This is a genomic window from Sinorhizobium sojae CCBAU 05684 (genome assembly GCF_002288525.1).
Taxonomy (GTDB): Bacteria; Pseudomonadota; Alphaproteobacteria; order Rhizobiales; family Rhizobiaceae; genus Sinorhizobium; species Sinorhizobium sojae.
In genome coordinates this window covers 3,064,343-3,121,042 of record NZ_CP023067.1, presented here as the reverse complement: position 1 = coordinate 3,121,042, position 56,700 = coordinate 3,064,343, and the positions used below count along the sequence as shown (strand labels likewise).

54 protein-coding genes (2 of these 54 only partly in view) are annotated in these 56,700 nt (G+C 63.5%); 39 read left to right on the top strand and 15 right to left on the bottom strand.

Annotation, left to right across the window (positions count from 1 at the left end):
* The 5 genes from SJ05684_RS15200 to SJ05684_RS15180 all read left to right on the top strand — a co-directional run.
* On the top strand, positions 1-294 hold the 3' portion of the coding sequence (locus SJ05684_RS15200) for a P-II family nitrogen regulator (protein WP_034852964.1). Its footprint begins 45 nt before the window's first position; 294 of the gene's 339 nt are visible here — the last part of the coding sequence; its start codon lies beyond the left edge, outside the window; its stop codon occupies positions 292-294.
* Between the two features lie 27 nt (positions 295-321).
* Positions 322-1,689: an ammonium transporter gene (locus tag SJ05684_RS15195; protein WP_034852966.1), complete on the top strand. Its 1,368-nt coding sequence runs from the start codon at positions 322-324 to the stop codon at positions 1,687-1,689.
* A gap of 324 nt (positions 1,690-2,013) precedes the next feature.
* Positions 2,014-4,659: an FtsK/SpoIIIE family DNA translocase gene (locus SJ05684_RS15190; RefSeq protein WP_034852968.1), complete on the top strand. Its 2,646-nt coding sequence runs from the start codon at positions 2,014-2,016 to the stop codon at positions 4,657-4,659.
* A 117-nt stretch (positions 4,660-4,776) separates the two neighbouring features.
* Positions 4,777-5,439: an outer membrane lipoprotein carrier protein LolA gene (locus SJ05684_RS15185; RefSeq protein WP_034853106.1), complete on the top strand. Its 663-nt coding sequence runs from the start codon at positions 4,777-4,779 to the stop codon at positions 5,437-5,439.
* Between the two features lie 181 nt (positions 5,440-5,620).
* The gene (locus SJ05684_RS15180) at positions 5,621-6,427 is read left to right on the top strand and encodes an exodeoxyribonuclease III (RefSeq protein ID WP_034852970.1); all 807 of its coding nucleotides are present in this window, start codon (positions 5,621-5,623) and stop codon (positions 6,425-6,427) included.
* An 87-nt stretch (positions 6,428-6,514) separates the two neighbouring features.
* Here SJ05684_RS15180 and SJ05684_RS15175 read toward each other — a convergent pair whose 3' ends face one another.
* Complete coding sequence (locus tag SJ05684_RS15175; protein ID WP_034852972.1) at positions 6,515-6,970, bottom strand: cyclic nucleotide-binding domain-containing protein; 456 nt, start codon at positions 6,968-6,970, stop codon at positions 6,515-6,517.
* Between the two features lie 55 nt (positions 6,971-7,025).
* Positions 7,026-7,709, bottom strand: coding sequence for a response regulator transcription factor (locus tag SJ05684_RS15170; RefSeq protein WP_034852974.1), 684 nt, complete (start codon positions 7,707-7,709; stop codon positions 7,026-7,028).
* Between the two features lie 145 nt (positions 7,710-7,854).
* Between SJ05684_RS15170 and SJ05684_RS15165 the strand changes: the two genes are divergently transcribed.
* Entirely contained in the window at positions 7,855-8,406 is a 552-nt protein-coding gene (locus SJ05684_RS15165; protein WP_050979942.1) for a L,D-transpeptidase family protein, read from the top strand.
* Positions 8,407-8,446: 40 nt separating this feature from the next.
* Here the strand turns inward: SJ05684_RS15165 and SJ05684_RS15160 are convergent, their stop codons facing one another.
* Positions 8,447-8,983, bottom strand: a complete 537-nt coding sequence (locus tag SJ05684_RS15160; protein WP_034852977.1) for a SixA phosphatase family protein — start codon at positions 8,981-8,983, stop codon at positions 8,447-8,449.
* A 287-nt stretch (positions 8,984-9,270) separates the two neighbouring features.
* Positions 9,271-10,680 (bottom strand): 3-isopropylmalate dehydratase large subunit, encoded by a 1,410-nt coding sequence (gene leuC / locus SJ05684_RS15155; RefSeq protein WP_034852978.1) that lies wholly within the window; start codon positions 10,678-10,680, stop codon positions 9,271-9,273.
* Between the two features lie 431 nt (positions 10,681-11,111).
* Between leuC and SJ05684_RS15145 the strand changes: the two genes are divergently transcribed.
* Together SJ05684_RS15145 and ppa are read left to right on the top strand one after the other, a co-directional pair.
* Positions 11,112-11,618: a GNAT family N-acetyltransferase gene (locus SJ05684_RS15145; protein WP_034852979.1), complete on the top strand. Its 507-nt coding sequence runs from the start codon at positions 11,112-11,114 to the stop codon at positions 11,616-11,618.
* Between the two features lie 267 nt (positions 11,619-11,885).
* Positions 11,886-12,419: an inorganic diphosphatase gene (gene ppa / locus SJ05684_RS15140; protein WP_034852980.1), complete on the top strand. Its 534-nt coding sequence runs from the start codon at positions 11,886-11,888 to the stop codon at positions 12,417-12,419.
* Positions 12,420-12,859: 440 nt separating this feature from the next.
* Here ppa and SJ05684_RS15130 read toward each other — a convergent pair whose 3' ends face one another.
* On the bottom strand, positions 12,860-13,153 hold the full coding sequence (locus tag SJ05684_RS15130) for a YggT family protein (protein ID WP_085939016.1): 294 nt from the start codon (positions 13,151-13,153) through the stop codon (positions 12,860-12,862).
* 131 nt (positions 13,154-13,284) lie between these two features.
* Between SJ05684_RS15130 and SJ05684_RS15125 the strand changes: the two genes are divergently transcribed.
* Positions 13,285-14,532 carry an MFS transporter gene (locus tag SJ05684_RS15125; RefSeq protein ID WP_034852982.1) on the top strand — a complete coding sequence of 416 codons (1,248 nt, stop codon included), beginning with the start codon at positions 13,285-13,287 and terminating at the stop codon, positions 14,530-14,532.
* A gap of 177 nt (positions 14,533-14,709) precedes the next feature.
* Here SJ05684_RS15125 and SJ05684_RS15120 read toward each other — a convergent pair whose 3' ends face one another.
* From SJ05684_RS15120 to hemC, 6 genes are all read right to left on the bottom strand, one after another.
* Complete coding sequence (locus tag SJ05684_RS15120; RefSeq protein WP_034852984.1) at positions 14,710-15,450, bottom strand: glutamine amidotransferase; 741 nt, start codon at positions 15,448-15,450, stop codon at positions 14,710-14,712.
* 2 nt (positions 15,451-15,452) lie between these two features.
* Positions 15,453-15,935 carry a tellurite resistance TerB family protein gene (locus SJ05684_RS15115; protein WP_034852985.1) on the bottom strand — a complete coding sequence of 161 codons (483 nt, stop codon included), beginning with the start codon at positions 15,933-15,935 and terminating at the stop codon, positions 15,453-15,455.
* Positions 15,936-15,996: 61 nt separating this feature from the next.
* Positions 15,997-17,598, bottom strand: coding sequence for a heme biosynthesis protein HemY (locus tag SJ05684_RS15110; protein ID WP_034852987.1), 1,602 nt, complete (start codon positions 17,596-17,598; stop codon positions 15,997-15,999).
* A 175-nt stretch (positions 17,599-17,773) separates the two neighbouring features.
* On the bottom strand, positions 17,774-19,075 hold the full coding sequence (locus SJ05684_RS15105; RefSeq protein WP_034852989.1) for a COG4223 family protein: 1,302 nt from the start codon (positions 19,073-19,075) through the stop codon (positions 17,774-17,776).
* Positions 19,076-19,382: 307 nt separating this feature from the next.
* Positions 19,383-20,114, bottom strand: a complete 732-nt coding sequence (locus SJ05684_RS15100; protein WP_034852990.1) for a uroporphyrinogen-III synthase — start codon at positions 20,112-20,114, stop codon at positions 19,383-19,385.
* 3 nt (positions 20,115-20,117) lie between these two features.
* A complete protein-coding gene (gene hemC, locus SJ05684_RS15095; RefSeq protein WP_034852992.1) occupies positions 20,118-21,047 on the bottom strand; it encodes a hydroxymethylbilane synthase in 930 nt (309 codons plus the stop codon).
* 176 nt (positions 21,048-21,223) lie between these two features.
* On the opposite strand from hemC, the gene tsaD reads away from it, so the two are divergent.
* From tsaD to SJ05684_RS15070, 5 genes are all read left to right on the top strand, one after another.
* Positions 21,224-22,318 carry a tRNA (adenosine(37)-N6)-threonylcarbamoyltransferase complex transferase subunit TsaD gene (tsaD, locus tag SJ05684_RS15090; protein WP_034852994.1) on the top strand — a complete coding sequence of 365 codons (1,095 nt, stop codon included), beginning with the start codon at positions 21,224-21,226 and terminating at the stop codon, positions 22,316-22,318.
* 10 nt (positions 22,319-22,328) lie between these two features.
* A complete protein-coding gene (locus tag SJ05684_RS15085) occupies positions 22,329-23,315 on the top strand; it encodes an NAD(P)H-dependent glycerol-3-phosphate dehydrogenase (protein ID WP_034852996.1) in 987 nt (328 codons plus the stop codon).
* A 74-nt stretch (positions 23,316-23,389) separates the two neighbouring features.
* Positions 23,390-23,683 (top strand): YciI-like protein, encoded by a 294-nt coding sequence (locus tag SJ05684_RS15080; RefSeq protein ID WP_034853108.1) that lies wholly within the window; start codon positions 23,390-23,392, stop codon positions 23,681-23,683.
* 6 nt (positions 23,684-23,689) lie between these two features.
* Complete coding sequence (locus SJ05684_RS15075) at positions 23,690-24,121, top strand: EVE domain-containing protein (RefSeq protein WP_034852998.1); 432 nt, start codon at positions 23,690-23,692, stop codon at positions 24,119-24,121.
* Positions 24,122-24,191: 70 nt separating this feature from the next.
* A complete protein-coding gene (locus tag SJ05684_RS15070; protein WP_034853000.1) occupies positions 24,192-24,845 on the top strand; it encodes a class I SAM-dependent methyltransferase in 654 nt (217 codons plus the stop codon).
* Positions 24,846-24,851: 6 nt separating this feature from the next.
* Here the strand turns inward: SJ05684_RS15070 and SJ05684_RS15065 are convergent, their stop codons facing one another.
* Complete coding sequence (locus SJ05684_RS15065) at positions 24,852-25,493, bottom strand: hypothetical protein (protein WP_034853002.1); 642 nt, start codon at positions 25,491-25,493, stop codon at positions 24,852-24,854.
* Positions 25,494-25,792: 299 nt separating this feature from the next.
* Between SJ05684_RS15065 and sdhC the strand changes: the two genes are divergently transcribed.
* The 17 genes from sdhC to SJ05684_RS14975 all read left to right on the top strand — a co-directional run bounded on the left by sdhC (position 25,793) and on the right by SJ05684_RS14975 (position 44,234).
* Entirely contained in the window at positions 25,793-26,185 is a 393-nt protein-coding gene (sdhC, locus tag SJ05684_RS15060; RefSeq protein WP_034853004.1) for a succinate dehydrogenase, cytochrome b556 subunit, read from the top strand.
* Between the two features lie 13 nt (positions 26,186-26,198).
* Positions 26,199-26,579 (top strand): succinate dehydrogenase, hydrophobic membrane anchor protein, encoded by a 381-nt coding sequence (gene sdhD / locus SJ05684_RS15055; RefSeq protein WP_034853007.1) that lies wholly within the window; start codon positions 26,199-26,201, stop codon positions 26,577-26,579.
* Between the two features lie 7 nt (positions 26,580-26,586).
* Positions 26,587-28,428 (top strand): succinate dehydrogenase flavoprotein subunit, encoded by a 1,842-nt coding sequence (gene sdhA / locus SJ05684_RS15050; RefSeq protein WP_034853008.1) that lies wholly within the window; start codon positions 26,587-26,589, stop codon positions 28,426-28,428.
* A gap of 18 nt (positions 28,429-28,446) precedes the next feature.
* The gene (locus SJ05684_RS15045) at positions 28,447-29,226 is read left to right on the top strand and encodes a succinate dehydrogenase iron-sulfur subunit (RefSeq protein ID WP_034853010.1); all 780 of its coding nucleotides are present in this window, start codon (positions 28,447-28,449) and stop codon (positions 29,224-29,226) included.
* Positions 29,227-29,474: 248 nt separating this feature from the next.
* Positions 29,475-30,071: a peptide-methionine (S)-S-oxide reductase MsrA gene (gene msrA / locus SJ05684_RS15040; protein ID WP_034853013.1), complete on the top strand. Its 597-nt coding sequence runs from the start codon at positions 29,475-29,477 to the stop codon at positions 30,069-30,071.
* A 168-nt stretch (positions 30,072-30,239) separates the two neighbouring features.
* Positions 30,240-30,776 (top strand): protease inhibitor Inh/omp19 family protein, encoded by a 537-nt coding sequence (locus SJ05684_RS15035; RefSeq protein WP_034853015.1) that lies wholly within the window; start codon positions 30,240-30,242, stop codon positions 30,774-30,776.
* 232 nt (positions 30,777-31,008) lie between these two features.
* Positions 31,009-32,163, top strand: coding sequence for a cell division protein ZapE (gene zapE, locus SJ05684_RS15030; protein WP_034853016.1), 1,155 nt, complete (start codon positions 31,009-31,011; stop codon positions 32,161-32,163).
* Between the two features lie 178 nt (positions 32,164-32,341).
* Complete coding sequence (gene mdh, locus SJ05684_RS15025) at positions 32,342-33,304, top strand: malate dehydrogenase (protein WP_034853110.1); 963 nt, start codon at positions 32,342-32,344, stop codon at positions 33,302-33,304.
* A gap of 33 nt (positions 33,305-33,337) precedes the next feature.
* Positions 33,338-34,534: an ADP-forming succinate--CoA ligase subunit beta gene (sucC, locus tag SJ05684_RS15020; protein ID WP_034853018.1), complete on the top strand. Its 1,197-nt coding sequence runs from the start codon at positions 33,338-33,340 to the stop codon at positions 34,532-34,534.
* Between the two features lie 6 nt (positions 34,535-34,540).
* On the top strand, positions 34,541-35,443 hold the full coding sequence (sucD, locus tag SJ05684_RS15015) for a succinate--CoA ligase subunit alpha (RefSeq protein WP_034853020.1): 903 nt from the start codon (positions 34,541-34,543) through the stop codon (positions 35,441-35,443).
* A gap of 243 nt (positions 35,444-35,686) precedes the next feature.
* Positions 35,687-38,683 carry a 2-oxoglutarate dehydrogenase E1 component gene (locus tag SJ05684_RS15010; RefSeq protein WP_034853021.1) on the top strand — a complete coding sequence of 999 codons (2,997 nt, stop codon included), beginning with the start codon at positions 35,687-35,689 and terminating at the stop codon, positions 38,681-38,683.
* A gap of 61 nt (positions 38,684-38,744) precedes the next feature.
* Positions 38,745-39,983 carry a 2-oxoglutarate dehydrogenase complex dihydrolipoyllysine-residue succinyltransferase gene (gene odhB / locus SJ05684_RS15005; RefSeq protein WP_034853023.1) on the top strand — a complete coding sequence of 413 codons (1,239 nt, stop codon included), beginning with the start codon at positions 38,745-38,747 and terminating at the stop codon, positions 39,981-39,983.
* Between the two features lie 182 nt (positions 39,984-40,165).
* Positions 40,166-40,804: a LysE family transporter gene (locus SJ05684_RS15000; protein ID WP_034853024.1), complete on the top strand. Its 639-nt coding sequence runs from the start codon at positions 40,166-40,168 to the stop codon at positions 40,802-40,804.
* A gap of 2 nt (positions 40,805-40,806) precedes the next feature.
* The gene (locus SJ05684_RS14995; RefSeq protein WP_034853027.1) at positions 40,807-41,310 is read left to right on the top strand and encodes a hypothetical protein; all 504 of its coding nucleotides are present in this window, start codon (positions 40,807-40,809) and stop codon (positions 41,308-41,310) included.
* A complete protein-coding gene (locus SJ05684_RS14990) occupies positions 41,307-42,059 on the top strand; it encodes an SDR family oxidoreductase (RefSeq protein WP_034853112.1) in 753 nt (250 codons plus the stop codon). Before SJ05684_RS14995 ends, SJ05684_RS14990 begins: the two co-directional genes overlap by 4 nt.
* 25 nt (positions 42,060-42,084) lie before the next feature.
* Positions 42,085-43,491: a dihydrolipoyl dehydrogenase gene (gene lpdA, locus SJ05684_RS14985; RefSeq protein ID WP_034853028.1), complete on the top strand. Its 1,407-nt coding sequence runs from the start codon at positions 42,085-42,087 to the stop codon at positions 43,489-43,491.
* A gap of 269 nt (positions 43,492-43,760) precedes the next feature.
* Positions 43,761-44,234: a DUF2867 domain-containing protein gene (locus tag SJ05684_RS14975; RefSeq protein WP_034853033.1), complete on the top strand. Its 474-nt coding sequence runs from the start codon at positions 43,761-43,763 to the stop codon at positions 44,232-44,234.
* A gap of 3 nt (positions 44,235-44,237) precedes the next feature.
* Here SJ05684_RS14975 and SJ05684_RS14970 read toward each other — a convergent pair whose 3' ends face one another.
* Entirely contained in the window at positions 44,238-45,317 is a 1,080-nt protein-coding gene (locus SJ05684_RS14970; protein ID WP_034853034.1) for a TraB/GumN family protein, read from the bottom strand.
* A 204-nt stretch (positions 45,318-45,521) separates the two neighbouring features.
* The gene (locus SJ05684_RS14965) at positions 45,522-46,454 is read right to left on the bottom strand and encodes a tyrosine recombinase XerC (RefSeq protein ID WP_050979943.1); all 933 of its coding nucleotides are present in this window, start codon (positions 46,452-46,454) and stop codon (positions 45,522-45,524) included.
* 152 nt (positions 46,455-46,606) lie between these two features.
* Here SJ05684_RS14965 and SJ05684_RS14960 point away from each other — a divergent pair, with 152 nt between their 5' ends.
* Both SJ05684_RS14960 and SJ05684_RS14955 read left to right on the top strand, forming a co-directional pair.
* Positions 46,607-47,524 carry a GNAT family N-acetyltransferase gene (locus SJ05684_RS14960; protein ID WP_034853037.1) on the top strand — a complete coding sequence of 306 codons (918 nt, stop codon included), beginning with the start codon at positions 46,607-46,609 and terminating at the stop codon, positions 47,522-47,524.
* A gap of 116 nt (positions 47,525-47,640) precedes the next feature.
* On the top strand, positions 47,641-48,774 hold the full coding sequence (locus SJ05684_RS14955) for an AAA family ATPase (RefSeq protein ID WP_034853114.1): 1,134 nt from the start codon (positions 47,641-47,643) through the stop codon (positions 48,772-48,774).
* Between the two features lie 54 nt (positions 48,775-48,828).
* On the opposite strand, the gene fsa is transcribed toward SJ05684_RS14955, so the two are convergent.
* Entirely contained in the window at positions 48,829-49,482 is a 654-nt protein-coding gene (gene fsa / locus SJ05684_RS14950) for a fructose-6-phosphate aldolase (protein WP_034853038.1), read from the bottom strand.
* 176 nt (positions 49,483-49,658) lie between these two features.
* Between fsa and SJ05684_RS14945 the strand changes: the two genes are divergently transcribed.
* The 6 genes from SJ05684_RS14945 to atpD all read left to right on the top strand — a co-directional run.
* Positions 49,659-51,863 (top strand): primosomal protein N', encoded by a 2,205-nt coding sequence (locus SJ05684_RS14945; protein WP_034853039.1) that lies wholly within the window; start codon positions 49,659-49,661, stop codon positions 51,861-51,863.
* A 154-nt stretch (positions 51,864-52,017) separates the two neighbouring features.
* Positions 52,018-52,404, top strand: a complete 387-nt coding sequence (locus SJ05684_RS14940) for an AGROH133_08824 family phage infection protein (protein WP_034853116.1) — start codon at positions 52,018-52,020, stop codon at positions 52,402-52,404.
* 239 nt (positions 52,405-52,643) lie between these two features.
* Complete coding sequence (locus SJ05684_RS14935; protein WP_034853040.1) at positions 52,644-53,210, top strand: F0F1 ATP synthase subunit delta; 567 nt, start codon at positions 52,644-52,646, stop codon at positions 53,208-53,210.
* Positions 53,210-54,739 carry a F0F1 ATP synthase subunit alpha gene (gene atpA / locus SJ05684_RS14930; RefSeq protein ID WP_034853042.1) on the top strand — a complete coding sequence of 510 codons (1,530 nt, stop codon included), beginning with the start codon at positions 53,210-53,212 and terminating at the stop codon, positions 54,737-54,739. Before SJ05684_RS14935 ends, atpA begins: the two co-directional genes overlap by 1 nt.
* 28 nt (positions 54,740-54,767) lie before the next feature.
* The gene (locus SJ05684_RS14925; protein ID WP_034853044.1) at positions 54,768-55,652 is read left to right on the top strand and encodes a F0F1 ATP synthase subunit gamma; all 885 of its coding nucleotides are present in this window, start codon (positions 54,768-54,770) and stop codon (positions 55,650-55,652) included.
* A 24-nt stretch (positions 55,653-55,676) separates the two neighbouring features.
* Positions 55,677-56,700, top strand: partial view of a F0F1 ATP synthase subunit beta gene (atpD, locus tag SJ05684_RS14920; RefSeq protein WP_034853045.1) — the 5' portion only. 491 nt of this gene lie beyond the right edge of the window; 1,024 of the gene's 1,515 nt are visible here — the first part of the coding sequence; it begins with the start codon at positions 55,677-55,679; the stop codon falls past the right edge of the window.

The following is a 56,700-nucleotide window of genomic DNA, read 5'->3' as shown; positions in this document are numbered from 1 at the left end:
GTTCGCGAAGCCCTCACTGCCGTTGGCATCCAGGGTTTGACCGTAACCGAAGTGAAGGGTTACGGCCGCCAGAAGGGGCATACCGAAATTTACCGCGGAACAGAATATGCAGTGAGCTTCCTGCCGAAGCTGAAGGTCGAGATCGCCGTTCCGTCGGAGATTGTCGACAAGGCCGTGGACGCGATCGCCTCGGCTGCCAAGACGGGTCAGATCGGCGACGGCAAGATCTTCGTCTATTCGATTGACCACGCCGTGCGCATCCGTACCGGCGAAACCGACTCAGAAGCGTTGTAAGCCACGCCGATCAGGGAGCATTATTCGATGTCGTCTTTCAATCTTTCCACCTCTCTTCGACGCGTGGGCGCAATCGCTGCCGCCTTGCTCGCGCCGGTCGTTGCCTTCGCCCAGGAAGCGGCTCCCGCCGCCGCCGAGGCCGCTGCAGCAGCACCGGTTCCGGACAAGGCCGACACGACGTTCATGTTCGTCTCGACGCTGCTGGTTCTCTTCATGCTGATCCCGGGCCTGGCGCTCTTCTATGGCGGCCTCGTGCGCGCCAAGAACATGCTCTCCGTGCTGATGCAGTGCACCGTCGTCGGCGCCACGATGATGATCGTCTGGGTGATCTACGGCTATTCCTTCGCCTTTGGCGGTTCGGAGAGCGCCTATTTCGGCGGTTTTGCCAAGCTTTTCCTGGCCGGCGTGACGGTCGACAGCACGGCTGCCACCTTCAGCGACGGCGTCGTCATCCCCGAATACATCTTCATGCTGTTTCAGATGACCTTCGCCGCCCTTACTCCGGCGCTCATCGTCGGCGCCTTTGCCGAGCGCATCAAGTTTTCGGCGGCGGTTCTCTTCTCCGTCCTCTGGGCGACCTTCGTCTACTTCCCGATCGCACACATGGTCTGGGATGCCAACGGTCTCCTGTTCGGCATGGGCGCGCTTGACTTTGCCGGCGGCACCGTCGTGCACATCAATGCCGGCGTCGCCGGGCTCGTCGGCGCGATCATGGTCGGCAAGCGCACGGGCTACGGCCGTGACATGATGGCACCGCACTCCATGACGCTGACCCTTGTCGGTGCGGCCATGCTGTGGTTCGGCTGGTTCGGCTTCAATGCTGGCTCCAACCTCGAGGCATCCGGCGGTGCAGTGCTTGCGACGGTCAATACCTTCCTCGCGACCGCTGCGGCAGTCCTGTCCTGGTGCGTCGTCGAAACCCTGACCCGTGGCAAGGCTTCCATGCTCGGCGCCGCTTCCGGCATGATCGCCGGTCTCGTCGCCGTCACCCCGGCCGCCGGCATCGCCGGGCCGATGGGCGCAATCATCATGGGCCTCGCCGTCTCGCCGCTCTGCTATTTCTTCGTCTCGGTCATCAAGAACAAGTTCGGCTATGACGATACGGCCGACGTCTTCGGCGTGCACGGCGTCGGCGGGTTCTTCGGCGCACTGGCAACCGGCATCTTCGCCTCCTCGGCGCTCGGCGGCATCGGCTATGCCGACGGCGTTTCCATGGGCGGCCAGTTCATGACCCAGCTTACCGCCGTCGTCATCACGATCGTCTGGTGCGGCATCGTTTCCGCCATCCTCTACAAGGTGGTCGATGCGATCGTCGGCCTGCGCGTGACGGTCGAAGCGGAACGCGAAGGTCTCGACCTCTCCTCTCATGGCGAAGCTGCCTATCACACCAGTTAAGCGAATCGCGGCGCCCGGCAACGGCGCCGCCGACAGTCCCGTCGCGGTCCGCATTGCTGCGGATCGCCCTTGGCCCGGATCGTTGCGATCCGGGCTTTTTTTCAAGGGCAGTGTTTCCTCCACCCGCGATTTCGTCCGCACACGCGCATGGTTAATGTGGCATTAACCGGCCTCCGCTTAGGTTGATCCAATGGCACGCAATGTGTCCGGAGCGTACCGATTCGGCGCCGATGTCGGCAGGCGGACGGCATGTTCCGGAATCAATATCGACCGGAACGTTCGTCCCCGACGTGGTCCGGCAGATCGAAACGGGCAGCAGGCAACATGAGCAGAAGCAGTACCGCAACGCTTGACAGCCGTTCCAACCGGTTTGTGCTGAGCACCTTCCTGTGGCGCCAGGTGGCGTCGCTGGCGGGTTTTGCACTTTTCACTGCGCTGGCGCTCGCGGTTGCCGCACTCTCGACCTGGAATGTTTCCGATCCGAGCTTTTCCTATGCCACCTCTGCGGAGCCGACCAACCTGCTTGGCTATGGCGGCGCGGCTTTCGCGGATATCTTCATGCAGTTCTTCGGCCTGGCCAGCGTCGTGGCGCTGCTGCCGGTCGTGGCCTGGGCTCTCGTCCTGATCGGCAACAAGCGCTTCGACAAGGTGCTGAAGCGGCTCGGATTCTGGTTTCTCGGATCGGTGCTGGCGAGCGCGGCACTGAGCTGCGTGCCCGCGCCCGTCACCTGGCCCTTGCCGAACGGCCTCGGCGGCGTGTTCGGCGATATGATCCTGCGCTTTCCGGCGCTTTTCACAGGTTCCTTCCCGACCGGCACCTTCGCGACGGTGCTCGCCTGCCTCTTTTTCGCGCCGGCCGCCGGGGCGCTCGTCTACAGCGCCGGTCTCATCGGCGCCAGCGAGGAGGACGAGGAGGAGCCGGCACCGGAGCCGGCTGCGAGCAAGGCGCGCACCATCCGGGACGAACTCGAGGACGAGGACGACGAAGGTCCGCTGACCCTCCTGATGGGATCGCTCGCCCATATGCGCTTCACCGCGCAGGCCCGTCTCCGTCGGGCTCTCGGCATGAGTGCTTCCCGTTCCGCCAAACGGCCGGACGACCCTTATGATTTCAACAATGACGAATTCGGCACGCTCAACGAGCCCGTACGGCCGAAGGCGGTGGCGGCCGCCGACCGCATCGAGCCGTCGCTCGATCGCGCGGAGCGCCGCATCGTAAGGCCGCCGTCGATCGTCATAGATGACGACGATCCGCCCTTCGACATCGACGAACGGCCCGCCGGAATCCTGCCGGACGACGAGGACGACGACGTCGCCGCCGATTGGGCCCCGAAAGCCGCGCCTCCGAAGAGCATGATCGCGAAGGCGGGATCGCGCGTCGTCGCACCGGCGCCGCGGCCGAAGAGCGGCCAGCGCGTCGAGCGCGAGGCGCAACGCTCCTTCGTCGACGAGGACGATTTCGCGCTTCCGCCGATCCATTTCCTCGCGGAACCGAAAAACGTCGCACGCGATGCCTCGCTTTCGGCAGACGCACTCGAGCAGAATGCCCGGATGTTGGAAGGCGTGCTCGAGGATTTCGGCGTCAAGGGCGAGATCATCCACGTCCGCCCGGGCCCGGTCGTAACGCTCTATGAGCTGGAACCGGCACCCGGCATCAAGTCGTCTCGCGTCATCGGACTTGCCGACGATATCGCCCGTTCGATGAGTGCGATCGCCGCCCGTGTCGCCGTCGTGCCGGGCCGCAACGCCATCGGCATCGAACTGCCCAACCAGCGGCGCGAAATGGTGTATCTGCGCGAAATGATCGGCTCGCGCGATTTCGAGACGACCAAGACCAAGCTCGCCATGGCGCTCGGCAAGACGATCGGCGGCGAACCGGTGATCGCCGACCTCGCCAAGATGCCGCATCTGCTCGTCGCCGGCACCACCGGCTCGGGTAAATCGGTGGCGATCAATACCATGATCCTGTCGCTGCTCTACCGGCTCACCCCGGAACAATGCCGGCTGATCATGATCGATCCGAAGATGCTGGAACTCTCCGTCTATGACGGCATTCCGCACTTGCTCTCGCCGGTCGTGACCGACCCGAAGAAAGCGGTCGTGGCGTTGAAATGGACCGTCCGCGAGATGGAGGAACGCTACAAGAAGATGTCGAAGATCGGCGTGCGCAACATCGACGGCTTCAACAGCCGCGTCGAGCAGGCGCTCGCCAAGGGCGAGGCGATCACCCGCACCGTCCAGACCGGGTTCGACCGCCAGACCGGCGAGGCGATCTACGAGACGGAAGAGTTCGACCTTTCGCCGATGCCCTACATCGTCGTGATCATCGACGAGATGGCCGACCTGATGATGGTAGCCGGCAAGGACATCGAAGGCGCCGTGCAGCGGCTCGCCCAGATGGCGCGCGCGGCCGGCATTCATGTCATCATGGCAACGCAGCGCCCCTCGGTCGATGTCATCACCGGTACGATCAAGGCGAACTTCCCGACCCGCATCTCCTTCCAGGTGACGTCGAAGATCGACAGCCGCACGATCCTCGGAGAGCAGGGGGCGGAGCAACTGCTCGGCCAGGGCGACATGCTCTACATGGCCGGCGGCGGGCGCATCCAGCGCGTGCACGGCCCCTTCGTTTCCGACACGGAAGTCGAGGAGGTCGTGGCCTATCTGAAGACTCAGGGGACGCCGCAATATCTCGACGCGATCACTGAGGACGACGAGGAGGACGGCGAGGGTCCGGCCGGCACGTCCAATCTGGCCGATTCCGAGGATCCTTATGACCAGGCGGTGGCGATCGTACTGCGCGACGGCAAGGCTTCGACCTCCTATGTGCAGCGGCGGCTCGGAATAGGTTATAATCGGGCAGCCTCGCTGATCGAGAGGATGGAACAGGAGGGGATCATCGGCCCGGCTAACCACGCCGGCAAGCGCGAGATCCTGGTGCCGACGGAAGCGGAGATTTCCGGCCGCTGATCCGGACTTCCGCCCCGCCGGTCACGATCATTTGACCACGAGGCGTTCCAGCGTCTGGCAGCGCCTTGAAGACGCCCCACTTGCGCTCCAAATGACCCTGATATGAAGGAGACTGCGATGACAGAGACAAAAACCGTCGAAGACGGAAATCTGGCGATCTCGCGGCGCGTCTTCGTTTGCGGCCTGGCGGCTTTCGCCGGAACGGCCGGCACGTTGCTCAATGCGTCGCACGCCTCGGCGCAGGCGTCCGGCGTCGCCCAGAAGATCGCCGATCACTTCTCGTCGGTGAAGACCATGGCGGGCGAGTTCGTGCAGTTCGGACCGCGCGGCGAACAGACCGGCGGGAAATTCTTTATCCGCCGCCCGGGGCGTATCCGCTTCAATTATGAGGCTCCCTCGCCGATGCGGGTGATCGCCGATGGCAAGTCGGTCGTCATCGGCAACATGAAGCTTAAGACCTGGGATATCTATCCGCTGTCAAAGACGCCGCTGAACCTCTTGCTCAGCGAGAGGATAGATCTCAGCAGCCGGATGGTGCGCGCCGTCCGCGAAGAGTCCGACCTCATCACCATCGTGCTGGGCGACCGTTCGGTCTTCGGCGATTCGACGATCACGATGATGTTCGACCCCAGGACCTATGATCTGCGGCAATGGACGATCACCGACGCGCAGAGGAAGGACACGTCCGTGATGATCTTCAATGTCAGAACCGGGCTGCAGCTGGACGACAAGGTCTTCCGCATTCCCTATGACGAGGTGCGTAACAAGGGCGGCGGCTAGCGAATCAGCGTTTGAAAAGACGCGCGGCGCCGTCACGGGTGGCCGGACCGATCATTGCCTTTGCAGGCCGCCTTCGGGCGGCCTTTTTCACGACTTGCCGAAAGGCGCCAGACCTGTTTAAAACGCTCCCGCGCTGCCGGACGCATCTCCCTCGCCGGCGACATCTCCAAAGGAACGAGGAATGGCCCTTTCCATCGCCACGTGGAACATCAACTCCGTTCGGCTGCGAATGCCGCTCGTGGCCCGTTTCCTGGAGCAGTGGCAGCCGGACATCCTCTGTCTGCAGGAAACCAAGTGCCCGAACGAGCAATTTCCTTCGGCCCCGCTCAGGAGACTCGGCTACAACTATATCGAGATACATGGGCAGAAGGGCTATCACGGCGTCGCCACCATTTCCCGCTTGCCGCTGCATGAGCTGACCGACCGCCGCGACTATTGCGGCGTCGGCGACGCGCGTCATCTCTCTGTCCTCTTCGAGGCTGGCGGCAAGAAGATCCGACTGCACAACTTCTATGTGCCGGCAGGCGGCGACGAACCGGACCGGGCAATCAATCCCAAGTTCGGCCATAAACTGGATTTCGTCGACGAAATGAAGCTTCTGCATGCGGAGGCCGAAGAGGGCATTTCGTCGGTCCTCGTCGGCGATCTCAATATTGCGCCACTCGAGCACGACGTCTGGTCGCACAAGCAGCTCCTGAAGATCGTCAGCCACACTCCGATCGAGACCGACGGCCTGGCCGCGGTGATGGCGGGCGGCGCCTGGGTCGACCTGATGCGACAGCACACGCCGCCGCCGGAGAGGCTTTACACCTGGTGGAGCTATCGGGCGAAGGACTGGGCCGCGGCCGACCGCGGGCGAAGGCTCGATCACATCTGGTCGTCCGCCGACCTGGCGCGCCAGCTCGCCCGCGTAGACATCCTGCGGGAAGCCCGCGGCTGGGACCGTCCGTCCGACCACGTCCCGGTGATCGCACATTTCGATTTTTGAGGGGCTTGCCGCCCGCGCCCAACTCCAGACGCGCAGCGGGATGAGCGGGGCCGGGTCACCTTCGCCCGCTTGCCGACGAGGTTCCCGTCAGGCAAATCGTCCGGCGAGCGCTTCGACTCGGCGGATCATCGCCTGGATATTCTCGCGGATGCGGGCCTCGACCATGGCGGTGACTTCCGGATATTCCTCCAGCATACGGCGGAAGAGCGGCCGATTGATGCGGATCACTTCGCTGTCCTCATCGGCGGTCGCCGTGAATTTGCGTTCGACCATGGATATCAGCGCCAGCTCCGAGAGCAGCGTACCGCGAGCCGCGGTGCCGATGGGCTGCGGCTTGCCTTCGGGACCGGCCTTCGTAAGGGAAAAGCGTCCAGACGCTACCGCATAGGCGCAGTCGGCCGGCGCCCCTTCCCGGAAAAGCTCATGCCCCTTGGCGACGCGGCGGCGCTCGGCGCCGAAGGCGATCAGCCGCAGCTTGTCTTCGCCAATATCCGCAAAGAGCGAGACGTTGGACAGAAGCGCGATATCGTCATTGAGCCCCAAGCGGCGATACTCCTGGATCGGTGGATGAGCGGTTCACGACCCGCCGTGGTCCGGTTTACGGAACGATCTTGTAACCGCCGTTCTCTGTCACCAAAATTTCCGCGTTGGAAGGGTCGCGCTCGATTTTCTGGCGAAGGCGGTAGACATGCGTTTCCAGCGTATGCGTCGTCACGCCGGAATTGTAGCCCCAGACCTCCTCGAGCAGCACGTCGCGGGTCACCACCTTCTGGTCGGCGCGGTAGAGATAGCGAATGATCGCCGCCTCCTTCTCCGTCAGGCGGATCTTTTGGCCATTTTCCATGGTCAAGAGCTTCTGGCTCGGCTTGAAGGTGTAGGGGCCGACGCTGAAGGTGGCGTCTTCGCTCTGCTCGTGCTGGCGAAGCTGGGCGCGGATGCGGGCCAAGAGCACCGCAAAACGGAAGGGCTTGCTGACATAATCGTTGGCACCGGCCTCGAGCCCGAGAATCGTGTCCGAATCGGTGTCGTGGCCGGTGAGCATGATGATAGGCGCCTTGAACCCGCCCTTGCGCAGCAGCTTCACGGCCTCGCGCCCGTCCATGTCCGGCAACCCGACATCCATGATGAGGAGATCGACCTGGCGGGAGCGTGCCGTCTGTATGCCCTTGCCGGCGGTGGCCTCCTGCAGAAGGTCGAATTCCTCATAGAGCGAGAGCTGCTCTATCAACGTCTCACGCAGGTCATTGTCATCGTCGACAAGGAGAATGGTACGGGTCGCCATGGGGACAATTCCTGTTTGCTTCCTGATTCAAAACTAGCTCAAATACCGCTCTTGGCAAAGCGCGGCGGCCGCTTGCAGCCTTTATATGTGCAATCATGCCTATGGTCGCGACGGGATCACGGCAAGGCAAAAAACTGTGAGAATGATGCGTAGGAAAAAGCCGGGGGCGAGCTCGGCAACATTTTCGATGATCCTCGTGAGAGCCGCACCGCGCGACCGCAGGCGGGCGCTCGTCCAATTCGGCGGCGGCACCGTCGAGGCGGCGATCGGACGAGGCGGCGTAACCGCCCTGAAGCGCGAAGGCGATGGCGCGACGCCGCGCGGGTCGATGAGGCTGATCGGCGGTTATGTGCGGCGGGATCGTGTTCGCCTGCCGCCGACGCGCCTGCCGGTAATGGCAACGCGACGCGAGATGCTTTGGTGCGACGCCCCAAACCATGCCTGCTACAACCGTCCGGTCAGGGCCCCGTTTTCCTGGAGCCATGAGGCGCTGATGCGGGACGACGGGCTCTATGATGTCTGCCTGGTGATGGACTGGAACATCTCGTCCCGGCGCCGCCATGTGGGTTCCGCCATCTTCTTCCACCTCATACGCCCCGGCTATGAACCGACGCAAGGTTGCGTTGCCGTCAGCCTGCCTGCGATGAAACGCCTGATCCGGCACATGCGCGCGGGCATGGTGGTGAAGGTCCTCTGAGTTGATCCCTGGGCGAGCTCAAATACGCACGGCGCTGCAGTCATTTGGCCTCCAGTAGGCGCGGTGTGACGAAGCGGACGAGGCGGCCCTTTCCGGGTGCGACATCCGTCCACTTCTCGGCCTCGAAATCGATCACGGCCAGCCCGGCCGTCGGAAATTTCTCCCTGAGGCGCGGCAAATCTTCGCCGCCGCCGGCGAGCAGTAGCGCCAGTTCCGCCATTCCCGGATTGTGACCCACGAGCAGAAGGCAGCTGACCCAGGGCTCCACGTCACGCACGACCTTGAGTATGGCCGGTGCCGCCACCTCGTAGATGCCGACGGCATCGCGAGCCGTGACGCTTGCCGGCAGTGCGTCGGAGACGATCTCCCAAGTCTCCTCCGCGCGCCGAGCGGTCGAGACGATCGCGAGGTCCGGGACGAGCCCGTGCTCGGCCATATAGGCGCCGATGACCCGTGCGGCCTTTCGCCCGCGCTCCGCCAGCGGTCGGCGATGATCGGCAACCCCCTCCGGCCAACCGGACTTGGCGTGGCGGAGCAGCATGAGGCGGAGCTTTTGCGGCAAAGGGCGATTGGACATGGCTGTTCTTCGTCTATGACCAGGGCACTCGACCATTGTCGCACCGCCGGTGCCGCTTGTCTCCCGGAGAAGCGGGAAGAAACTCGACTACCCCAATCCCTCACTACAAGGGGAGGGGCCCGGCATCCGCGCGCGGCCTTCCTTTAAGTCTCCGGTTCGGTGAGGCCTCGGCAACGATGAAGAATGGACGGAGCGGCGCAGCACAGAAAACCCCTCCCCCTTTTGGGGAGGGGTGAAAATGAAGGGCTTGAGAGGGGTAACCCCGAAGCCACAAAGCTAGAACAGGCCTATTTCCACTCGCGAATGTCGACGAAATGGCCTGCTACCGCGGCGGCGGCGGCCATTGCAGGGGAGACCAGATGGGTGCGCCCCTTGAAGCCCTGCCGGCCTTCGAAATTGCGGTTCGAAGTCGAGGCGCAGCGCTCGCCCGGCTTCAGCCGGTCGTCGTTCATCGCCAGGCACATGGAGCAGCCCGGCTCGCGCCAGTCGAAACCCGCTTCCTTGAAGATCTTGTCGAGGCCTTCCGCTTCGGCCTGCTCCTTTACGAGGCCGGAGCCAGGCACGATCATTGCCGAGACGGTCGAGGCGACCTTACGGCCCTCGACAACCTTGGCGACGGCGCGCAGGTCCTCGATGCGGCCATTGGTGCACGAGCCGATGAAAACGCGATCAATGCCGATATCGGTGATCTTGGTACCCGGCTTCAGGCCCATATAATCAAGGGCTCGCCATTTCGAAGCGCGCTTCGTCTCGTCCTGAATGTCGTCCGGGTTCGGCACGACGCCCTCTACGGAGACGACGTCTTCCGGCGAGGAGCCCCAGGAGACGATCGGCGGCAGGTTGGCGGCGTCGAGCACGACGACCCGGTCATAATGGGCGCCTTCGTCCGTATGCAGCGTCTTCCAGTATTCGAGCGCCATGTCCCAGGCCTTGCCTTTCGGCGCGCGGGGCCGGTCCTTGATATAGGCGAAGGTTGTTTCGTCCGGTGCGATCAGGCCGGCGCGGGCGCCACCTTCGATCGTCATATTGCAGACGGTCATGCGGCCTTCCATCGAGAGCGAACGGATCGCTTCGCCGGCGAACTCGATGACGTGGCCGGTGCCGCCGGCCGTGCCGATCTCGCCGATGATGGCGAGAATGATGTCCTTGGCGGTGACGCCGGCCGGCAATTGGCCGTCGACGCGCACCAGCATGTTCTTCGCCTTCTTCTGGATCAGTGTCTGCGTCGCCAGCACGTGCTCCACTTCCGAGGTGCCGATGCCGTGCGCAAGCGCGCCGAAGGCGCCATGGGTCGAGGTGTGGCTATCGCCGCAAACGATCGTCATGCCCGGTAGCGTGAAGCCCTGCTCGGGGCCGACAATGTGCACGATGCCTTGGCGCCTGTCGTTCTCGGAATAATATTCGACGCCGAAATCGGCAGCATTCCTGGCAAGCGCTTCGACCTGGATGCGGCTTTCCTCGTTCTTGATGCCGAGGTGGCGATCCGGCGAGGTCGGCACGTTATGGTCGACGACGGCGAGCGTCTTTTCCGGCGCACGGACCTTTCGGCCGGCCATGCGCAGGCCTTCGAAGGCTTGCGGACTCGTCACCTCATGCACGAGATGACGGTCGATGTAGAGAAGACAGGTGCCGTCGTCCTGCTGGTTTACCAGGTGATCGTCCCAGATCTTGTCATAGAGGGTACGCGGTGCGCTCATGGCGATATGTCCATCGAATTGTCAGAATACGGGAAAGCCGGCGGCAGGCCGGAAACAACACTGATCGAGCGATCAGGATAGGCGGCTCGTAAGCGCGCCGCAAACACGCGCGAAAAAGCGTGCCGGCAGACGCTTGTGATCCTGCAGCACGACAATTTGCTGTTCGCGACATCCGAATTTGGATTCCATGGCCGGTGCTCATACCAATTTTCCGATGGTTTCGCAATCAGCGAGATCGGGCCAGGACGCATCTCTTCCTCGGTCCGGGCGTGCGGATATTTGCTGTGTGTGTCTTTCGCGGCCGGCTTGCGGATAAAGTTAAAAAGGCGTTAACCTTCGATTGGGCGCCGTTAAAGTTGCCTGTGGGTTAACGCCGCTGAGCAGCCGCGGCGGGATTCCGGTTCGCCGCACCGTCTGTTTAGAGTCGAGTCATGAAGACTGTTTCGATCGAGGTCAGGCCCGGGGAGCCACGCGAGGCGGCGGCGATCGCCGACGTTCATCGCGTTTCCTGGCTGCAGGCCTATGGTGGCCTTATCCCCCACCGCCCGCTGATCCGGATGGTCGATCGCCGCGACGAAACGTGGTGGCGAAAGGCTACGCGCGGCCCGGCGACGCTGCTCGTCATCGATGTCGCGGGCGCGATAGCCGGCTATGCTACGCTCGGCCTGAGCCGCGCGCGGGCGCTGCCGCAAGAAGGCGAAATCTACGAGATCTACCTTCGCCCCGAATATCAGGGCATGGGCCTCGGGCGGGTCCTGTTCGGTGAGGCCAGGAGCCTGTTGAAGTCGCTCGGCTGCGACGGCCTCGTGGTCTGGTGTCTGGAAGACAGCGACCAGGCCTATCATTTCTTCCAGTCGGCCGGCGGCCGCGATATTGCCGAGGGGATGGAGGATTTTGGCGAAAAGCATCTGAAAAAGGTCGGCTTCGTCTGGAAGTGAGCGCGCCCGGCGCCTCGCCCTCTCGGCGTGATCGGGAAATTCCGACATGCCTCCATTTGGCCGCGGGGCCTGCCTACTGCAGGTCTCCTTAAATCGACCCCGATTTAAGGACAAAGGCACATAGAAATCGAAGGTGCTACAGCGGTGCGCGTCCGACAAGACGCGCACCGCTGTAGGTCAATTCCACCCCCCGGACGAAAGGCATGTTGCAATGCGGCATGTTTCCCTTTATCCGAGGGCGATTTCTCAATTACCCTGGAGGTGCTCATGCGGATCGACGCGATTTCCATCGGAAAGAATCCACCGGAAGATGTCAATGTGATCGTGGAAGTCCCGGTCGGCGGGCATCCGATCAAGTATGAAATGGACAAGGAAGCCGGTACGCTGGTCGTCGACCGATTCCTCTACACGCCGATGACCTATCCGGGCAATTACGGCTTCGTGCCGCACACGCTTTCCGATGATGGCGATCCGATCGACGTGCTCATCTGCAACACGCGGCCGCTGGTGCCGGGCTGCGTCATCAATGTCCGTCCGATCGGCGTGATGATGATGGAAGACAATTCCGGCAAGGACGAGAAGATCATCGCCGTGCCGTCGGGGCATCTGACCAAGCGCTACGACAAGGTGAATGACTACACCGACCTGCCGGAAATCACGCTCAAGCAGATCGAGCACTTCTTCGAGCACTACAAGGACCTCGAGCCCGGCAAGTGGGTGAAGATCTTTGGCTGGAAGGATGCGAGCGTCGCCCGCCAGCTGATCGTCGAGGCGATCGAACGCGCCAAGGCGCAGAAGTAGCGCAGCCTAATGACGCCGGTGATCTCGGCGAGACGTTTCCTTATCTCCTCCGGGTCGGCGTCGATCCGGAGGATTTTTTTGCGCTGGGTGTCGCTGGAAAGAAGCGAAATCCTGTTGTTCGACGCGCCGAGCGCCTACAGCGCCACGCGTCTTCTGAGACCAGGAATTGCTGCATGTCTTTGTCCTCGATTTACGGAGACATGCAGTAGTCGATGAGCGCGATCAGCGCGTGGTCCGCCTAGCCCTTTTCCGGTACGGCGCGCACTCGCACTTTCAGGTTCTCCTCACCGTCGGACGCCGTCCGGCGATCGCGACGCGCCCGCCATTCGCAGTCAGCCAAACGGTGACGCGCGCATGTCGCCGAATGCGGTGAGGGCGCAGCAACCCATCTTCCAGCATAGCACTTCCCTAAAATCGGGTCCGATCTTCGGGCCGATGCGCTAGCCGAGCAGCGCGGAAGCGACGGTCGTGTTCAGGAAATACCAGATGAAATAGAGGATCACCAGAACGATCAGCGGCGACAGATCGATGCCGCCCATGTCCGGCAGGAACCGACGGATCGGCCGGTAAAGAGGCTCCGTCAGCTGATAGAGCGAACGGCCGATCATGTTGATCGCCTGATTGTTCACATTGATCACGTTGAATGCGTAGAGCCAGGAGAAGATGGCCGATGCGATGATCAGGAACCAGGCGATATTGATGATGAGGTTCAAGGTTGCGATGACTGCGAGCATGCCGGTCTCCAATTCGTCGTTGACAGACATGTAGACATTGGGAACTAAACGGGCAAGTACGTCGCTTCGCCCTGCTCCATCATGTTTAACGGCGCGGGCCGCCAGCTTTTCCTCCGAGGAGTGCTTCCACCATGTCGGCCGATCACGCTGCGCAACGCTTCGCCGCCTTCCGACATGTCGGCTACCGGCGCTATTTCTTCTCCCGCTTCCTCGCCTATTTCGCGGTCCAGATCATGTCCGTTGCGGTTGGCTGGCAAATCTACGACCTGACCCGCGACCCCTTCGCGCTCGGGCTCATCGGTCTCTTCCAATTCCTGCCATCGCTCGTGCTCATCCTCGTCACCGGCAGCGTCGCGGACCGCTACAACCGCCGCCTCATCATGGGGCTCTGCATGCTGGTCGGCACGCTCTGTGCCGCGGCGCTCTTGGCACTGACGCTGACGGGGTTGTTTTCGCCCTGGCCGGTCTATGCGATCCTGATCGTCTTCGGCATCGAGCGGGCGTTTCTTGCGCCGGCCTCGCAATCGCTGGCGCCCAATCTCGTGCCGGCCGAAGACCTGGCGAATGCGATTGCCTGGAATTCCTCGTCCTGGCAGACGGCGACGATCGTCGGGCCGGTGGTGGGCGGGTTGATCTACGGCCTTGATCCGACGGTGCCTTATGCGGTCAGTCTCTGCTTCTTCGCCGCGGCTGCGCTCATGGTGCTGGCGGTGCCAAAACCCGCCCAGCGCTCTGCGCAAGCGGGACAGAGCTGGCAGACGATCACCGCCGGCTTCCGCTATATCAGAGCCGAGAAAGTGGTGCTTGGAGCAATCTCGCTCGACCTCTTCGCCGTCTTGCTCGGCGGCGCGGTGGCGCTGATGCCGGTCTTCGCGCGCGACATTCTGGTGCTTGGGCCGTGGGGCCTGGGACTTTTGCGCGCCGCGCCGGGCATTGGTGCGGTCGGCATGGCCATCTGGCTCGCCGCCCACCCCATTCGAAACCGCGCCGGCTTCTATATGTTCACCGGCGTCGCGCTTTTCGGCCTTGCGACCATCGTCTTCGGACTCTCCACGACCGCCTGGATCTCGATCGTCGCGCTCATCGTCATGGGGGCCGCGGATATGATTTCGGTCTATGTGCGCGAGATCCTGATCGCGCTCTGGACGCCGGACGAACTGCGCGGCCGCGTGAATGCGGTCAACATGGTTTTCGTCGGCGCCTCCAATGAGCTTGGCGAATTCCGTGCCGGTATCATGGCTTCAGGCTTCGGCTCCGTCTTCGCTGTCGTCTTCGGCGGCCTGGGCACCTTGCTGGTATCGCTCCTCTGGGCGATCGGCTTTCCGCAATTGCGCAAGATCGATACGCTCGACGTACCCGCAGAGAAGCGCGGCGTCTGAGTTTACGGGCCGCGGTCGGAAGGGCCCCTCATCCCGCTGCCGCGACCTTCTCCCCGCAGGCGGGGAGAAGGGGACGCGTGGTACCCTTTCATTCCATTTTCTGCGCGGACGGAGGGGCGAGCTGCGAATTCCTCCCCCTCGCCCCGCTTGCGGGGAGAGGGCCGGGGTAAGGGGCGTTCATGCATTTTTGACAGTCTTCGGAGCCTCTTCCCTACGCAGGAAGATGAGCTCCAGGAAGTTCTCCATCCAGGTCCGCAACGGGCGGTCGTGCAGCATGTGGCCATCGAGATGGGCCTTGCCCATCTGGGCGCCGGGCAGCACGAAGCGGTGGGCGCCGTGAACGACCCAGCGATGCATCATCGCCCGTGTCAGCTCTCCGTGAAACTGGATGCCCCAGGCATTGTTGCCATAGCGGAAGGCCTGGTTGGGATAGGTGTCGCCGGTCGCCAGCAGCTCCGCGTCCCTCGGCAGTTCGAAGCCTTCGCGATGAAAATGGTAGACCATCGCCGGCCAATCGATCAGCGCCCTGCCGGCCTCCGTGGCCTTGAGCGGGTACCAGCCGATCTCGGTCATGCCCTCTTGATGGGGTGCAACCTTGCCGCCGAGATTGCGGGCGAGCATCTGTGCGCCGAGGCAGATCCCGAGATAGGGCTTGTTCTCCTTCAACGGCACCGACAGCCAGTCGATCTCGCGACGAACGAACTCCTCCTCGTCATTCGCGCTCATGGGTCCGCCGAAGACGACCGTGCCCGAATGGTGGCTCAATGACGGCGGCAGGTCGTCGCCGAGCGCCGGACGGCGGATATCCAGTCGAAAACCTTTCTGCTCGAGGATATGGCCGACACGACCGGCGCTCGAGCGCTCCTGATGGAGTATGATGAGGATGGGTTTCTTGGTGTCGCAGCCCTCTTGCGGCATCGTCAGCTTTCCTGTTGCCCGCCTGTGTCCTCCTCCCCGTCGATCTTGGCGACCACTTCCTGACGTTTCAAGACCCGGTCGCGCCCCGAAACGCCGAGAAGATCGGCGATCCGCCAGATCACGTGGTCCTCCATCTCACTGCGCTCGCCATCGGCATAGACGATTTCCCAGAGCATACCGACGAGCTCGATGCATTGTTCCTCCGCAAAGTGACGCTTGATCTCCGCCGTGAATTGATAGAAGTCGATGGCCTCGCTTTCGGCTGTCTCGCCGGCTGCAACCAGCGCATTGAGTGCGCTGTCGTCGAGTTGATAGTACTCCTTGATGATCGCCCGCATCTTGCGGCGCTCGGAAGAGCGGATCTTCCCGTCCGCTTCCATCACCTGGAAACAAAGCCCGATGACGGCAACGCGGGGATCACCCCTTTCGATCTGCGCAGCCGAACCCGTCAGCCCTTCGAGGAAGGCTCGAAACCGTTCAAACATCTCTTATGCCCACAGCCCGTCGAAACATGGGATCCAATAGGGAGAAAACTCCGAACTATCTTCAGAAAAGCCGGAAATTGGTCTTGTCCCCGTCCCCCGCCGCGGAGGCGCGAACGCCCGGATCGTCCGGACGGCGACCGAAGAAGGGGCTCGGTTCCTCGTCGCCGACCGGCTCCTTGCTCTCAGGTCGTGCGGTTTCTTCCTTGCGTTCCGGCAATTCGATCGGCGTCTCGGCTTCGGCAGGAGCAGCGGGCGCTTCCGCTTCAGCGGGCTCCGGCGGTTCGGCTGCGGCCGCAGGTATCGCGGTCGCCACCGGCGGCAGGCTGCGGATTGCCGCGTCGGCGTCCGGCCGGTCCTCTTCCGTCGTTGCCGAAAGCTGCGTTGGCGGCGCCTTCCATTCGAAGGCATCGAGCCGGCCGCTGACCGGCGAGACCGGCAGCCAGGAGGGTGAAATCACCCCATCGGCGGTCCAGGCCGGATCGCGCGGGCTGCGCAGCGCCTGCGCCATCCAGTGGCGGATACGGCCCTCGTCGCCGGTATCCGCCTCCTCGATATCCGCAAGCAGCATGAAAATGCTCTCGGTCGGCGCGAGCCGGGCGGCGGCCTCGGCCTTTTGCCGGGCAAGGTCGAGTTCGCGTGCGTCGAGGGCTGCCTCGGCAACGGTCGCCAAGGAAACGGCGTTGTTGCCGCGCAACGTTTCGAGCCTTTTCGCGCGCTTCAGCCGGTCAAGTGCAGAGTCGCCGCCGCGTGCGCGCACATAAAGACCGGCGATCTCCGGATGCGGCTCAAGCTTCCAGACCTTTTCAAGCGTCGAGGCGCCCTTGCGCAGATTGTCTTCGCGAAACAGCGCCTTGGCTGCGATCAGCGCTGCCGGTACCAGCCGCTCTTCGAGCTTCAGCGCCGCCAGCGCGTCGTCGCGCGCCGACTTCGGGTCGGCTTCGAGATTGCTCATGGCGCGTGCCGTCAGCAACACGGCCTTCTTCCGGTTCGCGTCCTTCTTGTCGAGGACATTGGCGGAGCGGCTCTGGTCGAGGAGGCGAAGCGCCTCGTCCCACCGGCCGGCCTGGCTGCGATCGTCGAGGGTCGCGAGCGTCGCCCAGGCCAGGTGCGGCGCCTTTTCGGCGGCGCGCTCTGCAAATTGGCGGGCAGCTTCATGGGCACCGAGGCGCTTGGCCTCGAGATAGAGCCCGCGCAGGCCGAGTTCGCGCGTCTCCGGGTCGTCCGCCATCTGTTCGAATTTCCGGCGCGCGTCGTCATGCCGACCCTCGATCAGTGCCGTCTGCGCCTCGAGCAGGTGGATCAGCGGCTCCTGGTCCACCCGAATCAGGCTCCGCGTGCGGCTTACCATCTTTCGGGCGAGGGCGGCATCGCCGGCTCCGGCGGCGATCAGCCCGGTCGATAGCGCCTGATAACCGCGGTCGCGCTTACGGGCGCGGAAATAGCGGGTGACGGTTTGCGGCGATAGCCATATCGCCCGGACCAGCCAAATCGTGATGAGGACAAGCGCAATGAGCGAGATCAGGATGGAGGCCGCGCGCATCAGGCTCATTTCGATGAGCTGTCCCTGCCATGTCAGCGAAAGCTCGCCTGGCCGGTCTGCAAGCCAGGCAAACCCGAGGGCGAGAGCGAGGACGAGCAGGATGAAGAACAGTATCCGGATCATGTAGACTTCTTTCTTCCCCGTTAGTGCGAGATGCGCTCACATGCGTTCGCGCCGCCGCTCCAACTGTTTGGTTGCCGCAAATTGCGCGGCATCAGCTGATTCCACCTGACTGCAAAATTCCGTAAGGCACGCCGCTATCAACGTACTCATGCGACGCGCCTAGGCTCGATATGCATTAGCCTTGCGTGCCGCTGCGCGCCATGGCTTCAGCCATGGCGGCATCGATTATCGTTTCGACATGCAGCCGCCGGTCGAGCTTCTCCTTGAACTCCTGCCCGGCGGACTTCGCGGGTTCGGGAAGGTTGGCCCATTCGAGCGACGCGCCCTTGAGGTCGCCATTGTCGAGCTTGTCTTCGATCCGGGCGATCACCGCCTCCGGCGAGTCGCCTTCGATGCTGCCCACCGGACGCACGCGGATGCCGGACATTGCGCTCGAAACCAGGCGGTCGAAAATACCCTCGTCCGGATCGGGCTGGATGAGCGCGTCCAGCATCGCCGAGGCTGCGGCCGGGAATTCCGTCCGCAATTGCACGCGCGTGGCGACACCCGTTGGGGCGTGGTCGGCCAGTTCCTTCACCGTCTCATCCTCCGGCGCGACGCTGCGCAACTGGTCGAGTTCGGCGAGGAAAGGTCCACCGCGATCGATCGCCGTCTTCAGGGCGGTCACGGCAACGGCCTTTGCCATCCGGATATCGTTGGCCGGCGCATTCAGCTTTTGCTCCGCCTCATCAATGCGGGCCGCAAGTTCGGATCTCTCGGCATTCGTGGTCTGCCTGACATCGGCTAGTCCGGCCTTCAAGGCGGCGATTTCTTCGGTCAGATTGCCGATCTCGGCTTGAAGCGCCGTCACGTCCGGCGCGCCAGCCGGCGCCCCGGTCGTCTGTTCCAGCGCAGCGACACGGCTTTCCAGGGGAGCGATGTCGACCGACGCCGGCCGTGGCCGCGCTTGAAGCTCGGCCTTCACGGCCTCGATTTCGCTTCTGAGTTCCTGCTCCGCCGCGCCGTTGCCGCGTTCCGGTCCGAGGGTGGGGAGGTAGCCGGCATATTGCAGCACCCCGGCCCCGGCAAGCGCCACCAGTCCGCCGAGGATGCCGGCGGCGAGCGCGCCGGAAGCGGAGGGCCGCCTGGCCTTGGTCTCCGGTGCCGCGGCATTGTTCAAGTGCGGGGGCTCCTCGTCGAAGGCGGCCGCGGCCGAGTCGACCCGCTCCGCCTCCGCTTCCTCCTGGCGTTCGGCTTCCTGGCTCTCGGTCTCCTGGTTCTCGGTTTCCTGGTTCTGGGCTTCCCGGTACTCCGTCTCCGGGTGCTCCGCCTCACCAGGCCCGGGCGTCTGGCTTGCAGCCATGTCCGCCGGCTTGTCGGTGACAGGGTCCCGATCGGCGACGGCTTCCGCTTCGGTCTCCGTCCGTTCCGCTTCGAGATCGATCGTCAACGGTTCCTTTTCCGGTTTCGAACGGCGCGGCGGCTTTTCCGATACCATGGTGATCCCTTCGCGTTTTCTCGCCTTTTGGCAAATTCTTCGTCGGAGCGGCGGCCAGTCTCGTTTTCCTTGTCCCGCTCCACAGCCAAACCTAATCAGGGAAGCGCAGCAGGGAAAGCCCCGAGTTCCGTTTTCGCTTCTAACCGGACATTCGTGGAGACTTCCGTGAATGTCTGCTGAGTTTCCCGTGTTTTGCCAGGTTCCGATTGCAAAACTCCAGAACCGCTTTTGCGGAACCTGCCTAGATGACCTTACCCGGGTCTTGAAAGTCCGCCGGAAAATCGGCGTCGGCTTTGCTGATCCCGTCTTAGGCGGGAGGCAGATTTTTCCCCATTTCGGTTCCAAGGAGCTCCAACAGGTTCTCCTCGTCGGGCGCCGCGGCGACATCGGCAATGGCGCCGTCCGGCAGCGCGTCCCTGACCGCCGCGCTAAGGCAGAGATAGCGCGCGGAGAAAGCCGCCCCCTTGAGGCCGGCTTCCGCAAGAAGCGTGGCGAAGCGCAGCGCCGTCCGGCGCGAATAGAGAAGCACCGCGTCGAAGGGGCCGTCCCGCAGGAGATCGGGCAGGATTTGCGGCCCGTAGGAAATGGGTTGCATCCCGTAGGTTTCGACGGTTACGTGCCTGACTTTCCGCTCGGACAGCATGCGCTCGAAATCGCTGGCGCGTGGGGCGCCGGCGAGATAGACGAGCGTTCCGGTTTCGGGCGGGATCTGGACGGCGAGCGCCTCGCCGGTTCCCGGCCCGATGCGGATATCGGTGAAGCCGAGCGATGCGGCGGCGCGCGCGGTCGCTTCGCCAACCGCGAAGAGCGGTGTTGCACGATGGGGTTCAAGCGCCGGGCCAAGCGCGGCGAGCGCGCGGATCGCTTCCGCGCTGGTGACGGCAAGGGCGTTGTGCTGTTGGTCCAGTGCGGCCCGGACGGCGGCGACGGAATGCTGTGCCTTGAACAGCGGCAGGACGACAGCCTCGTGCCCCAGCGCCTCCAGCTTCTGCGCCGTCCTTCCGGCGGCGGGCTGCGGGCGGGTCACGAGCAGGCGCATGGGTCAGATCCAGCTTTCGAAAAAGCCAGGCCCCGCCTTGGCGCGGATGTCTTCGCCGGCCCGGCGCCCGAGTTCCGTGGCGTCGGCCGCCTTGCCCTCGATTTCAACGCGGTGACAGGTGGCGCCGTCAGGCGTCAGGATCATGCCGGAAAAGCGGAGATGGGTGCCGTCGGAAGTGGCATAGCCGGCAATCGGCGTGCGGCAGGAGCCGTCGAGCGTCGCCAGGAAACCGCGTTCGCAGGAAACCGCCTCATGGGTGCGTGCGTCGTCGATCGCCGCCAGCAGCATATCGACGCGGTCGTCGCCGATGCGGCTCTCGATGCAGATCGCGCCCTGGGCCGGTGCCGGTGGAAACTCTTTGGGATCGAGCAGTTCGGTCGGCACGTCCGTCATGCCAAGCCGTCTCAGGCCGGCATAGGCGAGCAGGGTGCCCTCGACCTGGCCCTCGGCAAGCTTGCGCAGCCGCGTTTCGACCTGGCCTCTATAGGTGATGACGTTGATATCGGGTCTCAGCCGGCGGATCAGCGCCTGGCGGCGCAAGGACGAGGAGCCGACGGTCGCGCCCTGCGGCAGGTCGACGAGCTTCGCCGCCGTGCGGCCGATAAAGGCGTCGCGAATGTCCTCGCGCGGCAGAAAAGCAGTGAGGGTGAGCCCATCGGGAAGTTTCGTCGGCATGTCCTTCGAGGAATGCACGGCGAAGTCGAGTTCGCCGGACAGGAGCTGCTGCTCGAGTTCCTCGGTAAACAGTCCCTTGCCGCCGATTTCCGCCAACGAGCGGTCGGTGATCCGATCGCCTTTCGTCGAGAGGACGACGATCTCGAACATTTCCGGCGGCAGGCCATGGGCGGCGGCCAGCCGGTCGCGCGTTTCACGGGTCTGGGCCAGCGCCAGCGGGCTGCCGCGCGTGCCGATGCGGAAAGGTTTTGTTTGCATCCTCGGTCATCCATTGTTACTGCATGGAGCCTTAAATCGGAGACCGATTTAAGGATCAAACCATGCAGCACTTCAACGCGTTACAGCGTCATTTATGCGTCTGAAAGACGCGAGGGCGCTGTCGAGTTCGGTGTACCCACCTTTCGGCGCGACCGCAATCACTGAGTAGTCTACTGATGTCCACGCCCCTGCGCATTCTCGGCATAGAGACAAGCTGCGACGAGACCGCGGCTTCGGTCGTTCTGCGCGACGAAAAGGGCAGCGGCCGGATTCTCGGCGACGTGGTGCTCAGCCAACTGGAAGAGCACAGCGCCTATGGCGGCGTCGTGCCGGAGATCGCGGCCCGCGCCCATGTCGAGGCGCTGGACGCGCTGATCGAGGAAGCGCTCTTGCGCGCCGGGGTGACGCTGAAGGACATCGATGCGATCGCTGCGACGAGCGGTCCCGGTCTTATCGGCGGGCTGATCGTCGGCCTGATGACCGGCAAGGCGATCGCCCGGGCAATAGGCAAGCCGCTCTACGCCGTCAATCATCTTGAAGGCCATGCGCTGACAGCGCGGCTGACGGACGGGCTTTCCTTTCCTTATCTCATGCTGCTCGTCTCCGGCGGCCACACGCAATTGATCCTGGTGAAGGGCGTCGGCGACTACGAGCGCTGGGGCACGACGATCGACGACGCGCTCGGCGAAGCCTTCGACAAGACGGCGAAATTGCTCGGCCTTCCCTATCCCGGCGGGCCGGCGGTCGAACGGGCGGCAAAGACCGGCGATCCGGAGCGCTTCGATTTTCCGCGGCCGCTCGTCGGCGACGCCCGGCTTGACTTCTCCTTCTCGGGCCTCAAGACAGCCGTCCGCCAGGCGGCGCAATCGCTGGAGCCGGTGACGGATGAGGATATCGCCGATATCTGCGCTTCGTTCCAGCGGGCGATCTCGCGCACGCTCAAGGACCGCGTCGGCCGCGGGCTCAAGCGCTTCAAGGAAGACTATGCATCGGTCGCTGCACCGGCACTGGTCGTCGCCGGCGGCGTGGCCGCCAACCAGACACTGAGGGCGACGCTCCAGGCGCTTTGCGACGAGCACGATTTTCGCTTCGTTGCGCCACCGCTCCAGCTTTGCACGGACAATGCGGCAATGATCGCCTGGGCGGGGGCCGAAAGGCTGGCGGCAGGGCTGCCGGCGGACGGTCTCGAGGTTGCGCCGCGCTCACGCTGGCCCCTCGACGGCGAGGCTCAGGCACTGATCGGCTCCGGCAAGCGCGGTGCCAAGGCATGATGGACGGAAAATGAGCGGCAATTCCAAGATCGTGGTCATCGGCGCGGGCGCCTTCGGAACGGCGCTCGCCGCCGTCGCGGCGGCAAGGACGAACGCCAACGTCATCTTGCTCGCACGCCGCGAGGAAACGGCCGCGGAATGCCGCCGGACCGGGCGCAACGAGCCGGCATTGCCCGGCATTTCGCTGCCCGCGGGGCTTCAGTTTTCCGCCAATAAGACAGTGCTTATCGACGCCGACATCGTGCTTTTCGCGATGCCGTCGCAGGAGCACAGGGCAGCCGCCCGCAGCTACGGTGCGGTGATCGGCGCCGGCGCAACGATCGTCACCTGCGCCAAGGGCATGGAGCAGTCGACGGGTCGGCTTCTCACGGATGTTCTCGACGAGGAACTGCCGGGCCACAGGATCGCCGTCCTGTCCGGCCCGGGCTTTGCTGCCGACATCGCCAAGGGCCTGCCGACGGCGATGGTGATCGCAGCATCCGACATGACGCTGGCGAAGGACCTCGCCGCAGCCCTTTCCGGCCCGACCTTCCGGCTCTATCCGTCGACGGATCGTATCGGCGTTCAGCTTGGCGGAGCGCTGAAAAACGTGCTGGCGATCGCCTGCGGCATCGTCGAGGGGGCAGGGCTAGGCGATTCGGCCCGCGCGGCGCTGATTTCGCGCGGCCTTGCGGAAATGTCGCGCTTCGTGACGGCAAGAGGCGGCGAAGCGGATACGGTGCGCGGGCTGTCGGGCCTCGGCGACCTGGTGCTGACGGCGACGAGCCATCAGTCTCGCAACCTGCGCTTCGGCATCGCGCTTGGTCGGAACGGCCGTGCGAACGGCAGCGGCGAACTCGTCGAAGGCGCCTTTGCGGCCTCCGTTGCGGCACGCGTGGCCGGCGAGCTTGGCGTGGAAATGCCGATCACACAGGCGGTCGCCGCCATCATCGACGGCAGGCTCGATGTGCGCACCGCGCTCGAACAGTTGATGTCGCGCCCGATCACGCAGGAATGATTCCGCGAGCGAAACGAGAACGGAGCGGGCGGTTCCCGCCTCCAACACTTCGATCGATAATGTCAGGAGGAATGATGCTTTTCGCACTTCTATGCACGGACAAGCCTGGGGCGCTCCAACTGCGGCTCGACACCCGCCCCGACCATATTGCCTATCTCAACGATCTCAACGCCAAAGGCATCCTCAAGATCGCCGGGCCCTTTCTCGGCGAGGACGGCAAGCCGACCGGCAGTCTCGTGATCGTCAAGGCTGAGACGATCGAAGAGGCGGGAGCGATTGCCGAAGCAGACCCTTACGCCAAGGCGGGGCTTTTCGCGAATGTCGAGATCAAGGCCTACAACTGGGTCTTCAACAATCCGGAGGCTTGAGGCGGGATGGCTCACTGGCTCTACAAATCCGAACCGATCAAGTGGTCCTGGCAGATGCAGAAGGATGCGGGCGAGGCGGGCACCGAATGGACCGGCGTTCGCAACTATCTGGCCCGCAACAACATGCGGGCGATGCAGCTCGGCGACAAGGGTTTCTTCTACCATTCGAACGAAGGGCTCGAGATCGTCGGCATCACCGAGGTCTGCGCCCTTTCGCATCCGGATTCGACGGCGGAAGGCGATCCGCGCTGGGACTGCGTCGACATCCGCGCCGTCATGGACATGCCGCGCCCGGTATCGCTCAAGGAGATCAAGGCCAATCCGAAGCTCGCGAACATGTCGCTCGTCACCTCCATGCGGCTCTCGGTGCAGCCGGTGACCGAGGAGGAATGGTTCGAGGTCTGCCGCATGGGCGGACTCGACAATCCGCCAAAGTAGTTTGTCTTTGCCGCGTGATTTATCCGAAAACCGGTACCCACTTTCGGATCACGCTCTGAGTGTCTCTACCTTGAAAACCGATCCCGAAAGCTTCATCCGCACCAACACGGGCATTCTCTCGCCGCCGCATGTACCGGAAATACGGCTGCATCTGGCGAGCGAAGCGCATGATCTGTGGCTGAAGACGGAGGAGGAACTGGAGGAGATCGGGCTGCCACCGCCCTTCTGGGCCTTCGCCTGGGCGGGAGGGCAGGGGCTGGCACGATATGTCCTCGATCATCCGGAATGCGTGCGAGGACGCCGCGTCGTCGATTTCGCCTCCGGCTCCGGCCTTGTGGCGATCGCCGCCAAGATGGCCGGCGCGCAGGACGTCGTCGTCGTCGACATCGACCCCTGGGCAGAAACGGCGGTGCGGCTCAATGCGCAGCTGAACGGCGTCGCGATCGACTTCCTCGGCGAGGACGTCATCGGCCGGGGCCGAGAAGCGGATGTCTATCTCGCCGGCGACGTTTTCTACGACAGGGGGTTTGCCGACCTCCTTCGCCCGTGGTTCAGCACACTTGCGCGAGCCGGTGCCGCCGTCCTCGTCGGCGATCCGGGCCGAAGCTATTGTCCGCGCGAGATGATGACGGCGCTTGCGACCTATGAGGTGCCGGTGACCCGGGCGCTCGAGGATAGCGAGGTCAAACGGACAACGGTCTGGCGGTTCGCCGACGCCGGCTGACGGCACTCACGGCCTCACGACGCACACGCCCGCTTCGAAAGAGCAGGCGCTGGCATTCACTCCAGGCGTGACGACGATGATTTTCGCGCGCTTGCCCGGCGCCCGCGCATAGACGCCGTTCTCGGCGATATAGCCATAGCTGTCGGCGCGGCGGAAATAAATGCCGTTGCCCTCATCGCGATAGGCGGAGATGTTGCCTGCATAGGTCCCGATGCCCGGGATCACCGAGGGCACGTCATAGCTGCCATAGGGGATTTGGCCGCCATAGGAGAGGGGAGCATGGCCGCCGATGACGATGACGCGGGGAAAAGCCTTCCGGTCGCGGCGTGAGAAATGATGCCGGCGGTCTTTCAGCCGGACGTGCCGGGTCTTGGTGCGGACGCCGAACAAGTCCCGCGAGCCGATCGACGAAAAGCCGATGCTGGTCGTGACCGAGCGATGGCGTCGCTTACCGGCAAAGAAGCGATGATGACCGTGCTTCTTGCGAAAAGCGTGGTGCGGCGGGCGGTGCTTGAAATGGTTATGGCGTACCCGCGTCTGGACTTCGGGAGAGCCGTCCCCCGCCGTCGCCGGCAGGCCGACCGGCATGGCAAGGCTCAAGGACAGCACTAGGACTTTGGTCGCATGGACCGCCCGCAACAGAAACATCGTGCCTTTGCCTCCCGACCCGGTTAACGAAGCGTTAACCAGCATCCTGCGGCAATCGCGGGCAAATGTCACGGAAATGATTGGCTTTTCCGCGGGATCGTTCACGACGACGATGTCTCGCCCGGACGCAAAAATGCCGCTTTTCGTCTAATCGATTTTATTTATTTCGCACTGCAAACATACTTGTCGTTAAGCAATATGGTGATTAAAGGTCCGGAGGACTGAATTGCGCACAATCGGGTGCGATACCGGATAAGCATGGATTTCGGGGGTTTATCCGGCCATTTCGTGAGGTTCCGATGACGGATGTCACAAGAAGCCGGCCGCTTTCGCCGCATCTTCAAATCTACAAGCCGATTCCCACGATGGTCATGTCGATCATGCACCGCATCACGGGCGGTGCACTCTATTTCGGCACGATTCTGGTCGCCTGGTGGCTGATCGCCGCTGCTTCGGGTGCGGCCTATTACGATTGGGTCAACTGGCTGTTCGGGACGCTGATCGGCAAGGTCGTGCTCTTCGGCTATACCTGGGTGCTGATGCATCACATGCTGGGCGGCATGCGCCACTTCGTCTGGGACCTCGGCTACGGTTACGAGAAGCACTTCGCGACGAAGATGGCCAAGGCGACGCTCGCCGGTTCGGTGACACTGACGCTTCTCATCTGGATCATCGGTTTTCTGGCGCGCTGAAAGGGGATTCACCATGGATATGCGCACGCCTCTCGGCAAGGTCCGCGGGCTCGGGTCGGCCAAGGAGGGCACGGATCACTTCTGGCGCCAGCGCCTGACCGCCGTCGCCAATGTTCCGCTGCTGATCTTCTTCGTGTTCTTCGTCGCGCGTTATGCCGGCGCTTCGCATGCGGAAATCGTCGCGGGGCTTTCGAACCCGTTCGTCGCCGTGACCATGGCTCTGGTGGTGACCTCCGCGCTCACCCACATGCGCATCGGCATGCAGGTCATCATCGAGGACTATGTCCATGCTGAGGGCGCCAAGATCGCGCTCCTCATGCTTAACACGTTTTTTGCGATCGCGATCGGCGGCCTCTGTCTTTTCGCCATTCTGAAGATCGCTTTTGCAGGGTAATTTCGTCATGGCATCCATCAGTTCACCGGCTGCGAACGGCAAGGCCTATCAATATGTCGACCACGCCTTCGACGTGGTCGTCGTCGGCGCCGGCGGCGCGGGTCTGCGCGCGACCCTCGGCATGGCCGAGCAAGGCCTCAAGACCGCTTGCATAACCAAGGTCTTCCCGACGCGCTCCCATACGGTCGCGGCGCAGGGCGGTATCGCGGCCTCGCTGCAGAATATGACGCCGGACTGCTGGCAATGGCATCTCTACGATACGGTGAAAGGGTCGGACTGGCTCGGCGACGTCGACGCCATGCAATATCTCGCCATGGAAGCGCCGAAGGCGGTCTATGAGCTCGAGCATTATGGCGTACCCTTCTCGCGCAATGAGGAAGGCAAGATCTACCAGCGACCCTTCGGCGGCCACATGCAGAACTATGGGGAGGGCCCGCCCGTGCAGCGTACCTGTGCTGCGGCCGACCGCACCGGCCATGCGATCCTGCACACGCTTTACGGCCAGTCGCTCAGGAACAACGCCGAGTTCTTCATCGAATTTTTCGCGATCGACCTGATCATGTCCGACGACGGCCGCTGCACCGGCGTCGTCGCCTGGAACCTCGACGACGGCACGATCCACCGCTTCGCCGCCAAAATGGTGGTGCTGGCGACCGGCGGTTACGGCCGCACCTATTTCTCGGCGACCTCGGCGCATACCTGCACCGGCGACGGCGGCGGCATGATCGCGCGTGCCGGCCTGCCGTTGCAGGACATGGAATTCGTGCAGTTCCATCCGACCGGCATTTATGGTGCGGGCTGTCTCATCACCGAAGGCGCGCGCGGCGAGGGCGGCTATCTCGTGAATTCCGAGGGCGAGCGCTTCATGGAGCGTTACGCTCCCTCGGCCAAGGATCTGGCCTCGCGCGACGTCGTTTCGCGCTGCATGACGATGGAGATCCGCGAGGGCCGCGGCGTCGGCAAGAACAAGGACCATATCTTCCTGCATCTCGATCACCTTGATCCAGCCGTGCTGCACGAGCGCCTGCCGGGTATCTCGGAATCGGCGAAAATCTTTGCCGGCGTCGACGTCACCCGCGAGCCGATCCCAGTGCTGCCGACGGTCCACTACAATATGGGCGGCATCCCGACCAATTACTGGGGCGAGGTGCTGAATGCCGACGCCCAGAACCCTGAGCGCCTCGCGCCCGGCCTGATGGCGGTCGGCGAAGCGGGCTGCGCCTCGGTGCACGGCGCCAACCGCCTCGGCTCCAACTCTTTGATCGACCTCGTGGTCTTCGGCCGCGCCGCGGCAATCCGCGCCGGTCAGATCATCGACCGCAACCAGGCGGTGCCGGAGATCAACACAGCTGCCTGTGATCGCATCATGGATCGCTTCGACCGGCTGCGCTTCGCCAATGGCGGTACGCCGACGGCAGTGCTGCGCGACAAGATGCAGCGCGCCATGCAGGAGGACGCGGCGGTATTCCGCACGCAGGAATCACTCGAATCCGGCTGCCGCCGCCTCTCGGCGATCTGGAAGGAACTGCCGGACGTCAAGGTCACGGATCGCTCTATGATCTGGAACTCCGACCTCGTCGAGACGCTGGAATTGGAAAACCTTATGGCCAATGCCATCACCACGGTCTATGGCGCGGAAGCGCGCAAGGAGAGCCGTGGCGCGCATGCGCGCGAGGACTACAAGGACGGCCCGCTCGGCGGACGCGACGACGTCAACTGGCGCAAGCACACGCTCGCCTGGGTGAACGAAGCCGGCGAGGTCCGACTCGACTATCGCCCGGTCCACACCGAGCTCATCGCGGACGGCATCGATGCGAAGAAGATCGAGCCGAAGGCGCGCGTCTACTGATCTCGAGGATTAAGGCACATGGTTGAACTCGCTCTTCCCAAGAACTCGCAGATCACCGAAGGCCGGGTCTGGCCGAAACCGGCCGGCGCGACGAATTTCCGTGAATACCGGGTCTATCGCTGGAATCCGGACGACGGCAAGAACCCGCGGATCGATACCTATTATATCGATGTCGACGATTGCGGGCCGATGGTGCTCGACGGGCTGCTCTACATCAAGAACAACATCGATCCGACGCTGACCTTGCGCCGCTCCTGTCGCGAGGGCATCTGCGGTTCCTGCGCGATGAACATCGACGGCACCAATACGCTCGCCTGCACCAAGGGGATGGATGAGGTTACGGGTGCGGTGAAGATCTATCCGCTGCCGCACATGCCCGTGGTCAAGGACCTCGTTCCGGATCTCACCAATTTCTACGCCCAGCACCGGTCGATCGAGCCCTGGCTGAAGACGGTCTCGCCGACGCCGGCCAAGGAATGGCGGCAGAGCCATGAGGACCGCGCCAAGCTCGACGGGCTTTATGAGTGCATTCTCTGCGCCTGCTGCTCGACCTCCTGTCCGAGCTACTGGTGGAACGGCGACCGCTATCTCGGTCCCGCCGTCCTGCTGCAGGCTTATCGCTGGCTGATCGACTCCAGAGACGAGGCAACCGGCGAGCGGCTCGACAATCTCGAGGACCCGTTTCGGCTCTATCGCTGCCACACGATCATGAACTGTGCTCAGGCCTGTCCGAAGGGTCTGAACCCGGCGAAGGCGATCGGCGAGATCAAGAAGATGCTCGTCGAGCGGCGGTTCTGACCGTCGGCATCCGTTGCGACAATCCGGCGGCGGGTCACGAAGGTGGCTCGCCGTCTGCTTTATCACGGCTCTCACACCGACGTGTCGCTATGTGATTTGAAAGCTGCGGCCAGGCGGATAGGTATTAAGGCGCCGCGCGTCCTTTCAGGAGCGCAAAGGTCGCTGTAACTGTTCGAATCTGCGCATCGAGCTTTCCGGAAATCGGTTCTCGGAAATCTCGATGCGCTAGCGGAGGATGGAGGTCGCCTATGCTTCGCCCGTTCATCGGACTGGCCGCTTTTCTTCTGCTGTTCATACCGGTGCGGGCGGCCGAGCCGCAATATGCGATTTTCGCGGGCGGCTGCTTCTGGTGCGTGGAATCCGATTTCGATGCCGTGCCGGGCGTTCTCGAGACGGTCTCCGGCTATGCCGGCGGGAAGAGCGCGAATCCGACCTACAAGACCTACGAGCAGGGTGGTCACCGCGAAGTGGTCCGCATCGAGTTCGATCCCGCGCGGGTCTCCTATGCGGAACTCGTGAGCATCCTGCTCCGCACTACGGATCCGACGGATGCAGGCGGGCAGTTCTGCGATCGCGGCTTTGCCTATACGACGGCCATCTATGCGCTCAACGACGCCCAGGCAATGGATGCCAAGGCCGAGAAGATCAAGGCTGAGGCCGAGTTGGGGCGGCCGATCGTCACGCCCGTAGAGGGCCCCGCCAGGTTCTGGCCGGCCGAGGAATATCATCAGGATTATGCGGCGCGAAATCCGCTTCGCTATTGGTATTACCGCAGCCGTTGCCTGCGAAACCGAACGGTCGAGGCGCTGTGGGGCGACCGCGCCTATGCCGGGATCAGGCACTGATGCTCGTCGCCGGTCCGTCCCGTCGCGGCCGGGCCGTCCGCATGCGTTTCCCATGTGCAACAGCCGTTGCAGAAATGCCTTGCCTTGATTTGTCAGGTGGATTTGCTGTAATTCGGCCCTTATTATCGCGTTGCATCATGATCTGCGAACAATAGCGGGGGTAAAGATATGCGGGTTTATCATGCGGCGGCGGGGCTTGTTGTTGTGCTCGCGCTGGCCGGATGCCAGAGAACATCCTTTGGTGGCTTCGGTTCTCAGGACATTTCCCGCGCTCCTGCTCCGCTGCAGGCGCAGCCGGTGCCATCGGTCTCGTCCAGCCAGCTGCCGGATCCGACGACCAGCACTTCGCAGTTCCCGGCCGCGCCGACCAGCACGACGCCCGGCGGCATGCCGGGCGGCACCGAGGTTGCCGCGGCGAGCGCGCTGGACGTCACGAAGGAGTCGATGGTCGGAAGCTGGCGGGTCTCGAGCGCCGGCAGTTCGTGCGACATGTTCCTGACACTGACCAATCTGGGCAGCGGCTCGCGCGGCGGCACGCGCGGCTGCGCCGGTGAGCTGACGACGATGGGTTCCTGGGAAGTGGCCGGCAAGCAGGTCGTGCTCAAGGACAGGAACGGCAATGCGATTGCGCGCCTCTACAAGACCGCGGACGCACGCTTCGACGGCTCGACCAATAGCGGCCAGCCGGTCAGCCTCAGCCGCTAGGCGCATCGGTCCGAAAATCGGACCCGATCTTCGGAATGCCCGATGCGTAGGCGCCGGATACGCGGCGTCTGCAGTGGGGCGAGGCGCCGCAACGGCCTCCCGCCTCAAGCACGTGGTTGCTTCGATCTGAGCCGGAAGCGCACCATGCGCGAACAACGATGTTGCAGTGCCCTTGCGTCCGAAAAGATGCGCGGCGCTGCAGAAGGCGGCCCCAGGCTCATGCGGATGCACCGTGCTCAATCCCGACGACAGTATTCTTCACAAGCTTGAAACGCTCGTTGCGAGGGGCGAGCGTGAACATGATTCTGCTCAGGCCGCGATCGCAAGGCGGCTCGACCGCCTGACGGCGGAGCTGCTTGCCAGCCGCCCGTCGCGCAAGGCAAATGCGCTCGGCTGGCTCTTCGCTGCGCGCAAGAAGCACCAGGCACCGGTCAAGGGGCTCTACATCCACGGGGGGGTGGGCCGCGGCAAGACCATGCTGATGGACATGTTCTTCGACGCGGTTCCCATTCAGCGCAAACGCCGTGCCCATTTCCATGAATTCATGGCCGATGTGCATGAACGCATCTACAGACACAGACAGAAGCTCAAGAATGTCGAGACGAAGCTGGCCGATCCCATTCCGCCGGTCGCCTCGGAACTTCTCGGGGAGGCGCGGCTTCTCTGCTTCGACGAATTCTCGGTGACCGATATTGCCGATGCGATGATCCTGGCGCGCCTCTTCGGCGAGCTCTTCGCCAAGGGCTGCGTCCTCGTCGCCACCTCCAATGTCGAGCCGTCGGAGCTCTATCGCGACGGGCTCAACCGCGGCCTCTTTCTTCCCTTCATTGATCTCCTGAAGTCGAATGCCGAGATCATTTCGCTCGACACGGAGACGGATTACCGCCTCAGGAAAACGGACGGCCAGCCGGTCTGGCTGTCGCCGCTCGGGCCGGAAACGGAAGCCGCGATGGACCGGGCCTGGTACGTGGAGACGGGCGGCGCGCCGGTCGCACCAGCCGAGATCAACCGCAAGGGCCGCAAGGTCCATGTGCCGGCAACCGCCGGCCACAGCGCCCGCTTCACCTTCTCCGACCTCTGTGCCCAACCGCTCGGCGCAGCCGATTACCTTGCGATCCTATCGCGCTACCGCACGATCTTCCTCGACCACGTTCCGCATCTCGGGCCGCAAGCACGCAACGAGACGAAGCGATTTATCATTCTCGTGGACACGCTATACGACCAGGGGGCCCGCCTCTTTGCCTCGGCCGTCGCCGAACCGCAGCACCTGCTGACCTCGAAGAAGGGCACCGAGGGCTTCGAGTTCGATCGGACCGTCTCGCGGCTCATCGAGATGCAGAGCGCCGAATATGCCGCCAAACACCCGGCGAACCTAACTGTTCTGTGACGGAAGGGTGGCGAAAAATATTACGTTTACGTAAGAACTTTATGGTTTAACCGATTGAATTTGCTCTGCCAGGAAGAATCGTTTGATATTTTAACGTTTGCCGTTTAAGGGCTTTCCGGAAGGTTTGGCGTTTGCCGCGTTTCAGGCCTCGATCATGGATCACAAAGGAAGCACATTCATGGCGCGCAACAAGATCGCACTTATTGGTTCAGGGATGATTGGTGGCACGCTGGCGCATCTCGCCGGCCTCAAGGAGCTGGGCGATATCGTCCTCTTCGACATTGCCGACGGCATTCCGCAGGGTAAGGGCCTCGACATCGCCCAGTCTTCGCCGGTCGAAGGTTTCGACGCCTCGCTAACGGGTGCAAGCGACTATGCGGCGATCGAAGGCGCCGATGTCTGCATTGTAACCGCCGGCGTACCGCGCAAGCCCGGCATGAGCCGCGACGATCTGCTCGGCATCAACCTGAAGGTCATGGAACAGGTCGGCGCCGGCATCAAGAAATACGCCCCGAACGCCTTCGTCATCTGCATCACCAACCCGCTCGACGCCATGGTCTGGGCGCTGCAGAAGTTCTCCGGACTGCCGAAGAACAAAGTCGTCGGCATGGCCGGCGTTCTCGACTCGTCGCGCTTCCGTCTTTTCCTCGCCCAGGAATTCAACGTTTCGGTGCAGGACGTCACGGCTTTCGTGCTCGGTGGCCATGGCGACACGATGGTGCCGCTCGCCCGCTACTCGACCGTTGCCGGCATCCCGCTGCCGGACCTCGTGCAAATGGGCTGGACCACCAAGGAAAAGCTCGACCAGATCATCCAGCGCACTCGTGACGGCGGCGCGGAAATCGTCGGGCTGCTCAAGACCGGCTCGGCCTATTACGCTCCCGCGGCTTCCGCCATCGAGATGGCCGAGGCCTATCTCAAGGACAAGAAGCGCGTGCTGCCCTGCGCGGCTCACCTATCCGGCCAGTACGGCGTCAAGGACATGTATGTCGGCGTGCCGACGGTGATCGGCGCCGGCGGCGTCGAGCGCATCATCGAGATCGACCTCAACAAGGGCGAGAGGGAAGCTTTCGACAAATCGGTGGCGGCCGTCGCCGGCCTTTGCGAGGCCTGCATCAACATCGCACCCAGCCTGCAATAACCGCCGTCCGGCCTATCAGACAGGAAAGAACCCATGAACATTCATGAATACCAGGCCAAGGCCCTCTTGAAGGGCTATGGCGCGCCGGTCGCGGAAGGTGTCGCGATCTTCTCCGCCGACGAGGCGCAAGCGGCCGCAAGCAAGCTGCCGGGACCGCTTTACGTCGTGAAGAGCCAGATCCATGCGGGCGGGCGCGGCAAGGGCAAGTTCAAGGAACTGGGACCCGATGCAAAGGGCGGCGTGCGCCTGGCGAAATCGGTGGAAGAGGTCGTCGCCAACGCCAAGGAAATGCTCGGCCACACGCTGGTGACGAAGCAGACGGGCCCTGCCGGCAAGCAGGTCAACCGTCTCTATATCGAAGACGGCGCCGACATCGAGCGCGAGCTCTATCTCTCGATCCTCGTCGACCGCTCCGTCGGCCGCGTTGCCTTCGTCGTCTCGACGGAAGGCGGCATGGACATCGAGGCAGTCGCCGAGCACACGCCGGAGAAGATCGTTACCGTTGCGATCGATCCGGACAAGGGTGTCACGGCCGACGACCTGAAGACGCTCACCAACGCGCTGGAACTCGAAGGTGAAGCCCGCGCCGATGGTGAAAAGCTCTTCCCGATCCTCTACAAGGCCTTCGTCGAGAAGGATATGAGCCTGCTCGAGGTTAACCCGCTGATCGTCATGAAGAATGGCCGTCTGCGGGTGCTCGACGCCAAGGTCTCCTTCGACGGCAATGCGCTCTTCCGCCATGAGGACGTCGTCGCGCTGCGCGACACGACGGAGGAGGACGAGAAGGAAATCGAAGCCTCCAAATACGACCTGGCCTATGTGGCGCTCGACGGCAATATCGGCTGCATGGTGAACGGCGCCGGTCTCGCCATGGCGACGATGGACATCATCAAGCTCTATGGGGCGGAGCCCGCGAACTTCCTCGACGTCGGCGGCGGCGCTTCGAAGGAGAAAGTCACGCAGGCCTTCAAGATCATCACGGCCGATCCGGCGGTGAAGGGCATCCTGGTCAACATCTTCGGCGGCATCATGAAGTGCGATGTGATCGCCGAAGGCGTGCTTGCCGCGGTCAAGGAAGTCGGCCTCAAGGTGCCGCTCGTCGTGCGCCTCGAAGGCACCAATGTCGAACTCGGCAAGAAGATCATCAACGAGTCGGGCCTGAACGTCATCTCCGCCGATGATCTGGACGATGCCGCCCAGAAAATCGTTGCAGCCGTCAAGGGAGCCTGAGGTTTCATGTCCATCCTGATCAACAAAGACACCAAGGTTCTCGTCCAGGGCCTGACCGGCAAGACCGGCACCTTCCATACCGAGCAGGCGCTCGCCTATCACGGAACCCAGATGGTCGGTGGCATCCATCCGAAGAAGGGCGGCGAGACCTGGACCGGCTCCAAGGGCGAAGAGCTCCCGATCTTCGCGACGGTCGCCGAAGGGCGCGAAGTCACCGGTGCGAACGCATCCGTGATCTATGTCCCGCCGGCGGGTGCCGCTGCGGCGATCATCGAGGCGATCGATGCGGAGATCCCGCTGATCGTCTGCATCACTGAGGGCATCCCGGTCGCCGACATGGTCAAGGTCAAGGCTCGGCTCGAGAAGTCATCCTCGCGCCTCATCGGCCCGAACTGCCCGGGCGTTCTGACACCCGACGAGTGCAAGATCGGCATTATGCCCGGCAACATCTTCCGCAAGGGTTCGGTCGGCGTGCTTTCGCGCTCCGGCACGCTCACCTACGAGGCTGTGTTCCAGACGAGCAATGAGGGCCTCGGCCAGACGACGGCCGTCGGCATCGGCGGTGATCCGGTCAAGGGCACCGAGTTCATCGACGTGCTCGAGATGTTCCTTGCCGACGACGAGACGAAGTCGATCATCATGATCGGCGAAATCGGCGGCTCGGCGGAAGAGGATGCGGCGCAGTTCCTGAAAGACGAGGCCAAGCGCGGCCGCAAGAAGCCGATGGTCGGTTTCATCGCCGGCCGCACCGCACCTCCCGGCCGTACCATGGGCCATGCCGGCGCCGTCATCTCCGGCGGCAAGGGCGGGGCGGAAGACAAGATCGCGGCGATGGAATCGGCGGGCATCCGCGTTTCGCCGTCGCCCGCGCGCCTCGGCAAGACGCTCGTCGAGGTCCTGAAGGGCTGACCGACACGATCCCGGGGGCGGCATTGAAGTCGCCCCATCGGGCAATAACGGATGAAGCATCGGAGCGTGATGCGAAAGGGCACCGAACGGGGTCCGGCACTCCGCTCCGGCCCACATAGGCCAGGATCGGGACGTCTCCTGATCATTCGATCACCCCGATACCGGCGCAAGGCACGTATGAACGGCCGGGATAACCGGCATCCCAACTTAAGTCAGGAGGCGGACCCAAGTCCGCGAGAGACCATGACAAGGCAAGAGGCCAACGAGCAATTTCAGCTCACTTCGTTTCTGGACGGCGCCAATGCCGCCTATATCGAGCAGCTCTACGCACGCTATGAATCGGATCCGTCATCCGTTTCCGCCGAATGGCAGGCCTTCTTCAAGACGCTTGCCGACCGGCCCGAAGATGTGGTGAAGGCGGCTAAGGGCGCCTCCTGGAAGAAGAGCAACTGGCCGATCGCCGCCAATGGTGAGCTCGTCGCGGCGCTGGACGGCGACTGGGGCACGGTCGAGAAGATCGTCGAGAAAAAGGTCAAGGCGAAGGCCGAGGAGGCGTCCGCCGTCGCCGGCGTTCCGGTGAGCGAGGCTGAGGTCCATCAGTCGACGCGCGATTCCGTCCGCGCCATCATGATGATCCGCGCCTACCGCATGCGCGGCCACCTGCATGCCAAGCTCGATCCGCTCGGCCTTGCCGATCCGGTCGAGGATTACGAGGAGCTCTCGCCGAAGACCTACGGCTTCGAGGAGAAGGATTACGACCGCAAGATCTTCATCGACAACGTGCTCGGCCTCGAATACGCGACCGTGCGCGAGATGGTCGAGATTCTCGAGCGCACCTATTGCTCGACGATCGGCGTCGAGTTCATGCACATGTCAAACCCCGAGGAGAAGGCCTGGATCCAGGAGCGTATCGAGGGGCCGGACAAGGGCGTCGAATTCACCCCCGAGGGCAAGCGGGCCATCCTGCAGAAGCTCATCGAGTCGGAAGGTTTCGAGCAGTTCATCGACGTCAAGTACAAGGGCACCAAGCGCTTCGGCCTCGACGGCGGCGAATCGCTGATCCCGGCGCTCGAGCAGATCATCAAGCGCGGTGGCCAGCTCGGCCTCAAGGAAGTCGTTCTCGGCATGGCGCATCGTGGCCGCCTCAACGTTCTTTCCCAGGTCATGGCCAAGCCGCACCGCGCCATCTTCCATGAGTTCAAGGGCGGCTCCTATGCCCCCGACGAAGTGGAAGGCTCGGGCGATGTGAAGTACCACCTTGGTGCCTCGTCCGACCGCGAGTTCGACGGCAACAAGGTGCACCTGTCGCTGACGGCGAACCCGTCGCACCTGGAAATCGTCAACCCGGTCGTCATGGGCAAGGCGCGCGCCAAGCAGGACCAGATCGCCTCCGTCTTCGAAGGCGACATCATCCCCCTGCGTGAGCGCGTCAAAGTGATGCCGATGCTTCTGCACGGCGATGCCGCCTTCGCGGGACAGGGCGTCGTCGCCGAGATCCTCGGCCTTTCGGGCCTGCGCGGTCATCGCGTCGCCGGCACCGTCCATTTCATCATCAACAACCAGATCGGCTTCACCACCAATCCGGCCTTCTCGCGCTCGTCGCCCTATCCGTCGGATGTCGCGAAGATGATCGAGGCGCCGATCTTCCACGTGAACGGCGACGATCCGGAAGCGGTGGTCTATGCCGCAAAGATCGCGACCGAGTTCCGGATGAAATTCCATAAGCCGGTCGTCATCGACATGTTCTGCTATCGCCGCTTCGGCCATAACGAGGGCGACGAGCCGGCGTTCACGCAGCCGAAGATGTACCGCGCCATCCGCGCCCACAAGACGGTCGTGCAGCTCTATTCGGAACGCCTGATCGCCGAAGGTCTCATGACCGAAGGCGAAGTCGAAAAGATGAAGGCGGATTGGCGCGCCCATCTCGAGCAAGAGTTCGAGATTGGCCAGTCCTACAAGCCGAACAAGGCCGACTGGCTCGACGGCGTCTGGTCGGGCCTGCGCACCGCCGACAACCAGGATGAGCAGCGCCGCGGCAGGACCTCGGTGCCGATGAAGCAGTTGAAGGAAGTTGGCCGCAAGATCTCCGAGATCCCTACGGGCTTCAACGCGCATCGCACCATCCAGCGCTTCATGGAAAACCGCGCCAACATGATCCAGACCGGCGAGGGCATCGACTGGGCCATGGGGGAAGCGCTGGCCTTCGGCACGCTCTTGACCGAGGGCACGAAAATCCGGCTTTCGGGCCAGGACTGCGAACGCGGCACCTTTTCGCAGCGCCATTCGGTGCTCTACGACCAGCAGACCGAAGAACGCTACATCCCGCTTGCCAACCTTTCGCCGACGCAGGCGCGATATGAGGTCATCAATTCGATGCTCTCGGAAGAGGCGGTGCTCGGCTTCGAGTACGGCTATTCGCTGGCCCGCCCGAACGCGCTGACGCTCTGGGAAGCCCAGTTCGGCGATTTCGCCAACGGCGCGCAGGTGGTCTTCGACCAGTTTATCTCTTCGGGCGAGCGCAAGTGGCTGCGCATGTCGGGCCTCGTCTGCCTGTTGCCGCACGGCTATGAAGGCCAGGGACCGGAGCACTCCTCGGCCCGACTCGAGCGCTTCCTGCAGCTTTGCGCGGAAGACAACATGCAGGTCGCCAATGTGACGACGCCGGCGAACTATTTCCACATCCTGCGACGCCAGGTGAAGCGCGACTTCCGCAAGCCGCTGATCCTGATGACGCCGAAATCGCTGCTGCGCCACAAGCGCGCCGTTTCCAGCCTCTCGGAAATGGCCGGCGAAAGCTCATTCCACCGCCTGCTCTGGGACGATGCGGAGGTCGTCAAGGACGGCCCGATCAAGCTGCAGAAGGACTCGAAGATCCGCCGCGTGGTGATGTGTTCGGGCAAGGTCTATTACGACCTCCTGGAAGAGCGCGAGAAGCGCGGCATCGACGACATCTATCTGCTCCGCGTCGAGCAGCTTTATCCGTTCCCGGCCAAGGCGCTGATCAACGAGCTCAGCCGTTTCCGCCACGCGGAGATGGTCTGGTGCCAGGAAGAGCCGAAGAACATGGGCGCCTGGTCGTTCATCGATCCCTATCTCGAATGGGTGCTCGCTCATATCGACGCCAAGTATCAACGGGTTCGCTACACGGGTCGCCCCGCCGCGGCGTCGCCTGCCACGGGCCTGATGTCCAAGCACCTGGCGCAGCTTGCCGCCTTCCTCGAGGACGCGCTGGGGGGCTGATCAAACCCTCCACGGTCTGCCAATCGACAGAAACAGATATCTGATCAACGGAACAAAAATCATGGCAACAGAAATCCGCGTTCCCACCCTTGGCGAATCCGTCAGCGAAGCTACCGTCGGCACCTGGTTCAAGAAGGTCGGCGATGCGATCAAGGCAGACGAGCCGATCCTCGAACTCGAGACCGACAAGGTGACGATCGAGGTTCCGGCGCCGACCGCCGGCACGCTCTCCGAAATCGTCGCTGAGGCGGGCGAGACCGTCGGCCTCGGCGCGCTGCTCGGACAGATCGCCGAAGGCGCGGGCGCTGCCGCAGCCGCCCCGGCAGAAAAGAAGCCGGAGCCGGCCGCTGCCGCTCCAACGGCGCAACCGGCCGCCGCTCCGGCTGGACCGCAGGCCGCCTCTTCGATGCCGCCGGCCCCGGCTGCCGCCAAGCTTCTGGCCGAGAACAACCTTTCTGCCGACCAGATCGACGGTTCGGGCAAGCGCGGCCAGGTGCTGAAGGGCGACGTGCTCGCCGCCGTCGCCAAGGGCATTTCGGCCCCCGCCGCCGCCGAGTCCGCAAAGGTTCAGGCCCGCGCACCCGCGCCTGCCGAAGACGCCGTGCGCGAAGAGCGTGTCAAGATGACCCGCCTGCGCCAGACGATCGCCAAGCGCCTGAAGGATGCGCAGAACACGGCGGCGATGCTCACCACCTATAACGAGGTGGACATGAGCGCCGTCATGAGCCTGCGCTCGAAGTACAAGGATATCTTCGAGAAGAAGCACGGCGTGAAGCTCGGCTTCATGGGCTTCTTCACCAAGGCCGTCACCCACGCACTCAAGGAACTGCCGGCGGTCAATGCCGAGATCGACGGCACCGACATCATCTATAAGAACTTCTGCCATGTCGGCGTCGCCGTCGGAACCGACAAGGGCCTTGTCGTGCCGGTCGTGCGCGATGCCGACCAGATGTCGATCGCCGAGATCGAGAAGGAAATCGGCCGTCTTGGTAAAGCGGCGCGCGACGGCGCGCTGTCGATGGCCGACATGCAGGGCGGCACCTTCACCATCTCCAATGGCGGCGTCTATGGTTCGCTGATGTCTTCGCCGATTCTCAATGCGCCACAATCCGGCATCCTCGGCATGCACAAGATCCAGGATCGGCCGGTGGCGATCGGCGGTCAGGTCGTCATCCGCCCGATGATGTATCTGGCGCTCTCCTACGATCACCGCATCGTCGACGGCAAGGAAGCCGTGACCTTCCTCGTCCGCGTCAAGGAAAGCCTCGAGGATCCCGAACGCCTGGTGCTCGATCTCTAAGGGAGGGGCGCGAGCCCCTTTCGTTCTCCCCCACGCACGGTTTCGATGCGAACCGTTCGGTCCCGTACCGGAAGGCGCATCGACAGGCACGGAGCCAGCGGGTAGGCTCTGAAACGCACGCTCTGCGCGTATTCAGTTCTCTACCCGGCATCAACTCGGTCCTAACCTATCGGTCGCAAACCATGAGCAATTACCTGTTCGAACTGGCATCCCTGATGGCGATCTTCTGCTTCGCCATCGTCTCGCCCGGTGCGGACCTCGCCATGGTGATGCGGCAGTCGCTCGTCCATGGTCGCCGCCCGGCAATCATCACCGCTTTCGGCATTGGTGCGTCGCTGATGTTCCATGTCACCTACACCATTCTCGGCCTGGGGCTGATCATTTCGCAATCGATCTACCTCTTCAACATCGTCAAATGGTGCGGTGTCGCTTACCTGATCTATATCGGCATCAAGGCACTCAGGGCCGGCGAGACGCGGATCACCGTCGAGGCGGGGGAGCCCGGCGCCGCCAAGGGTCAGTCAGCGCTGAAGGCGTTCGGTCTCGGCTTCGCGGCCAATGCGCTCAATCCGAAGGCGGTCTTCTTTTTCCTGTCGATCTTTTCGACCGTCGTCAGCGCCCATACGCCGATGGCGGTCAAGTTCGGCTATGGCCTGGTCATGGCGAGCGCGTTGATCCTCTGGTTCGTCGGCGTCAGCCTTTTCATGACGACGCCCAGGATGCGGGCGGCCTTCACCCGCGCGAGCAAGTGGATCGATCGGGCGACCGGGCTCGTCTTCATCGCGCTCGGCCTCAAACTCGCGACCGAAAAGGCTGTCTGACGATGCGCCGCCGCAATATCCTCTGCGCCTCCTTCACATTGGCGCTCGGCGCTTGCCCGGCGCAGGCGGACGAATGCAGCCAGGCGAAGGCGATCTATGCCGATCAGGCCGGCGGCTATGAACTCAGCTTCGAGCCGGTCGGATCGGAAGCGGCCGTCACCAGCAATCACTTCAAGATCAGGCTTGCCGGCACCAGCCTGTCTCTCGACGGCGTGGTCATGGTCTCCGGCGATCTGGAACGCCCGCACGGCATCGTCATGCATGATTGTCCGACGGGCGACGTAACCGGTGCCGAGCTTTCTGCCTGCACCGTCTGGCAGGGACCGATCTATACGGTCGACAGCGTAGGCACGATCGGTCTGCTCGGATCGGAGGACGCACCGGCTGCCGAGCAGATCCTGCTTCCGGATTTCGGGCCTTCGCTGCGCGCATCGAGCGCCTGGGGAGAGGGTAAGGCGCAGTCGGACAGTTCCGACGTCTTCCGGTTCAAGGGATGCACCGCATGAGCGACGACCGCGTTCTTCTCGTGACCGGCGGCAGCCGCGGCATAGGGGCGGCCGTGTGTCTGGGGGCCGCGGGCGCAGGCTGGCGGGTCGCGGTGAACTACGCCACGAACGCCCAGGCGGCGGAAGACGTGGTCCGCCGCATTTCCGCAAGCGGGGGCTGCGCGATCGCGGTTCAGGGCGACGTCGGAACGGAAGATGGGGTGCAGGCGATCTTTGCGGCGGTCGACGCGGCTTTCGGCAGTCTCGACGGGCTCGTCAACAATGCCGGCATCGTCGGTCCGCCGCAGCGGATCGTCGAGATTTCGCCCGAGCGATTGGAGCGGATGTTCCGCGTCAACGTGACCGGCGCCCTTCGCTGTTCGGCCGAGGCGGTGCTTCGCATGTCGACACGACGCGGCGGGCGCGGCGGTTCTATCGTCAATCTCTCGTCCGTCGCGGCCGTGCTCGGCGCGCCCGAGCAATATGTGGATTACGCGGCTTCGAAGGGGGCGATCGACAGCTTGACGGTCGGCCTCGCGCGTGAGGTTGCCGGCGAAGGCATTCGCGTCAACGCCGTGCGCCCCGGCATCATCGACACCGAGATCCACGCCTCCGGGGGTCTGCCCGACCGCGCCCGGGATCTTTCGCCCTCCATCCCCATGCAGCGTCCCGGCACGCCCGGCGAAGTTGCCGATGCAATTCTCTATCTCCTGTCCGACAAGGCGACTTATGTGACGGGAGCCATTCTCAATGTCAGCGGCGGCCGGTGACCGCTCCTGAAAGAAGGATTATCAAATGGCCTATGATCTCATCGTAATCGGAAGCGGCCCGGGTGGCTATGTCTGCGCCATCAAGGCGGCCCAGCTCGGCATGAAGGTCGCCGTGATCGAAAAGCGCAGCACTTATGGCGGCACCTGCCTGAATGTCGGCTGCATCCCCTCCAAGGCTCTGCTGCACGCTTCCGAGATGTTCAACCACGCTGCGCATGGCCTCGATGCACTGGGCGTGGAGGTCGCAAGCCCGAAGCTCAATCTCGAGAAGATGATGGCGCACAAGGACGCAACCGTTAAGGCGAATGTCGACGGCGTCTCCTTCCTCTTCAAGAAGAATAAGATCGACGGGTTCAAGGGTCTCGGCAAGGTGCTGGGCCAGGGCAAGGTCTCCGTCACCGACGACATGGGCGAGGAGCAGATCCTCGAAGCGAAGAACGTCGTCATCGCCACCGGTTCGGATGTCGCCGGCATTCCGGGCGTCGATCTCGAGTTCGACGAGAAGATGATCGTCTCCTCGACTGGCGCGCTGGAGCTGGAAAAGGTGCCAGCGAGCATGATCGTGGTCGGCGGCGGCGTCATTGGCCTCGAACTCGGCTCGGTTTGGGCGCGCCTCGGCGCCAAGGTAACGGTCGTCGAGTATCTCGACACGATCCTCGGCGGCATGGATGGCGAAGTCTCCAAGCAGCTCCACCGGATGCTGACGAAGCAAGGCATCGACATCAAGCTCGGCGCCAAGGTGACCAGCGTCCAAAAACCGGGCTCTGGCGCGAGAGTCACCTTCGAGCCGGTTAAGGGTGGTGAATCGACGGCGCTCGAGGCCGAGGTCGTGCTGGTCGCGACCGGCCGCAAGCCCTGCACGGAGAATATGGGCCTCGCGAAAGCCGGCGTCGTGCTCGATTCGCGTGGCCGCATCGAGATCGACAATCACTTCCAGACGAGTATCACCGGCGTCTACGCGATCGGCGACGTCGTGCGCGGTCCGATGCTCGCGCACAAGGCCGAGGACGAGGGCGTGGCCGTTGCCGAGATCATCGCGGGGCAGGCGGGCCACGTGAATTACGACGTCATTCCGGGCGTCGTCTATACCCAGCCGGAGGTCGCCTCCGTCGGCAAGACCGAGGAGGAACTGAAGGCCGCAGGCGTAGCCTACAAGGTCGGCAAGTTCCCCTTCACCGCCAATGGCCGCGCCCGCGCGATGCTTCAGACGGACGGATTCGTGAAGATCCTCGCCGACAAGGAAACCGATCGCGTGCTCGGCGGCCATATCATCGGCTTCGGCGCCGGCGAAATGATCCACGAGATCGCCGTTTTGATGGAGTTCGGCGGCTCGTCGGAAGACCTCGGCCGCACCTGCCATGCGCATCCGACCATGTCGGAGGCGGTCAAGGAGGCGGCGCTCGCGACCTTCGCCAAGCCGATCCACATGTGACACCACCGAATCAGCCCGACAATCGGACCCGATTTCCGGCCGTTGCGAAGAACGCATGGTGCTGCAAGGGCACGCGACAATCGGGCTCATGTGACAATTGGCCGGGGGGCTGCGACAAGCGGCCCCCTGCCACTGCCTCCTGATCGGGCGCAATCATGAACACGCCACCGCAGCCATACAGCGCCGCGCGTCTTTTCAGACGCGCAAAGGTCCCTGTAACTCTTTGAATCTGCGTGCCGAAGGGCCTGGCGAGAGCGAATGAGGAGTTCATGAGACCGCGAAGCGTAGCCGCCCGCCTTCCGAATGCGTGGTTGCCCGGGGCCGACTGGGCCGATTGCCATGAACTTCTCTTTATCGGCGAGCGCGTGAGCGCGCTGGAAGCGGCAAGTCGGACGCTTGGCAGCGCACCACGCTGGGTTCGAACTCTGCTGGGATTGCGCAATCGTCTTACCTCACCCCTCGGCCTCAAAGCCACGGCACCCGCCGCGGATTCAGGCCTGGTCGGCGCTTTTCCGATCGTGCGCGGCGGTGAGCATGAGACTGTTCTTGGCTTCGACGACCGCCATCTGGATTTCCGAATTATCGTCGAGGTCCGCGACGGACCGGCGGAGAGCCAGGTCATCGGCATTACCACGCTGGTGCGCCGCAGAAATCTGTTCGGTTATCTTTATCTCGCCGCCGTCACGCCCTTTCACAAGGCGATCGTTCCCGCGCTGCTTGCCGAACTGAACGCGCGGCGATGAGGGTCAATCAACCGGCGTGACGGTAAAACCCTGCTGGCGCAAGAGTTCGACAAGGCCTTCCTTGCCCGGAAGATGCAGCGCACCCACGGCCATGAAGGCGCTGCCCTCCTTCAGCATCGGCTCGGCCCGAGCCGCCATGGTCCTGTTGCGGTCGATGATGATCCGCTGTTCGAAATCGGCATAGCCGAGATCGTCGGCCGATACCTCTGCCGAGACGGCCCTCATCATCGGCATGATCATGCCAATCTCTCCCGTGAGGTACAGGTCGGTCATCGTCGTTAGGACATCATCGATCGTCCTACCGAGCGCGAGCGTGTCGATCAGGGCCTGAAGATGCCATTCGACCGGAAGCGAATCCATGGCCGAGAGCTGTTCGACCAGCGTCTCCAGGCCCTTCAAGCTCTTGCCCTGGCCTACGGCGTCTTCGGCGAGCTTCTTGTCGAGGAAGGAAGCGCCGGCCGCCTTGCGGCTGAATTCGCAGGCCGGCAGCGCCACGAAGCTTGCAATCATCCACGGCTTCATTTTCGAGACCAGCGGCAGCGGAATGCCGCGCGCCTTGAGGCCGGCCTCGAGGCGCTCCCGGTCCTGCGGCTCGAGGAAATCGTTGATCGTCCTGTTGCCGGCGAACATGGTGAGGTCGGGCCGCATCATGATGGCGGCGCTGGCTTTCCTCTCGTCGATGATCTCGTCCGATTCGACGATCACGGTGGCGGCCGCTGCAAAGGCATCCGCAGCGCCTGCGGGCATGGCCAGCACGCGTGGATCGGTCACGTGCATGGTGCCGAGCAGGAAGGAAGGGGCCGATCCGCTGCCTTCGATCTTCCAGAGCAAGCCCTTTCCGTTGGGCACGGCCGCCGCTTCCTCGCGGAGCGTTGCGAGCCGGTCCGGATCTGATTGTTCCAGACCCGCCAGGATATTGCTGCCGCCGCATTCCACCTCTTGTGCGGCGTGCGCCTCCGAAAGGGTGAGCAGGGCGACGACGAGGCTCGCGGCCATCAGGACGTGGATGAGCGCGATCAGCCAGATGAGGCCGTCGGCGGTTTTGGCCGCGAGTGTGCGAACGGGGCTGAGCATCGTCGACATGGCTGTCTGTTCCCGAGTGATAACAAGGAATCCTACGCTCCCGTGGTCACAGGACCCTTAACGGGCGTGGTTAACGGGCAAGCGCCGGATATTAATGCATGTCGGCCAGGAGAGCGCCGTACTTTTTGGGATAGGTTCGAGAACGGGTCATAATGCGTTTGCATGCCTTTCGGCCGGAAAAGCGCACACGCTTCCTGTCCCTCCTCAGGCGCGCGGGTGGGCGCGATCATAGATTTCGAGCAGCCGACTCGAATCGACCCCCGTATAGACCTGCGTCGTCGAGAGGCTGGCATGACCGAGCAGTTCCTGAATGGTGCGCAGATCCCCCCCGCCGGCCAGCAGGTGCGTCGCGAAGGAGTGACGGAGCGCATGCGGCGTCGCCGAATCGGGAAGACCGAGGGCGGCCCGCAGCTTCTGCATCTCGCGCTGGATGATCGCCGGCTGCAGCTTGGCGCCGCGGGCGCCGCGAAAGAGCGGCTCACCGGGGCCGAGGTGATAGGGGCAGAGCTTGCGATAGGCCGCAACCGCCTCGGTCGCCGCGGCGATGAGGGGGACGATGCGGGTCTTGCCGCCCTTTCCCGCAACGCGCAGCGACGCGGCGCCGGCAATGTCGTCGGGCGTCAGGTCGAGCGCTTCGGATATGCGCAGGCCGCAGCCGTAAAGAAGGGTCAGCACGGCGGCATTGCGCGCAGCGATCCAGGGTTCTTCGGCAAGTTGCGCATCCGTCGTCACCACGTGCAGCGCTTCGCGATCGGTGAGCGGTTTGGGCAGCGATTTCGGCTGTTTCGGCGAGCGTACGGCGGCAGCGCCTGCCGCGTTTGCGAGGCCGTTCCGTTCGAGATAGCGCAGGAAGGAGCGCAAGCCCGCAAGTCCGCGCCCGAGCGTGCGCGCGCCCGCGCCGCCTTTGCGCCGCTGCGCGAGAAAGCCGCGGAGATCGGCAGGGCGCAGAGCGCGGATATCGGCAAGCCGGGGAGGGCTGGCGAGGTGCCCCGTCAGGAATGTGAGGAATTGCCGCGTGTCGCGTTCATAGGCCTCGATCGTCTTTTCCGAGAGGCGGCGTTCTCCGGCAAGGCTTGCAAGCCACCGTTGACGCACCGCCATCACTTCGGGATGGCCTATTACAAGAAATTCGTTCATCGTCGGCCCGGTCGTAAATCCTGCCTCGACCATGCCATCTGGTGCCTTATGTTTTTGCTAACGTGCATTTTGTTTGGTGACGCACCCTTGGAATTTGTCATTGTTCGATCATATTGAACTGCGATGTTCGATCAGCAACAGCGGGTGGGACCATGGCGAGACGTGATTCGGCGAGCGCGCTGGCGCATTTTGCGGAGGCAGTTGCCCTGGTCTCGCAGGGGCAGCCCGGCCATATCGTCGACGCGCTGATCGCCGAGCGCGGCCGGAAGATCGTTCGCCATCCCCTCTGGCCGGTAATGCGTCCCTTTCTCTACACATTGCTCAATTACCGCAAGGCGATCGAATTCGCCGATGCGGTCGCGAACGTGCCCGGCTTCCAGGCCTTCGAACATGTGAGCTCGCTGCTGGCGCTCGACGTGCGCGTCGACAGGCCGGAGCGCATCCCGGCCGAGGGCGGTTTCCTGCTCGTCAGTAATCATCCGACCGGCATTGCCGACGGCATCGCCGTCTTCGATCTTCTCAAGAGCCGGCGGCCGGACATGATGTTCTTCGCCAATCGCGATGCCATCCGCGTCAATCCGCGCTTCGTCGAGATGATCATCCCGGTCGAGTGGCGGGAGGAGCACAAGTCGAAGCTCAAGGCGCGCGAGACACTGCAGATCACCAACCGCGCGATCGAAGCGGGTAAGGCCACCGTGCTTTTCCCCTCCGGCCGCATCGCCTATTGGGCGGATGGCCGTCTCAACGAACGTCCATGGAAAAGTTCCGCCGTGGGCTTTGCGCGCAAATACGGCGTGCCGATCCTGCCGGTCCATATGAACGCGCGCAATTCCGGCCTCTTCTACTGGTTCGCCAAGTGGTCGACGGAGTTGCGCGACATGACCGTCTTCCACGAGCTTCTGAACAAGAAGGGCGACGTCTTCGACTTCCGGATCGGAAATCTGATCGCGCCCGAGGCGCTGGATGGCGATCCGACGGACGTCACCCGCGCGCTCGAGCATCACACCGTCGTCGCGCTCGCGCGGGACGGCGATGCGGTTTTCGATCCGGAGTACAAGGTCGAGGCGTGAGGGTTCCGGCTACGAGCCGGCCGGGCCGGTCTAGCGCATCGACCTGAACATCGGACTGAAGCTCGATGCGCGACCTTTGCGCGTCTGAAAGGACGCGCGGCGCTAAAAGAATGGCCATGCTGCTTCGCTCCATCTCTGCCGAAAACTATCGCTCGCTACGGTCGATCCGCATGGATACGGCCGACGTCAACCTGTTCATCGGCGAGAACGGCGTCGGTAAATCCAATCTCTATCGTGCGCTGCAACTGGTGCAGGCGGCCGTGCTTGGCAGCTTTGCGCGCGACATTGCCGTGGAAGGCGGGATGTCATCCGCCCTCTGGAGCGGTCCGCGCCGCGCCGGTAAGGCCGTACGCATCCGCCTCGAGGTGGAACTGATCGATGCGGAGCGCGCAATCACGTTCCGATATCGGATCGACGCGGGTCTCAAGCCCCCGGCAGCCGCCGGCTTCGCGTTCGAGCCGCAGGTGAAGGAGGAGGAACTGAGCGTCGATACCGCCCGCCGGCCCGTCCCCATGATGAAGCGGGCGGGGCCGAGCATAGCCGTTCGCGGCGAGCATGGGCGCTTGGAAGATTATCCGGGTGTGGCGATGCAGTCGGAAACGGCGATATCGCTTCTCGGCGATGCGGGTCACTATCCGGAGATTGGCACGGTTCGCCGGGTCATCGGCCAGTGGCGCTTCTTCCACGGCTTCCGCACCGATCACGATTCGCCCTTGCGGGCGCCGTGCCTTGCGGTGACGGCGCCGATGCTCGATGAAGACGGCGGCAACATGGCTGCGGTCTTCGCGACGCTCTACCACACGCGCGAAGACACGCTCGATCTCGACCGGGCCGTGGCAAGCGCCTTTGGCGGTGCGCGGCTCGAGGTGCCGCCTCCCGGCCAGTTCGCCGAATTCGCTTTGGTCCTGCCCGAGTTTCCACAGCGACCCTTCTCGCCGCGTGAGCTCTCCGACGGGCAGATGCGCTTCCTGGCGCTTGCCGCCGCGCTGCTTTCCTACCGCCGTCCCCCTTTCATCGCGCTGAACGAGCCGGAAACGAGTCTGCATCCGGACATGTTGCCGGCGCTGGCCGATATAATCGCGAGCGCTTCCCGCGCCAGCCAGATCTGGATCGTCACCCACTCCGAACGCCTGGCATCGGCGGTGGAAGAGCGATGCGGCGTGCGGCCGCGGCGGGTGGTCCGCAAGGACGGAGCCACATGGATCGAGGGCATGCGCGTCACGGGCTCGATAGACGACGAGGACGAATGAAAAGGCCCCGCATTTGGTGCGGAGCCCTCAAATTCTGCGCATGATCTTCGTCGATCAGGCGATCTTCTGGCCGGTCTTGGCCCAGTCGGCCAGGAACATTTCGAGCCCCTTGTCGGTCAGCGGGTGCTTGACGAGGGCCTTTAGCGTCGCCGGCGGCGCGGTGACCACGTCGGCGCCGATGAGAGCGGCTTCCTTGACGTGGTTGACCGTACGCACCGAGGCGGCGAGGATTTCGGTCTCGTAGCCGTAATTGTCGAATATGTGGCGGATCTCACGGATCAGGTCCATGCCGTCGAAGGCGATATCGTCAAGGCGGCCGATGAAGGGCGAGACGAAGGTCGCGCCGGCCTTGGCGGCGAGCAGGGCCTGGTTGGCCGAGAAGCAGAGCGTAACGTTGGTCTGATGGCCATCGGAGGTCAGCGCCTTGCAGGCCTTGAGGCCGTCCAGCGTGAGCGGCAGCTTGATGCAGATATTGTCGGCGATCGTCGCGAGAGCGGCCGCTTCCCGCATCATCTCGCTATATTCGGTGGCCGTGACTTCCGCCGAAACGGGGCCTTCGACGATCGAGCAGATTTCTTTCGTGACCTCGACGATGTCGCGGCCCGATTTCAGGATCAGCGACGGATTGGTGGTGACGCCGTCGAGCAGGCCGAGATCGTTCAGTTCGCGGATTTCCTTCACATCGGCGGTATCAACGAAAAATTTCATGGGAGCCTTCCTTTGGCACTCAGCCGTTCGGGCGCATATCCCCTGTCGGGAGAATCCATGGCGGAGATCGCGCGCGTTGAAAGTCGGGTGGAACCGTGACAAACCCTGCTATCCACAAGGCAGCGGTTCGCTGCGCAGTTTTCTTTATCTGAAAGCGGTGGCAAGGTCACGGCAAAATGACTCTGGATTCAACCGATTTATTCGGGGCCGTACTCGACCGCCGCGCGGTGCCCGTTCTGCTGCCGATGCCGGCGCCGAGGGCCTATTCCTATGTCGTGCCTGACGGCATGGCGGTCGAGCCGGGCTCGATCGTGCAGGTGCCGCTCGGTCCCCGGCTCGTGGTCGGCGTCGTCTGGGACGGTCAGGAGGACGGCACGGTCGATCGCAAGAAGCTGAAAGCGATCGAGAAGGTCTTCGACTGCCCGCCGCTCACCCGCGACATGCGCGCCTTTCTCGACTGGGTCGCCGCCTATACGGTGACGCCGCCCGGCCTCGTCGCCCGCATGGCGCTTCGGGCGCCAACCGCCTTCGATCCCGAACCGATGGTGGAAGCGCTGCGCCTGACGGAGATTCGGCCGGAACGGATGACGGCGGCGCGCGAGCGCGTGATCGCTGCGGCCAGTGACGGCTACTCCTGGACCCGCTCCGGCCTTGCCCATGCGGCCGGCGTCTCCTCGAGCGTCATCGACGGCCTTCAGGCGCGGGGCGTGTTCGAAACCCTGTTCATGCCGCCGCCTCCGGTCGTTGCCGCCCCCGATCCCGATTTCGCCGCTCCCCGCCTCGAAGGGCAGCAGAGGCAAGCGGCTGCCGATCTGCTCGCGACGGTCGAGGAAGGCAAGTTCTCGGTGTCGCTGATCGACGGGATTACCGGCTCCGGCAAGACGGAGGTCTATTTCGAGGCGATTGCCGCCACGCTTCGGGCGGGGAAGCAGGTGCTGATCCTGCTCCCCGAAATTGCGCTGACCGCCAGCTTCCTCGAACGCTTTCAGAGTCGTTTCGGGGCGAAGCCGGCGGAGTGGCATTCGGACCTTGCGCCGCGCACAAGGGAAAAGGTCTGGCGGCAGGTGACGACCGGCCAGGTGCGCGTCGTCGCCGGCGCCCGCTCGGCCCTCTTCCTGCCCTTCGAGGATATCGGCCTCATCATCGTCGACGAGGAGCATGATCCCGCCTACAAGCAGGAGGATCGCGTCTTCTACAATGCCCGCGACATGGCGGTGGTGCGCGGCCGGATCAGCGGTTTTCCGGTCGTGCTCGTCTCCGCAACGCCCTCGGTCGAAAGCCGGGTCAATGGTGAGGTCGGGCGCTACCGGCCGATTCATCTGCCGACCCGCTTCGGAGATGCGGCGCTACCGCATCTCGGCATCGTCGACATGCGCCGGCAGCCGCCGGAGCGCGGCGGATTTCTCTCGCCGGTGCTCCTGAACCAGATCGGCAAGACGATCGCCCGGGGCGAGCAGGCGCTTCTTTTCCTGAACCGCCGAGGCTATGCGCCGCTGACGCTCTGCCGCGTCTGCGGCCACCGCTTTCAATGCCCGGATTGCTCGAGCTGGCTCGTCGAGCATCGGTTCCGCGGCCAGATCCAGTGCCACCATTGCGGCTATTCGGAGCGGACTCCGGAGGCTTGTCCCGAATGCGGCACGCTTGATCATCTCGTTGCCTGCGGTCCGGGCGTCGAGCGCATCGCCGAGGAGGTCGAGCGGCATTTTCCCGAGGCCCGCACAATCGTGCTGTCCTCCGACCTGATGGGCGTCAAGCGGCTGCGGCTGGAACTCGAGGCGATCGCCAAAGGCGAGGCGGATATCGTCATCGGCACCCAACTCGTCGCCAAGGGGCACAACTTTCCGATGATGACCCTGGTCGGCATCGTCGACGCCGATCTCGGCCTTGCCAATGGCGATCCGCGCGCCGCCGAGCGAACCTTCCAATTGCTGTCGCAGGTGACGGGCCGTGCAGGGCGGACGGGTCTCAAGAGCCTCGGCCTGCTGCAGACCTATCAGCCGCAGCATCCGGTGATGCAGGCGATCGTATCGGGGGATTCCGACGCCTTCTACGAGCGCGAGATCCAGGAGCGCGAACGCGCGGTGCTGCCGCCCTTCGGCCGGCTCGCCTCTATCATCGTCTCCGCCGACTCCCGCCAGGACGCCGAGGGGCATGCGCGATCCTTGCGCAACGCCGCGCCGCGCGTCGACGGCATTTCGATCCTCGGGCCGGCCGAGGCGCCGCTGGCGCTGATCCGCGGCCGCCATCGCTTCCGTCTGCTCGTCCACGGGCGGCGCAGCAGCGACATGCAGGCCTTCCTGAGAGCGATGATCGCAGCGGGTCCGAAGGAGCGCGGATCGGTCAGCGTCCAGCTCGACGTCGATCCGCAGAGTTTCCTGTGATCGCATTGCAAGAGACTGCCGATTCCCATCGCCGCTCACATGCGCTAGATCGTGAGGCGCACCGCGGCGAATCACCTGCAGCATGTCGGAGATGCTGCAATCCGAAGACCGCCATAGAGGACGCGCGCAAGATCATCTGCCGCGGGGGGTGGACATGGAGTTCTATATTCCGACGGAAACCGGGGAGTTCGCGGCCTTCTGCGCGGCCGCTGTGGCGGCGCTGATCGGTCTCGTCATGCTCTTTGCGCCACGCCTTGCCTTTCGCGCGGCCGGCATCGGCCTTTCCGAAGGGCGCCGCGGCGGCCTGGCTGAGGCGCGGTCCACCATGGGCGGCATGCATGTCGGTCTCGGTCTCGGGGCCATACTGCTCGCCCAGCCGATGGTCTATCTCGCCGTCGGAGCCGCCTTTGCACTTGCGGCCTTCGGTCGCGCCCTGTCGATGATGAGCGACAATGGCGCAACGCTGTTCAACTGGCTCGCACTCGCCGTCCAGTCGGCGCTTGCGGCCCTTCCGCTTGCCTATGTCTTCGGGCTGATCTGACCGGAGCCGCGACGACGCAACGGAATTTACGGCAAAATTCGGCCGAACCCGCCGGGTAATGCCGCATTCCTGGCGCTGGCGTGTTGCGAGTCCAAACATCCTATGCTAGACGAACCGCGAATTGCGGGGGAAGTGGGTCTCACGGCCTCGATATCCTGCGAATTATTGCAGCAAATTCAAGAGGTTAGGCGAAACGGTTCGCTGGCGCTGACGCTCTTGGATGATTTTGAGAGAAGCTTGTGCCCGTGGCAGACACATCCCAGCTTATTTCCGGTGTTGCAGAAAGATATGCCTCTTCGCTCTTCGAGTTGGCGCTCGAGGCCGGCTCGGTCGAGACGGTTGGCGCCGAACTCGATCGCGTTCAGGCGCTGATCGACGGCAGCGACGACCTGAAACGCCTGGTCGTGAGCCCGGTCTTTTCCGCCGAGGATCAATTCAAGGCCGTTTCGGCGATTGTCGAGAAGGCCGGCTTCTCCTCGTTGGTCGGCAACTTCCTCAAGGTCGTTGCGCGGAACCGTCGCCTCTTTGCGCTGCCGGGCGTCGTCAAGGCTTTCCGCCTGTTCGCCGCCCGCCACCGGGGCGAAATTACCGCCGACGTCAGGTCGGCGCATGCGCTGACCGAAGCGCAGAAAACAGAATTGAAGGCGACGCTGAAAGGCGTCACCGGCAAAGACGTGGCGATCAACGTCACCGTCGACTCGTCTATTCTTGGAGGTCTGATCGTCAAGGTCGGGTCCCGCCAGATTGACACCTCCCTTCGCACCAAACTCTCTACCCTTAAGCTTGCACTGAAAGAGGTCGGCTGATGGATATCCGCGCCGCGGAAATCTCCGCAATTCTCAAAGATCAGATCAAAAATTTCGGCCAGGAAGCAGAAGTCTCCGAAGTCGGTCAGGTGCTTTCCGTCGGTGACGGTATTGCCCGCGTCTACGGCCTCGACAATGTTCAGGCAGGCGAGATGGTCGAATTCCCCGGCGGAATTCGCGGCATGGCGCTGAACCTCGAAGCTGACAATGTCGGTGTGGTTATCTTCGGCTCTGACCGTGACATCAAGGAAGGCGACACCGTCAAGCGGACCGGCGCCATCGTGGATGTCCCGGTTGGTCCGGAACTGCTCGGCCGCGTCGTCGACGCGCTCGGCAACCCGATCGACGGCAAGGGCCCGATCAATGCCAAGCAGCGCGCCCGTGTCGACGTCAAAGCGCCCGGCATCATTCCGCGCAAGTCGGTTCACGAGCCGATGTCGACCGGACTCAAGGCCATCGACGCCCTCATCCCGGTTGGCCGCGGCCAGCGCGAGCTCGTCATCGGCGACCGCCAGACCGGCAAGACCGCGATCATCCTCGACACGTTCCTGAACCAGAAGCCGATTCATGACAACGGCCCGGAGCAGGACAAGCTCTACTGCGTCTACGTCGCTATCGGCCAGAAGCGCTCGACCGTCGCCCAGTTCGTGAAGGTCCTCGAAGAGCGTGGCGCTCTCCAATACTCGATCATCGTCGCGGCCACCGCCTCCGATCCGGCGCCGATGCAGTATCTCGCCCCGTTCGCCGGCTGCACGATGGGCGAATATTTCCGCGACAACGGCAAGCATGCGCTGATCGGCTATGACGACCTTTCCAAGCAGGCCGTCGCCTACCGTCAGATGTCGCTGCTCCTGCGCCGCCCGCCGGGCCGCGAAGCCTACCCGGGCGACGTCTTCTACCTGCACTCGCGCCTTCTGGAGCGCGCCGCAAAGCTCAACGAGGACAACGGTGCCGGCTCGCTGACGGCTCTGCCGGTCATCGAAACCCAGGGCAACGACGTGTCCGCGTTCATCCCGACCAACGTGATCTCGATCACGGACGGTCAGATCTTCCTCGAAACCGACCTGTTTTACCAGGGCATCCGTCCGGCCGTTAACGTCGGTCTGTCGGTTTCCCGCGTAGGTTCCGCCGCCCAGATCAAGGCGATGAAGCAGGTCGCGGGCTCGATCAAGGGCGAGCTCGCCCAGTACCGCGAAATGGCGGCCTTCGCCCAGTTCGGCTCCGACCTCGACGCCGCGACGCAGCGCCTGCTCAACCGCGGTGCCCGCCTGACGGAGCTCCTGAAGCAGCCGCAGTTCTCGCCGCTGAAGACGGAAGAGCAGGTCGCGGTGATCTTCGCCGGCGTCAACGGCTACCTTGACAAGCTGCCGGTCAACCAGGTCAGTAAGTTCGAGCAGGGGCTGCTGTCCTATCTGCGCTCGGAAGGCAAAGCCGTCCTGGATGCGATCCGCACCGAAAAAGCGATCTCGGACGACACCAAGGAGAAGCTTAAGGCGGCAATCGACAGCTTCGCCAAGTCTTTCGCCTGAGTAGCCTTCAAGTAGGAACGGACAACGGATGCCTTCACTTAAGGATCTGAAAAACCGGATCGCCTCCGTCAAGGCGACGCAGAAGATCACCAAGGCGATGAAGATGGTCGCCGCGGCGAAGCTTCGGCGCGCGCAGGAGGCGGCCGAGGCCGCCCGGCCCTATTCGCAGCGGATGGCTGCCGTTCTCGCCAATATCGCCCAGGCGGTTGGTGCGGATGACAGCGCACCGCGGCTGATGACCGGGACCGGCAGGGATGACACGCATCTCCTGATCGTCTGCACCGCCGAGCGCGGCCTTTGCGGCGGCTTCAACTCGCAGATCGCGCGCTTTGCCCGCGATCATGCCCGCAAGCTGCTTTCCCAGGGCAAGACGGTCAAGATCATCTGCGTCGGCAAGAAGGGCTTCGACATTCTGCGGCGCGAATTCGCATCGCTTATCATCGACCGTGTCGACCTGCGTGAAGTCAAGAAGATCGGCTTCGAGAATGCGGACCGGATCGGTCACAAGGTCATCGATCTCTTCGATAATGGCGAGTTCGACGTCTGCACGCTGTTCTATTCCGAGTTCAAGTCCGTCATATCGCAGGTGCCGACGGCCCAGCAGCTCATCCCGGCATCGGCCGGCGAGATCGCGGCCGCCGAAGAACAGAGCGCATCGGCTATCTATGAGTACGAGCCGGATGCAGCCGCGATCCTGAGCGACCTCATTCCCCGCAATATCTCCGTGCAGATCTTCCGGGCCCTGCTCGAGAACGTCGCCGGTGAAATGGGCGCCAAGATGAGTGCCATGGACAATGCGACGCGCAACGCCGGTGAGATGATCAATAAGCTGACGCTCAACTACAACCGTCAGCGGCAGGCGCAGATCACCAAGGAACTCATTGAAATCATCTCTGGCGCGGAAGCGCTCTAAGGTTACGAGAAGAGGGTAAGAATTATGGCTAAGGCAGCTACCCCGAAAGAAACCGCAGCGGCGACCAAGCCCGCTGCTACCAAGAAGGCAGCTTCCGCCAAGACAGCCGCTGCGGCAACGGGTGCTGTCGGCCGCGTGACGCAGGTCATCGGCGCCGTCGTCGACGTCGCTTTCGAAGAGGGCAACCTGCCGCAGATCCTGAACGCGCTCGAGACCGACAACAAGGGCAACCGCCTGGTTCTCGAAGTCGCGCAGCATCTCGGCGAAAACACTGTCCGCACGATCGCCATGGATTCGACCGAAGGTCTCGTCCGCGGCCAGTCGGTCACCGATACCGGCAGCCCGATCTCGGTTCCGGTCGGCAAGGAAACGCTCGGCCGCATCATGAACGTCATCGGCGAGCCGGTCGACGAGGCCGGTCCGCTCATGACCGCCTCCCGCCGCGCCATCCACCAGGATGCTCCGGCCTATGTCGAGCAGTCGACGGAAGCGCAGATCCTCGTCACCGGCATCAAGGTCGTGGACCTGCTCGCTCCCTACGCCAAGGGCGGCAAGATCGGCCTTTTCGGCGGTGCAGGCGTCGGCAAGACCGTTCTGATCATGGAACTGATCAACAACGTCGCCAAGGCGCATGGTGGTTACTCGGTTTTCGCCGGCGTGGGCGAACGCACCCGCGAGGGCAACGACCTCTATCATGAAATGATCGAATCGGGCGTGAACAAGCACGGCGGCGGCGAAGGCTCCAAGGCTGCGCTCGTTTACGGCCAGATGAACGAGCCGCCGGGTGCCCGCGCCCGCGTCGCTCTGACCGGCCTGACGGTTGCCGAGCATTTCCGTGACGAAGGCCAGGACGTTCTCTTCTTCGTCGATAACATCTTCCGCTTCACCCAGGCGGGCTCGGAAGTGTCGGCTCTGCTCGGCCGCATTCCGTCGGCCGTGGGCTATCAGCCGACGCTGGCCACCGACATGGGCGCCATGCAGGAGCGCATCACCACGACGACAAAGGGCTCGATCACCTCGGTTCAGGCGATCTACGTTCCGGCCGACG

Coding starts and splice junctions, on each gene's coding strand:
- SJ05684_RS15195 (WP_034852966.1), top strand. CDS start 322: ATGTCGTCTTTCAATCTTTCCACCTCTCTTCGACGCGTGGGCGCAATC.
- SJ05684_RS15190 (WP_034852968.1), top strand. CDS start 2,014: ATGAGCAGAAGCAGTACCGCAACGCTTGACAGCCGTTCCAACCGGTTT.
- SJ05684_RS15185 (WP_034853106.1), top strand. CDS start 4,777: ATGACAGAGACAAAAACCGTCGAAGACGGAAATCTGGCGATCTCGCGG.
- SJ05684_RS15180 (WP_034852970.1), top strand. CDS start 5,621: ATGGCCCTTTCCATCGCCACGTGGAACATCAACTCCGTTCGGCTGCGA.
- SJ05684_RS15170 (WP_034852974.1), bottom strand. CDS start 7,709: ATGGCGACCCGTACCATTCTCCTTGTCGACGATGACAATGACCTGCGT.
- SJ05684_RS15165 (WP_050979942.1), top strand. CDS start 7,855: ATGCGTAGGAAAAAGCCGGGGGCGAGCTCGGCAACATTTTCGATGATC.
- SJ05684_RS15160 (WP_034852977.1), bottom strand. CDS start 8,983: ATGTCCAATCGCCCTTTGCCGCAAAAGCTCCGCCTCATGCTGCTCCGC.
- leuC (WP_034852978.1), bottom strand. CDS start 10,680: ATGAGCGCACCGCGTACCCTCTATGACAAGATCTGGGACGATCACCTG.
- SJ05684_RS15145 (WP_034852979.1), top strand. CDS start 11,112: ATGAAGACTGTTTCGATCGAGGTCAGGCCCGGGGAGCCACGCGAGGCG.
- ppa (WP_034852980.1), top strand. CDS start 11,886: ATGCGGATCGACGCGATTTCCATCGGAAAGAATCCACCGGAAGATGTC.
- SJ05684_RS15130 (WP_085939016.1), bottom strand. CDS start 13,153: ATGCTCGCAGTCATCGCAACCTTGAACCTCATCATCAATATCGCCTGG.
- SJ05684_RS15125 (WP_034852982.1), top strand. CDS start 13,285: ATGTCGGCCGATCACGCTGCGCAACGCTTCGCCGCCTTCCGACATGTC.
- SJ05684_RS15120 (WP_034852984.1), bottom strand. CDS start 15,450: ATGCCGCAAGAGGGCTGCGACACCAAGAAACCCATCCTCATCATACTC.
- SJ05684_RS15115 (WP_034852985.1), bottom strand. CDS start 15,935: ATGTTTGAACGGTTTCGAGCCTTCCTCGAAGGGCTGACGGGTTCGGCT.
- SJ05684_RS15110 (WP_034852987.1), bottom strand. CDS start 17,598: ATGATCCGGATACTGTTCTTCATCCTGCTCGTCCTCGCTCTCGCCCTC.
- SJ05684_RS15105 (WP_034852989.1), bottom strand. CDS start 19,075: ATGGTATCGGAAAAGCCGCCGCGCCGTTCGAAACCGGAAAAGGAACCG.
- SJ05684_RS15100 (WP_034852990.1), bottom strand. CDS start 20,114: ATGCGCCTGCTCGTGACCCGCCCGCAGCCCGCCGCCGGAAGGACGGCG.
- hemC (WP_034852992.1), bottom strand. CDS start 21,047: ATGCAAACAAAACCTTTCCGCATCGGCACGCGCGGCAGCCCGCTGGCG.
- tsaD (WP_034852994.1), top strand. CDS start 21,224: ATGTCCACGCCCCTGCGCATTCTCGGCATAGAGACAAGCTGCGACGAG.
- SJ05684_RS15085 (WP_034852996.1), top strand. CDS start 22,329: ATGAGCGGCAATTCCAAGATCGTGGTCATCGGCGCGGGCGCCTTCGGA.
- SJ05684_RS15080 (WP_034853108.1), top strand. CDS start 23,390: ATGCTTTTCGCACTTCTATGCACGGACAAGCCTGGGGCGCTCCAACTG.
- SJ05684_RS15075 (WP_034852998.1), top strand. CDS start 23,690: ATGGCTCACTGGCTCTACAAATCCGAACCGATCAAGTGGTCCTGGCAG.
- SJ05684_RS15065 (WP_034853002.1), bottom strand. CDS start 25,493: ATGTTTCTGTTGCGGGCGGTCCATGCGACCAAAGTCCTAGTGCTGTCC.
- sdhC (WP_034853004.1), top strand. CDS start 25,793: ATGACGGATGTCACAAGAAGCCGGCCGCTTTCGCCGCATCTTCAAATC.
- sdhD (WP_034853007.1), top strand. CDS start 26,199: ATGGATATGCGCACGCCTCTCGGCAAGGTCCGCGGGCTCGGGTCGGCC.
- sdhA (WP_034853008.1), top strand. CDS start 26,587: ATGGCATCCATCAGTTCACCGGCTGCGAACGGCAAGGCCTATCAATAT.
- SJ05684_RS15045 (WP_034853010.1), top strand. CDS start 28,447: ATGGTTGAACTCGCTCTTCCCAAGAACTCGCAGATCACCGAAGGCCGG.
- msrA (WP_034853013.1), top strand. CDS start 29,475: ATGCTTCGCCCGTTCATCGGACTGGCCGCTTTTCTTCTGCTGTTCATA.
- SJ05684_RS15035 (WP_034853015.1), top strand. CDS start 30,240: ATGCGGGTTTATCATGCGGCGGCGGGGCTTGTTGTTGTGCTCGCGCTG.
- mdh (WP_034853110.1), top strand. CDS start 32,342: ATGGCGCGCAACAAGATCGCACTTATTGGTTCAGGGATGATTGGTGGC.
- sucC (WP_034853018.1), top strand. CDS start 33,338: ATGAACATTCATGAATACCAGGCCAAGGCCCTCTTGAAGGGCTATGGC.
- sucD (WP_034853020.1), top strand. CDS start 34,541: ATGTCCATCCTGATCAACAAAGACACCAAGGTTCTCGTCCAGGGCCTG.
- SJ05684_RS15010 (WP_034853021.1), top strand. CDS start 35,687: ATGACAAGGCAAGAGGCCAACGAGCAATTTCAGCTCACTTCGTTTCTG.
- odhB (WP_034853023.1), top strand. CDS start 38,745: ATGGCAACAGAAATCCGCGTTCCCACCCTTGGCGAATCCGTCAGCGAA.
- SJ05684_RS15000 (WP_034853024.1), top strand. CDS start 40,166: ATGAGCAATTACCTGTTCGAACTGGCATCCCTGATGGCGATCTTCTGC.
- SJ05684_RS14995 (WP_034853027.1), top strand. CDS start 40,807: ATGCGCCGCCGCAATATCCTCTGCGCCTCCTTCACATTGGCGCTCGGC.
- SJ05684_RS14990 (WP_034853112.1), top strand. CDS start 41,307: ATGAGCGACGACCGCGTTCTTCTCGTGACCGGCGGCAGCCGCGGCATA.
- lpdA (WP_034853028.1), top strand. CDS start 42,085: ATGGCCTATGATCTCATCGTAATCGGAAGCGGCCCGGGTGGCTATGTC.
- SJ05684_RS14975 (WP_034853033.1), top strand. CDS start 43,761: ATGAGACCGCGAAGCGTAGCCGCCCGCCTTCCGAATGCGTGGTTGCCC.
- SJ05684_RS14970 (WP_034853034.1), bottom strand. CDS start 45,317: ATGTCGACGATGCTCAGCCCCGTTCGCACACTCGCGGCCAAAACCGCC.
- SJ05684_RS14965 (WP_050979943.1), bottom strand. CDS start 46,454: ATGAACGAATTTCTTGTAATAGGCCATCCCGAAGTGATGGCGGTGCGT.
- SJ05684_RS14960 (WP_034853037.1), top strand. CDS start 46,607: ATGGCGAGACGTGATTCGGCGAGCGCGCTGGCGCATTTTGCGGAGGCA.
- SJ05684_RS14955 (WP_034853114.1), top strand. CDS start 47,641: ATGCTGCTTCGCTCCATCTCTGCCGAAAACTATCGCTCGCTACGGTCG.
- fsa (WP_034853038.1), bottom strand. CDS start 49,482: ATGAAATTTTTCGTTGATACCGCCGATGTGAAGGAAATCCGCGAACTG.
- SJ05684_RS14945 (WP_034853039.1), top strand. CDS start 49,659: ATGACTCTGGATTCAACCGATTTATTCGGGGCCGTACTCGACCGCCGC.
- SJ05684_RS14940 (WP_034853116.1), top strand. CDS start 52,018: ATGGAGTTCTATATTCCGACGGAAACCGGGGAGTTCGCGGCCTTCTGC.
- atpA (WP_034853042.1), top strand. CDS start 53,210: ATGGATATCCGCGCCGCGGAAATCTCCGCAATTCTCAAAGATCAGATC.
- SJ05684_RS14925 (WP_034853044.1), top strand. CDS start 54,768: ATGCCTTCACTTAAGGATCTGAAAAACCGGATCGCCTCCGTCAAGGCG.